The sequence below is a fragment of the Streptomyces sp. NPDC005485 genome, assembly GCF_040606085.1.
Lineage (GTDB): Bacteria > Actinomycetota > Actinomycetes > Streptomycetales > Streptomycetaceae > Streptomyces.
This window is the reverse complement of record NZ_JBEXDZ010000074.1, coordinates 1-42195: the sequence shown is the minus strand read 5'-3', so window position 1 is coordinate 42195 and position 42195 is coordinate 1. Positions and strand designations below refer to the sequence as shown.

Annotated in this window: 38 protein-coding genes and 1 pseudogene; 18 read left to right on the top strand and 21 right to left on the bottom strand. The window is 72.2% G+C overall.

Annotation, left to right across the window (positions count from 1 at the left end):
* Window positions 1–87: 87 nt before the first annotated feature.
* On the bottom strand, window positions 88–594 hold the full coding sequence (locus ABZS97_RS24180) for a hypothetical protein (protein ID WP_356140410.1): 507 nt from the start codon (window positions 592–594) through the stop codon (window positions 88–90).
* 132 nt (window positions 595–726) lie between these two features.
* On the opposite strand from ABZS97_RS24180, the gene ABZS97_RS24175 reads away from it, so the two are divergent.
* Together ABZS97_RS24175 and ABZS97_RS24170 are read left to right on the top strand one after the other, a co-directional pair.
* Window positions 727–1206 (top strand): MerR family transcriptional regulator, encoded by a 480-nt coding sequence (locus tag ABZS97_RS24175; protein ID WP_356140409.1) that lies wholly within the window; start codon window positions 727–729, stop codon window positions 1204–1206.
* An 8-nt stretch (window positions 1207–1214) separates the two neighbouring features.
* Window positions 1215–2252 carry an aldo/keto reductase gene (locus ABZS97_RS24170; protein WP_356140408.1) on the top strand — a complete coding sequence of 346 codons (1038 nt, stop codon included), beginning with the start codon at window positions 1215–1217 and terminating at the stop codon, window positions 2250–2252.
* 50 nt (window positions 2253–2302) lie between these two features.
* Here the strand turns inward: ABZS97_RS24170 and ABZS97_RS24165 are convergent, their stop codons facing one another.
* Together ABZS97_RS24165 and ABZS97_RS24160 are read right to left on the bottom strand one after the other, a co-directional pair.
* A complete protein-coding gene (locus ABZS97_RS24165; RefSeq protein WP_356140407.1) occupies window positions 2303–3523 on the bottom strand; it encodes a GNAT family N-acetyltransferase in 1221 nt (406 codons plus the stop codon).
* A 98-nt stretch (window positions 3524–3621) separates the two neighbouring features.
* Window positions 3622–4752, bottom strand: coding sequence for a methyltransferase (locus ABZS97_RS24160; protein WP_356140414.1), 1131 nt, complete (start codon window positions 4750–4752; stop codon window positions 3622–3624).
* A gap of 143 nt (window positions 4753–4895) precedes the next feature.
* Between ABZS97_RS24160 and ABZS97_RS24155 the strand changes: the two genes are divergently transcribed.
* From ABZS97_RS24155 to ABZS97_RS24140, 4 genes are all read left to right on the top strand, one after another.
* A complete protein-coding gene (locus ABZS97_RS24155) occupies window positions 4896–5546 on the top strand; it encodes an alpha-ketoglutarate-dependent dioxygenase AlkB (RefSeq protein WP_356140406.1) in 651 nt (216 codons plus the stop codon).
* Window positions 5547–5620: 74 nt separating this feature from the next.
* Window positions 5621–5929 carry a trypco2 family protein gene (locus ABZS97_RS24150; protein ID WP_356140405.1) on the top strand — a complete coding sequence of 103 codons (309 nt, stop codon included), beginning with the start codon at window positions 5621–5623 and terminating at the stop codon, window positions 5927–5929.
* Between the two features lie 4 nt (window positions 5930–5933).
* Window positions 5934–10121: a trypsin-like peptidase domain-containing protein gene (locus tag ABZS97_RS24145; RefSeq protein WP_356140404.1), complete on the top strand. Its 4188-nt coding sequence runs from the start codon at window positions 5934–5936 to the stop codon at window positions 10119–10121.
* A 36-nt stretch (window positions 10122–10157) separates the two neighbouring features.
* Window positions 10158–11417, top strand: coding sequence for an ROK family protein (locus ABZS97_RS24140; RefSeq protein WP_356140403.1), 1260 nt, complete (start codon window positions 10158–10160; stop codon window positions 11415–11417).
* A gap of 294 nt (window positions 11418–11711) precedes the next feature.
* Here ABZS97_RS24140 and ABZS97_RS24135 read toward each other — a convergent pair whose 3' ends face one another.
* The 6 genes from ABZS97_RS24135 to ABZS97_RS24110 form a co-directional block, all read right to left on the bottom strand.
* Window positions 11712–12494, bottom strand: a complete 783-nt coding sequence (locus tag ABZS97_RS24135) for a VOC family protein (protein ID WP_356140402.1) — start codon at window positions 12492–12494, stop codon at window positions 11712–11714.
* Window positions 12495–12587: 93 nt separating this feature from the next.
* A complete protein-coding gene (locus tag ABZS97_RS24130; protein ID WP_356140401.1) occupies window positions 12588–12764 on the bottom strand; it encodes a hypothetical protein in 177 nt (58 codons plus the stop codon).
* A 52-nt stretch (window positions 12765–12816) separates the two neighbouring features.
* Complete coding sequence (locus ABZS97_RS24125; protein WP_356140400.1) at window positions 12817–13725, bottom strand: phosphotriesterase; 909 nt, start codon at window positions 13723–13725, stop codon at window positions 12817–12819.
* Window positions 13722–14306 carry a DUF4865 family protein gene (locus ABZS97_RS24120; RefSeq protein ID WP_356140399.1) on the bottom strand — a complete coding sequence of 195 codons (585 nt, stop codon included), beginning with the start codon at window positions 14304–14306 and terminating at the stop codon, window positions 13722–13724. The genes ABZS97_RS24125 and ABZS97_RS24120 overlap by 4 nt, the downstream gene beginning before the upstream one ends.
* Before the next feature lie 49 nt (window positions 14307–14355).
* Window positions 14356–14751 carry a cupin domain-containing protein gene (locus ABZS97_RS24115; RefSeq protein WP_356140398.1) on the bottom strand — a complete coding sequence of 132 codons (396 nt, stop codon included), beginning with the start codon at window positions 14749–14751 and terminating at the stop codon, window positions 14356–14358.
* Between the two features lie 74 nt (window positions 14752–14825).
* Window positions 14826–15386 (bottom strand): TetR/AcrR family transcriptional regulator, encoded by a 561-nt coding sequence (locus ABZS97_RS24110; protein WP_356140397.1) that lies wholly within the window; start codon window positions 15384–15386, stop codon window positions 14826–14828.
* Window positions 15387–15596: 210 nt separating this feature from the next.
* Here ABZS97_RS24110 and ABZS97_RS24105 point away from each other — a divergent pair, with 210 nt between their 5' ends.
* Genes ABZS97_RS24105 through ABZS97_RS24095 form a run of 3 tightly spaced genes read left to right on the top strand, consistent with a single transcriptional unit; the run spans window position 15597 to window position 19227 of the window.
* Window positions 15597–15896 (top strand): SHOCT domain-containing protein, encoded by a 300-nt coding sequence (locus ABZS97_RS24105; RefSeq protein WP_356140413.1) that lies wholly within the window; start codon window positions 15597–15599, stop codon window positions 15894–15896.
* Window positions 15893–16669, top strand: a complete 777-nt coding sequence (locus ABZS97_RS24100) for an ABC transporter ATP-binding protein (protein ID WP_356140396.1) — start codon at window positions 15893–15895, stop codon at window positions 16667–16669. The genes ABZS97_RS24105 and ABZS97_RS24100 overlap by 4 nt, the downstream gene beginning before the upstream one ends.
* On the top strand, window positions 16666–19227 hold the full coding sequence (locus tag ABZS97_RS24095) for an FtsX-like permease family protein (protein WP_356140395.1): 2562 nt from the start codon (window positions 16666–16668) through the stop codon (window positions 19225–19227). Before ABZS97_RS24100 ends, ABZS97_RS24095 begins: the two co-directional genes overlap by 4 nt.
* Before the next feature lie 32 nt (window positions 19228–19259).
* On the opposite strand, the gene ABZS97_RS24090 is transcribed toward ABZS97_RS24095, so the two are convergent.
* Both ABZS97_RS24090 and ABZS97_RS24085 read right to left on the bottom strand, forming a co-directional pair.
* On the bottom strand, window positions 19260–19775 hold the full coding sequence (locus ABZS97_RS24090; RefSeq protein WP_356140394.1) for an ATP-binding protein: 516 nt from the start codon (window positions 19773–19775) through the stop codon (window positions 19260–19262).
* Between the two features lie 216 nt (window positions 19776–19991).
* On the bottom strand, window positions 19992–20315 hold the full coding sequence (locus tag ABZS97_RS24085) for a hypothetical protein (protein ID WP_356140393.1): 324 nt from the start codon (window positions 20313–20315) through the stop codon (window positions 19992–19994).
* A gap of 329 nt (window positions 20316–20644) precedes the next feature.
* On the opposite strand from ABZS97_RS24085, the gene ABZS97_RS24080 reads away from it, so the two are divergent.
* On the top strand, window positions 20645–21778 hold the full coding sequence (locus ABZS97_RS24080) for a PLP-dependent cysteine synthase family protein (protein ID WP_356140392.1): 1134 nt from the start codon (window positions 20645–20647) through the stop codon (window positions 21776–21778).
* A gap of 100 nt (window positions 21779–21878) precedes the next feature.
* On the opposite strand, the gene ABZS97_RS24075 is transcribed toward ABZS97_RS24080, so the two are convergent.
* Both ABZS97_RS24075 and ABZS97_RS24070 read right to left on the bottom strand, forming a co-directional pair.
* On the bottom strand, window positions 21879–22358 hold the full coding sequence (locus tag ABZS97_RS24075) for an SRPBCC family protein (RefSeq protein WP_356140391.1): 480 nt from the start codon (window positions 22356–22358) through the stop codon (window positions 21879–21881).
* Between the two features lie 80 nt (window positions 22359–22438).
* Entirely contained in the window at window positions 22439–23269 is an 831-nt protein-coding gene (locus tag ABZS97_RS24070; protein WP_356140390.1) for a DeoR/GlpR family DNA-binding transcription regulator, read from the bottom strand.
* Window positions 23270–23683: 414 nt separating this feature from the next.
* Between ABZS97_RS24070 and ABZS97_RS24065 the strand changes: the two genes are divergently transcribed.
* A complete protein-coding gene (locus ABZS97_RS24065) occupies window positions 23684–25954 on the top strand; it encodes a hypothetical protein (protein WP_356140412.1) in 2271 nt (756 codons plus the stop codon).
* Here the strand turns inward: ABZS97_RS24065 and ABZS97_RS24060 are convergent.
* From ABZS97_RS24060 to ABZS97_RS24045, 4 genes are all read right to left on the bottom strand, one after another.
* Window positions 25924–28356 (bottom strand): right-handed parallel beta-helix repeat-containing protein, encoded by a 2433-nt coding sequence (locus tag ABZS97_RS24060; protein ID WP_356140389.1) that lies wholly within the window; start codon window positions 28354–28356, stop codon window positions 25924–25926. The two genes, ABZS97_RS24065 and ABZS97_RS24060, sit on opposite strands and share 31 nt — an antisense overlap.
* Before the next feature lie 158 nt (window positions 28357–28514).
* Window positions 28515–29120: a hypothetical protein gene (locus ABZS97_RS24055; protein WP_356140388.1), complete on the bottom strand. Its 606-nt coding sequence runs from the start codon at window positions 29118–29120 to the stop codon at window positions 28515–28517.
* 167 nt (window positions 29121–29287) lie between these two features.
* Window positions 29288–30112: an MOSC N-terminal beta barrel domain-containing protein gene (locus ABZS97_RS24050; RefSeq protein WP_356140387.1), complete on the bottom strand. Its 825-nt coding sequence runs from the start codon at window positions 30110–30112 to the stop codon at window positions 29288–29290.
* A 52-nt stretch (window positions 30113–30164) separates the two neighbouring features.
* Complete coding sequence (locus ABZS97_RS24045) at window positions 30165–31046, bottom strand: LysR family transcriptional regulator (protein WP_356140386.1); 882 nt, start codon at window positions 31044–31046, stop codon at window positions 30165–30167.
* A gap of 156 nt (window positions 31047–31202) precedes the next feature.
* Here ABZS97_RS24045 and ABZS97_RS24040 point away from each other — a divergent pair, with 156 nt between their 5' ends.
* Window positions 31203–32123 carry an NAD(P)H-binding protein gene (locus ABZS97_RS24040; protein ID WP_356140385.1) on the top strand — a complete coding sequence of 307 codons (921 nt, stop codon included), beginning with the start codon at window positions 31203–31205 and terminating at the stop codon, window positions 32121–32123.
* A 20-nt stretch (window positions 32124–32143) separates the two neighbouring features.
* On the opposite strand, the gene ABZS97_RS24035 is transcribed toward ABZS97_RS24040, so the two are convergent.
* Together ABZS97_RS24035 and ABZS97_RS24030 are read right to left on the bottom strand one after the other, a co-directional pair.
* Window positions 32144–33373: a SpoIIE family protein phosphatase gene (locus ABZS97_RS24035; protein WP_356140384.1), complete on the bottom strand. Its 1230-nt coding sequence runs from the start codon at window positions 33371–33373 to the stop codon at window positions 32144–32146.
* Window positions 33374–33663: 290 nt separating this feature from the next.
* Window positions 33664–34104, bottom strand: coding sequence for a DUF6643 family protein (locus ABZS97_RS24030; RefSeq protein ID WP_356140383.1), 441 nt, complete (start codon window positions 34102–34104; stop codon window positions 33664–33666).
* Window positions 34105–34403: 299 nt separating this feature from the next.
* Between ABZS97_RS24030 and ABZS97_RS24025 the strand changes: the two genes are divergently transcribed.
* Complete coding sequence (locus ABZS97_RS24025; RefSeq protein WP_356140411.1) at window positions 34404–35774, top strand: TerD family protein; 1371 nt, start codon at window positions 34404–34406, stop codon at window positions 35772–35774.
* 4 nt (window positions 35775–35778) lie between these two features.
* On the opposite strand, the gene ABZS97_RS24020 is transcribed toward ABZS97_RS24025, so the two are convergent.
* Window positions 35779–36954 carry a glycosyltransferase gene (locus tag ABZS97_RS24020; RefSeq protein ID WP_356140382.1) on the bottom strand — a complete coding sequence of 392 codons (1176 nt, stop codon included), beginning with the start codon at window positions 36952–36954 and terminating at the stop codon, window positions 35779–35781.
* 58 nt (window positions 36955–37012) lie between these two features.
* Between ABZS97_RS24020 and ABZS97_RS24015 the strand changes: the two genes are divergently transcribed.
* Complete coding sequence (locus ABZS97_RS24015; protein ID WP_356140381.1) at window positions 37013–37798, top strand: aspartate/glutamate racemase family protein; 786 nt, start codon at window positions 37013–37015, stop codon at window positions 37796–37798.
* Between the two features lie 114 nt (window positions 37799–37912).
* Window positions 37913–38461, top strand: coding sequence for a hypothetical protein (locus tag ABZS97_RS24010; RefSeq protein WP_356140380.1), 549 nt, complete (start codon window positions 37913–37915; stop codon window positions 38459–38461).
* A gap of 37 nt (window positions 38462–38498) precedes the next feature.
* Here ABZS97_RS24010 and ABZS97_RS24005 read toward each other — a convergent pair whose 3' ends face one another.
* Window positions 38499–39527, bottom strand: coding sequence for an O-antigen ligase family protein (locus tag ABZS97_RS24005; protein ID WP_356140379.1), 1029 nt, complete (start codon window positions 39525–39527; stop codon window positions 38499–38501).
* Window positions 39528–39858: 331 nt separating this feature from the next.
* Between ABZS97_RS24005 and lnt the strand changes: the two genes are divergently transcribed.
* The 3 genes and pseudogenes from lnt to ABZS97_RS23990 all read left to right on the top strand — a co-directional run.
* Window positions 39859–41475, top strand: a complete 1617-nt coding sequence (lnt, locus tag ABZS97_RS24000) for an apolipoprotein N-acyltransferase (protein WP_356140378.1) — start codon at window positions 39859–39861, stop codon at window positions 41473–41475.
* A gap of 89 nt (window positions 41476–41564) precedes the next feature.
* The gene (locus ABZS97_RS23995; RefSeq protein ID WP_356140377.1) at window positions 41565–42038 is read left to right on the top strand and encodes an NUDIX domain-containing protein; all 474 of its coding nucleotides are present in this window, start codon (window positions 41565–41567) and stop codon (window positions 42036–42038) included.
* 61 nt (window positions 42039–42099) lie between these two features.
* Window positions 42100–42195 (top strand): annotated as a pseudogene (locus ABZS97_RS23990) (3-hydroxybutyrate dehydrogenase); the annotation flags it as partial.

The window sequence follows — 42195 nt, the reverse complement described above, 5'->3', positions numbered from 1 at the left end:
GCGGGGGAGTTCCCGCCCGCCGCCGGTGGCGTCCGCGGGGGTGCCGGATCGCGCCGCTCCCGCACGCAGCGGCTCAGGGCCGTCCGCCTAGGGAAGCGCCATGTCGTGCTCACGCTCGCACCCGTCGTGCCGGAGGTGGAGGCGGCGCAGGTCTTGCACTGCCGCGACGGGAAAGGGGTGTTGGACCCACTCCGCCAGATAGCCGTCCTCGCCGTGAAGCCGCAGTACCGACTGGGCGGCCTCCAGGACGACATGACTCAGCAGAACGCGCGGCTGCGTGGAACTCCAGACCGGGCTGCCTTCCTGGTCGGGCGCATCGAAGCTCGCGGACATGTCGGCAAACCGATAGATCGTGATACCGACCTCCGATCCGTCACCCCGCAGGACCCACCTCGCCTCGGCCGGTTCAAGGTCGAAGGAGAAGCGCCGGACGCCGGCGGTGCCGTAGAGACCCCCTACGCCGTGCAGGAGGTCGGCAAGGGCATCCGTGCAGTAGCTGACGATGTCCTCGTGTTCCGAGGTCCCGTCCGCTATGCGGCACCGGGCCCAGCCGCTGCCGCCCAGTTCCCAGCCGAACCGAAGACCGTTCCTCATCCCGCTCCTCCCTGTGATCGTCCCCGGAGACGGTACAGCGGAGGTCCACGATGACCGTCGTCAGCGCTGCTCGGTCTCGCGCGTTCGAAGGCCCTTGCTTCAAGTGCACTTGAACCTCCTAACGTGGTCGGCATGACGGTGATCGACAGCACCTCCGTGAAGCCCCCGCCCGTGGAGCCGCAGCCCGTGGACGTCTGTGTCGTCGCGGGGTCGGACCATCCGCGACCCGAAGGCCAGGACCGTTACACGATCCGCGAGGTCGTGTCGTTCACCGGGCTCAGCGCGCCCACCCTGCGCTGGTACGAGGAGATAGGCCTGATGCCGAACGTGGCGCGGTCGCACACCGGCCAACGCGTCTACGGCAACACCGACTTGGACTGGCTCTCTTTCGTGCGCAGGCTGCGGATGACCGGGATGCCGGTCGCCGACATGGTGCACTTCGCGGAGCTCGTCCGCCGAGGGGAGTACACGTTCGACGAGCGGCGCAGGATTCTGGAACAGACCCGGCGCGAAGTAGCGGCGCGCATCGCGGAGTTGCAGGACACCCTCACCGTGCTCGACGCCAAGATCGACTTTTATGCGGACGCCCACCCGGCGCCGGAAAGGGCCTGAACGCCATCATGAGCACCACCTTCGAACAGATCCGCAAGGTCGAACTGGGCACCGGTGGCCCCCTCGTCGGCGTCCAGGGCTTCGGCGCCATGGGCATCAGCGTCGCCTACGGACAGACCGACGACGCGGCGGCCCGCGACACCCTGGAGGCCACCGTCGAGGCGGGCGTCACCCTCATCGACACCGCCGACATGTACGGCGTCGGGGCCAACGAGGAGTTCCTCGCGCCGTTCGTCGCCGCGCACCGCGATGAGATCACGCTGGCCACCAAGTTCGGTATCGAGTACCGCGCCGACGACCCGAACTATCGGGCCATCCGCAACGATCCCGGCTACCTCAAGAAGGCCGTCGAGGCGAGTCTGCGGCGCCTCGACGTAGAGGTCATCGACCTCTATTACATGCACCGCCGCGACCCGGCCGTACCGCTCGCCGAGTCCGTCGGAGCCATGGCCGAACTGGTGCGGGAAGGCAAGGTCAAGCACCTCGGCCTGAGCGAGGTCACCGGCGATGAGCTGCGCGAGGCGCACGCCGTGCACCCGATCGCCGCCCTGCAGACGGAGTGGTCGGTCTTCAGCAGGGACGTGGAGAACAGCGCGGTGGGCGCCGCCGCCGCGCTCGGGGTCGCCTTCGTGCCGTACTCGCCGCTCGGCCGGGGCTTTCTGACCGGCACCTTCGCCGACGCGAGTACCGACCTCTCCAGCAGCGACTTCCGGCAGATGCTGCCGCGCTTCACCGGCGACAACGCCAGGGCGAACACGGCTCTCCTGGCACCGCTGCACAAGATCGCGGCAGACCATGGCGCCACCACGGCCCAGATCGCCCTGGCCTGGGTGCACCAGCGAGCCCTGACACACGGCCTGACCGTCGTCCCCATCCCCGGCACCCGCAAGCGGGGCCGCCTCCTCGAAAACGCCGCGGCCACCCGGATCCTGCTGACCTCCGAAGAGCTGGCGCTGCTGGAACCGCTCGCCGCCCAGGTGGCCGGCGAGCGCTACGCGGACATGTCCCTCACCTCCGCGGCCCGGGAGGCCCGGAGTCCGGCGTGACCCGTCATGCGAGGTGGCCACAGGTGATGACCGAGTGAGCCGCGATCGGGTCAGAACCAGTGCAGGCAGTGCGGGGAGCGCTCGGCGCGGAAGAGGGCGTCAGCGAGGGCGGCCGCGCCCGGGCGGTGGGCCCGGATGTGTCCGGCACGTACGAGCGTGCTCGGCGCCGTGCCGCCGAGGTAGATCGAGCCCAGGTCGCTCACGTCCAGGGAAAGGTCGGGCTCCCGGTCCGTGGGCACGCAGTCGGCCTTGCTGTCCCGGACCGTCAGCAGGTAGCGGCCGTGCTCGCCGAGGAACGGGTCGTCGACGTCGAGGACGAGCTCGCCGTCGGTGAACCAGCCGCGCGCGGTCAGCGCTCGCGGGACGTCCAGCAGCCGCACCCAGAGCCAGTCCATGTCGTTGCTCACCTCAGCGGCGCGGAAGTCCGCGAGCTGCCAGCGCAGCGGGTGGTCGGGCGGGACGTGCTTGAACACGACCTGACCGACCAGGTCATGTCCGAGCACGAACCGGGCCAGGGCCGTGAAGACGGCGTCGTCGGCGGTGATGGTCTCGTCGACCGTCAAGGTGCCGTGATCGCCGAGCGAGTAGCTGGCGTACCCGTCAGGGATGCCGTCGGCGTCCCGGTGGACAGCGACGTAGCGCGGCGCCCGGGAGATCGGGGGCTGGCCCGCGCCCAGGGCCCACCAGCGGTGCGGCCGGGAGAGAGCGCCGGGCTGTGCGCGCCGGTAGCGGTCGTAGACCTCCTCCAGGATCTCGCCGCACTCGGCGCGCCGCAGCACTTCGACCGAGCCGGTGTCCGGAGCGTCGGCTGTGCCGCGCGCCCGGGGGAGGGCGAAGGCGGACCGGTGGCGCGGCACCGTCAGCTGCCCTGTGCGGGTCGCCGGTCCGTAGCCGAACCTGCGGTAGATCAGGGCCTCGGAGGCCAGCAGCACGGAGAGGAACTCCCCTCGGGCCCGCAGCTCGGCGAGCTGATGCCGCATCATCGCGTTCAGCACGCCCTGCCGTCGGTGCGAGGGCAGGACACCGACGGCGGTCACCCCGGGGGCCGGAACGAGGATCTCACCGGGCAGGGTGAGCTCGAAGGAGTGCGCACCGGCGGTGCCGACGGGCCGCCCGTCCTCCGTCAGTGCGAGCAGGCAGCGGTCCATTTGCAGCGCCGACCACCAGGCGCCACCGTCCTCGGCCGGGGTTTCGGGGAAGCGCCCGAACGCGGTGTGCATGGTGTCGACGAAGACGTCGAGGTCCTGATCGGTCGTGGGGCGGATCTCCATCGCTGCCGCTGCCTTCCTGGGATACGGGCACCACGACTCGTGGTTCTCCGCCACAGTGCAGCGTTGGCCCCTGACCTGGTCAAGCGAATTACGCCCCGCTACTTCCTGACGGCCCTCAGCACCACGAACTTCGCGTCGCTCGCGACCAGTTCACTGTTCCCGAACAGGCGCCGCAGCTTGAGGTGGTAGCCGAGATGGCGGTTGCCGATCACCCACAGCTCGCCGCCGGGTCGCAGTACGCGGCGGGCGTCGGTGAACATGCGCCAGGCCGTGGCGTCGGTGGTCGCCTGGTGGGAGTGGAACGGCGGGTTGTTGAGGACGAGGTCGGCGCTCGCCGCGGGGACCCCCGCCAGACCGTCGCCGACACGGAACTCGGCGCTGCCCCCGGTGTTCTCCCGGTACGTCGCCTCCGCCGAGGCCACCGCCTGGTAGGACTCGTCCGCGAAGAGCAGCTCGGCCTCCGGGTTGGCGAGCGCAATCGCCGTACCGACGACGCCGTTGCCACAGCCCAGGTCGACGACGCGCTCGGCGCCGCGGCTGCGCGGCATGTGCTGGAGCAGGAAGCGGGTGCCGATGTCGAGGCGGTCGGCGCAGAAGACGCCCGCCTGGTTGGTGACGGGGCGGCCGGAGACGATGCCGATGCCCTCGGGGAGGTCGTAGCGGTACGGCCACGGGTTGGTGCCCCGGGCGAGGGCCGGGTCCGGGGTGCAGAAGATGAGCCGGGCCTTCTTCTCGGCCAGTGAGGTGCGGGTCGGGCCGAGGATCCGTTCGAACAGGTTCAGCGTCGAGGTGTGGATCTCCTTGACCATCCCGGTCCCGACGACGACCGTCCCCTCGTGCACGCCGGGTGCCAGCCGGTGCAGCTGGTCCTCCAGCAGGGCGAGACTCCTGGGCACGCGGACCAGGAGCACGTCGATACGGTCGGGGGGAGTGTCCTGCGTGGTCAGGAGCCGTAGGGCGGACTCGTCCGCGCCGTTGCGGGCGAGGTTCGCGCGCGTCGCCTCGCGAGCGAGGAACGAGTCGGTGATCTGCGTCGGCCGGTGCGTCGACAGCGCCGTGGTGAGGGCGCCCCAGCGGTCGCCGACCACCACGACCGCCCCGGCGAGAGAGGTGCCGCTCTCCGCGAGGTGTCGCAGCAGATACGTGTCCGCCGCGTCCCAGGCGCGCAGCCGGTCGCGCGGGTCCTCGGGATGGCGGGTGAGCGCGTACGCGCCCCAGGGGGTGGTCATACCGTCGTTCATCGTGCGTCCAGGCTAGCCGAGCCGCAGCTCAGGGCGGGCAGCGGAAGGTCGACGGAGGGTCCGTGGACAGGCGTGGGGCGGATCGGGGCCGGTCGGGGAGGCCGGACCCCGGGTGCGCGAGGATGGGATTCATGGACGGTGAACTGTTTCCGCGTGACCGGACCGAGGTCGCGCCGGGCGCCGTGCACCTGCCCGACTGGCTCGACGCCGAGCGCGGCCGGCAGCTCCTGGAGGCCTGCCGGGCGTGGGCCCGCCCACCGGCCGGCCTGCGCACGGTCCGCACCCCCGGCGGCGGCACGATGACCGCCCGGCAGGTCTGCCTGGGATGGCACTGGTATCCGTACGGCTACGCCCGCACCGTGGTCGACGGCGACGGCGCCTCCGTGAAACCGTTCCCGGCCTGGCTGGGGGACCTGGGCCGCAGCGCGGTCGCCGACGCCCTCGGCGCCGAGGCAGCCGGGGAAGCCGCGTACGACATCGCCCTGATCAACTTCTACGACGGCGACGCCCGCATGGGCATGCACCGCGACAGCGACGAGAAGTCCGACGCGCCGGTGGTGTCCCTGAGCCTCGGCGACACCTGCGTCTTCCGGTTCGGGAACACCGAGTCGCGGACGCGGCCGTACACGGATGTGGAGCTGCGCAGCGGGGACCTCTTCGTGTTCGGGGGCGCGTCGCGGGCGGCGTACCACGGGGTGCCGCGGGTGCATCCGGGCACGGGTCCCGCCGGTCTCGGCCTGACGGGACGACTGAACATCACGCTGCGGGTCAGTGGCCTGTGACCGCTGCTTGACGCGCGCGGCCCGGTGAGAGCCGCGCGACTTGTACGATCTCGGTGATTCGCCGAGGGGGCCGCATGATCGAACTGTCCGAGCTGATCCGGGACTTGCGCAAGGAGCTCACCACCGCGCTGGCCGAAGGGACGGGTGAGGTGCTGCGCTTCGAGCTCGGTCCCGTCGAGTTGGAGGCGACCGTGGCCGTCGACCGCGATGCGTCGGCCGGTGGCAAGGTCCGCTTCTGGGTGGTCGAGGCGAACGGCACGGGTCGGCTCGCGCAGTCGCAGACCCAGCGGATCACGCTCACCCTGCAGCCGAAGCTCGTCGCCCCCGACGGAACGGCCAGGACGGCGTGGATCGCCGGTGACGAGGTGGACCGGGAGCGCTGAGGGCGTGGCGGGACAGGGCGGGCTGCGAATCGAGTACGTCGCCGAGGTGGTCGTGCGGCTGCGCGACGGCGGACGGCGGCGCGGCTCGGGCTATCTGGTCGCCTCCGGCGCGGTTCTGACCGCCGCGCACGTGGTCGCCGGTGCTGCTGAGATCCGGGTGCGGTTCGACGCCGACCGGCCGGGCGAACGCCAGGCGGACGTGTCCGTGGCCTGGGCGCACGCGGGAATCGACGTGGCCGTGCTCGCCGTACCGCAGGAGAAGGCCGAGCACGCCCGCGCCGGGCGGATCGGTGAGGCGGACGCGGTGCTGCGGTGCAGTGCGGTCGGCTTCCCGGAGTTCAAGATGCGTACGGACGAGGCGAGTTGGCACTACCGCGACTCGGAACACGTGCACGCGACGTGCGCGGTGCTCGCCAACCGCCGCGAGGGCACGCTCGATCTGTCGGTGACACCGCCCTCCTCGCCGGATCCGGGCGTGTCGCCGTGGCAGGGCATGTCCGGAGCGGCCGTGTTCAGCGGCGGGTTCCTGGTCGGTGTCGTGGCGGAGCATCATCTGGCCGACGGGCCCGGGCGGCTGGCGGCGAGCCGGGTGGACCGGTGGGCGGAGCGGCTAGGCGCCGACGAGGTGCGGGAGCTGGAGGCGCTGCTCGGTTTCGCGGTACGTCCCGAGGGGCTGGCCGGCGTGCTGCCCGTCTCCGAGGCGGGCCTGACCGAGGCCGCCTACCGGGCCCAACTGGCGGACGTAGCCCCGGAAGGACTGGAGGACCGCCAAGAGGAGCGGGCGCTGCTGGTCGACTTCTGCGCGGGCAGCGAACGCTATCTGTGGATCCAGGGACCGCCCTGGGCGGGCAAGACCGCGTTGGTGTCCTCCTTCGCCCTCGACCCGCCCCGTGGCGTCGTACCCGTGTGGTTCTTCGTCACCAACCGGCGGGCCGAGCAGGCCGACGCCACCGCCTGCACCGAGGCGCTCGTCCACCAGCTCTCCCTCCTCGCGGGACGGCCGCCGGCCGGCCTGACCTCGGGGGCCGCGCGAGACGGGGAGCGCCGTCAGCTGCTGCACGAGGCGGCCGGACGGCTGTCCGCGGTCGATGCGGTCCTGCTGCTCGTCGTGGACGGCCTCGACGAGGACGAGGCGCTGCGTGCGGACGGCCGGGGCCCGTCCATCGCCTCGCTGCTGCCCGAGCGCCTGCCCGACAATGTGCGGGTCCTGGTCACCAGCAGACCGCGACCGGACCTGCCCTCCGACGTCAAGGGCGGTCATCCGCTGCGCAGTTGCCGGGTGCACGAACTGCGATCCGTGGCCGCCGCCCGGCACACCGAGCACGAGGCCCGCTACGACCTGACGAGCGCGCTGACCGGCGACCGGCTCGGCCGCGACCTCGTCGGCCTGCTCGCGGCCGCCCGCGGCAGCCTCACCGCCGACGACATGCGGGAGCTCTCGGAGACCACGCAGTACGACCTCAAGCGGCGTCTCGGCAGCGCCTTCGGACGCATCCTGAGGGTCGGCGCCGGTGATTCCAGCGGGATTCTGTACGACTCCCTGGGGCGCCGGGGTCTGCTGTTCGCGCACGAGACGCTGTTCGCCACGGCCGTCGACGAACTCGGCCCGGACCTCGACGTGTTCCGCGCCCGGGTGCACGCCTGGGCGCGGGACTACGCGGCGCGCGGCTGGCCCACCGAGACCCCCGGCTACCTCCTGCACGCGTACAGCCGCCTCACCGTCTCGCTCGGCGACATCGCCCGCGCCACCGCCCTGGCCCTCGACGCCCGGCGCCACGAGCGGCTGCGCGAGGTCACCGGAAGCGATACCGCCGCGGTCGCGGAGCTCGATCTCGTACGGGAGATGGTGCGCGAGCGGGCCCCGGAGGACCTCGGCACCCAGGCGGCCCTCTCCGCGGCCCGGGACCTGGTCGCGCGGCGCAACATGTCCCTGCACCCCGGGCTTCCGGTCGCCACGGCCCGGCTGGGGCGGTGGGAACGGGCTGTCGGCATGGCGCGGAGCATCTTCGAACCGGAGCTGCGGGCCCAGGCGTTGGTGCGGATCGCGCAGTTCGCGGCGGGCGCGGGTGACCGTCTGCGCGTGGTGTCTTTGGTCGGCGAGGCCGTACCGCTCGCGGTGCACGCCGCCGAGCAGGATCCCTGGTGCCCGCAGGGTCTGGCGGAGAACGTGATCCGTGCCGGAGCCGTGGCGCTCATGACCGTGGGAGCCGACCGGGCGGCACTCGAACTGCTGGGGGAGTTCGACCCGGAGGCGGCGGGACCCCGTGGGGACAGCTGGTACGGGCGGCTGCGGGTCACCGTCGCGGACGACCCGGTCGCCTGGGTACGGACGTTGACCGAGGTGGCCCGCGCCGCGTGGTCCCGCGACGACGCGGGCGCCCGAGCACTGCTGAGGGAGGCGGAGGAGGCCGCCCGTCAGCTGCGGGGCGCGGCGGCGGTGTCCGCACTGGCGGCCGTTGCGGAGGCGTACACGGAAGGCGGCGACACGGGGGCGGTCGCAAGGCTGTGCGATCGGATCGAGGGCCTCGTGGGTGAGTCCCCGGCCGTGTCGCTGCTCGCCGCCGGCGCGGTGGCGCTCAGTGCCGCTCGTCCCGCGCGGGCTCGGGAACTGGCCGTGCGGGCGCGTGCGCGCGCTGCCGAGTCGGTCGACTTGTTGCTCACCGCCTCGCCCGGTCGCCTGCCGGCCTCCTTCGACTCCTTGACGGCCGTGGGCGGCGCCGTTGTGGCCCTGGCCCGCACCGGTGACATGCGGGGCGCCGAAGAGCTGCTGACCGACATGCGCCGCCAATTGGCGGACGCCTCGGTGGCGGTGGATCTGCTGTTCCAGTCGGCGGAGGGGATTTTGGCCATCGCTGCACACCACGTGGCCGAAGGCCGGGCAGCCACGGCGCTGCGGTGGCTGCTGAGCCTCTGGGACGCCCTTCCGCCGATCGGATTTGCTCTGACGGAGGTGTTCACATCCCTGGCGGCGGTGCCGGAGCGGGACGGCCAATGGGAGAGGGTGCTGCTGGAGTTGGCCGAGGCGAAGAGCGCCTGGCCGATGGTGGAGGTCCTGGCCGCGCGGGCGGAGCGGCTGGCCGTCCAGGAGCCGGCCGCCGCGGCGGAGTTGGTCTGCGAGGCCGAGCGATGGTCGGCGCGGGAGGGACGAACCGACCGGGGGCGCGACGAGCGCCTGGGAGAACTCGCCGTGGCCCTGGCCACGGCCGGGGATCCGCTCGGCAGCGAGTCGATCCTGCGGTGCGTGGACGAGGAGCACGTCCGCACGGCGGCGACGGCGCTCGTGGCGAGCGCCCTGGCCGAGTCGCATCCCGCGCAGGCGGCGAACCTTGCGCGCGATGCCGCGCACACCTGGTTGGCGCTGGAGGGACCCGGCCCCTGCGAGCCGGTGATGGAGGCGCTCTGGCGCACGGGTGAGGGCAGCTGGGCGAGGGACATGGCCGACGTGGTCCACCCCTCGGCGTACGTACCGCTCGCATGGGTTGCCGACGATGAGGACGCCGCCCCCGACGTGACCGCTCTGGCGGAGACATACGTCCTTGACGCCTTGCAGAACCCGGACCGGCCCACCGCCGTGATCGAACTCGCCGATCTCCTCGGCGCACTGCGCGGCCACGACCCGGCACACACCTCGGCGTTGGCGGATGCCCTGACCACTGCCGTCCTGAGTCCGCAGATGAGTCACCGGTCGCAGTTGCCCCTGTTGTCCTGCCTGCTGGCGCACCCCACTGATCCCGAGGAATCCGACCGGTGGATGATCGAGGCACTCGACCGGGTCAAGGGCCCGGCCGAACCGGCCGACCTCGACGAGGACGCCGCCTTCGCGCTGACGTTGGCCGCGCTCGGCCGGTACGGGGACGCGGTCCACACGGCCGCCGCCTTCCTGGAGGAACCGGAGCGCGCGGAGGCCTTCGGGTTGCTCGCCGCCCACCTCGTCCAGGCCCGCCAGGCGCCACTGGCGACGCTGACCCGTATCCAAGCCCCCTACTTTCTCCCCGTGATCTGGCGCCTGGCCTCGCTCTCGCCGCCCCGCGACCCCGAGGACGCCGGGGCGCGCGCCCGGGACCTGGTTGCGGAGACGCTTGCCACCGGCCATTGGCACCACGCCCTCCCCGCCCTCGCGGTGCTCGATCCGGCGGCCGTCCGCCAGGTCCGTGACGTCGTCCTCGCCCACCTCCGCCTCCCCACCGCGTAGGACACCGACCATCGGGATCATGGGAGACTCGCCCTCATGAACGGCAAGGCGGGCCCCCGGGCGACGGGGGAAGGGACCACGGGGTCGACGGGGACCACGCGGACGCGGCTGGACCGGGGGCGTGGCGCTCTCGGCCCGGCCCTCGAACTGGTGCACACCGGACGTGCGCCCACGCGTGCCGTGCTCACCGCCGAGTTGGGGGTCACCCGGGCGACGGCGGGCGCGGTGGCCGCCGAGCTGGAGGCGCTGGGGCTGATCAGGGTGGACGCGCGGCCAGCCGCGGAGGCCGGTTCACAGGGGCGCCCCTCGCACCGGCTGGAGGTCGCCGAGGACGGCCCGGTGGCGCTGGCCGCGCAGGTGCACGCCGACGGGTTCCGCGCCGCGCTGGTCGGACTGGGCGGCCGTATCGTCGCCACCGCGCCCGGCTGCGAGACCGTCGACGCCGATCCGGCGAAGGTGCTGGGCTCGGTCGTCGAGGCCGGGGCCGAGCTGCTGCGCGGGACCGGGCGGCGGTGCGTGGGCGCCGGGCTCGCCGTGCCGTCGGCGGTGGCCGAACCGGACGGGCTCGCCCTCAACCCGCTGCACCTGGCCTGGCCCGCGGGCGCACCCGTGCGGCAGATCTTCGCCGAGCGGGTGCGCGCGGCCGGCATCGAGGGGCCCGCGTTCGCGGCCAACGACGTCAACCTCGCCGCGCTCGCCGAGCATCGCCACGGCGCCGGTCGCGGCGCCCGCGACCTGCTGTGCGTGGCCACCGGACACCGGGGTGTCGGCGGCGCGCTGGTCCTCGACGGCCGTCTGCACACAGGCAGTTCGGGTCTCGCCCTCGAAGTCGGCCACCTCACCGTCAACCCCGAGGGCCGCCCCTGCTACTGCGGCAGCCGCGGGTGTCTCGACGTCGAGGCGGACCCGCTGGCCTTCCTCACCGCGGCGGGCCGGGAGCCCGGCCCGGTGGTGTCGCTGCTCCAGCAGGCCAACGACCTCATCCGCGGCGAGTACGCCGACCCGGTCGTCCGTATGGCCGTCGAGGCGCTGATCGACCGCCTGGGACTGGGACTTGCCGGGCTGGTCAACATCCTCAACCCCGACCGGATCATCCTCGGCGGTCTGCACCGCACCCTGCTCGACGCCGATCCGCACCGGCTCAGGGCCGTCGTCGCCGACCGCAGCCTCTGGGGGCAGAGCGGTGGAGTACCGATCCTCGCCTGCACGCTGGACCACAACAGCCTGGTGGGGGCGGCCGAGTTGGCGTGGCAGCCCGTGCTCGACGACCCGCTCGGCGCATTGGCACGGGTCTAGGGGGTGTTTTGAAAGCCCCGCACAGCACCCGCGGCGCCCGGCACGCACCCTCGCCGCACCGGCCGAAGCCCCAAGTACGTCCAGTACGAGAGCCTTCGTCCGGCACGCCGAGGGCACGCACCGAACACCGCGGGCACCGCACGGGACTTTTGAAACACCCCCTGGACGTAGGCCGTCGTCGACGAATTCACCGAGCGCGGCCACCCTTCGGGGCCGCGCCCTCGTCCGCGCGCGGACGTCACCTTGTCGGACCTGTGATCCGGATCCGGTGACGGTCCGCTGCGGTCAACTCATCTAGCCCTGACGCGGGTTCGGCTTGAGAACGGCGAACACGGCGCCGTACGGGTCGGCCAGCCATGCGATCCGGCCGACGTCGGGCACGTCGGCGGCCGGCATCAGCACGCTCCCGCCGTTGCTCTCCACGGACGTGGCGAGGGCATCGGCGTCCGCCACCGAGAAGTACGGCACCCAGCGCGCGTCCCCCTGCCCCTCCTGCAACGGGGCCACACCGCCGAAGGTGCCGTCCTGCTGGTCGCCGGCCTGGATGCTGAGCACCCGGTAGGTCATGCCGGGTGCCTCCATCTCCTCCGACCGCCAGCCGAACAGCCCGTTGTAGAAGCCGATGGCGGCCACCGGGTCGGGGACGTGCAGTTCCACCCACAGCAGGGTGTTGTCCTCGGAGGCCTTCTCCAGGCCCTTGGTCTTTCCGGGCTGCCACACGGCGAACTGTGCGCCCTGCGGGTCGGTGAACTGGGCCAGCCACCCCTCACCCATGACATCCATGGGCTCGGCGCGCACGGCGCCGCCCCCGGAGACCACCTTGCGGGCGGTGTCCTGGATGTCCTCGGTCTTGAAGTACGTCGTCCAGGCCGGCGTCGCCCCCTCCTCGCTGAGCGGGCCGAGCGCGCCGACGGTCTTGCCCGTGTGCTGGAAGAAGCCATACCCGCCGGCCTCGGACCCAGCGGAGACGAACTCCCATCCGAACACCGCGCTGTAGAAGGCGGCGGCTCCGGTCGTGTCGGGGCTGCCGAGGTCGATCCAGTTGGGCGATCCGATACGGAAGTCGGTACCGAGCATGTGCTTCCTCCTGCGATTCCGGGACGGAGACGCCCGCTACGATGCCGATCCGCGAGGTGCCGGTACAGGTACCGGGCTCGAAGCGCCCGGGTTTCACCCGGACGGGGCAACGGCACGGTCCACGGGCAGGTCCGCCGGGAGCGGGCCGGCCGTCTCGGGGGAGGGGGCGTACTGCGCCGGTACAGGCTCCGCTTCCGGTCGGGCGTGCGCCCCGAGCGCGTCCAGCCGGCCGGGGTCGGCTCCCAGGGCGTCGATACGGACGAAGGGCATGGCGGCGGCTCCCTTGCGGGGTGAGGGGAACAACGGCTGGTGAGAGGGGCGCTCAGCGCCAGTCCGCGGCGAACGCGCTCTGGGGGTTCTCGGTGAGGATGCGCTCCACCAGCTCCTTGCCCAGGGCGAGTTCGAGCCTCGGGCGCACCCGTCGCAGCAGGTACGGCATCCCGGGGCCGCCGTCGACCGAGCGTGCGGCCGCGGTCGTGGTGTCGCCGCCGAGCAGCAGACGGTCGCCGAACCCGGCCTCGGCGAGGGCGCGTACGGCGTCGGGCATGCGCCAGTCGGTGGCGTGGTTGGCGCGGGAGGGCCCGTCGAAGGTGAGTCGGGCGCCGGCCTCGGCTGCCTGCCGGTGCACCGCCAGGTCGGGGGAGCGGTTGAGGTGGCCGAGGATCACGCTCTGCGGGGCGACCCCCAACTCGCCGCACAGCAGGTCGAGTACGTCGAGCGCGCCCGTGCCCAGCTCCAGGTGCACGGCGATCGGCGCACCGGTGGCGTGGTGGGCTTCGGCCGCCGCGGCCATCGTCCAGCGGGCGTGTGCGTCGAGGGAGTGGAAGCCCCCCGCGACCTTGATGAGCCCGGCGCGGACCCCGGAGGTGCCGATGCCCTGCGTCAGCTCCGAGACGAACAGCTCGGCAAGGCCCCCGCGCAACCGCCGCAGCAACTCCGCGCCGTAGTGGGCGGCTTGGTGGAGGCCGGTCGCGGCGACGACATGCACTCCGCTGTCGCGGGCGAGGAGGGGCAGGTCGGCGGCGCGCCGGCCCATGCCGTACGGCGTCCACTGCACCACGGTGCCGCCACCCTGCGTGCGGAACGCGGCCAGCTCGGCCCGCGCGGCGGACGCTTCGCGCAATTCCTGGCCCGGGAGTTGAGGGCTGCTCAGGAAGAGGTGATCGTGCGCGTTGCACACCCCCAACTCCCGCGGCGGAACGTCTCCCAGGACGGTGCGGACGGTGTTCACCACTGCCTGCCCCGCGGCAGGCGGTCGCGCTCCGGGGCCGACATGTGCAGCACCCGGAAGACCTCGCCGGGCTCTTTGGGCGCCTCGTGGGTCCAGAGGGAGAAGTGCACGACTTCCCAGTGGCGCGGATCCACGGCTGCGGCCGCGCACACCGCCCCGTCCAGCCCTGCCAGCCGCTTCGCCTCGCGCGCCGCCTCCTCCATGGCCTCGGACAGTTCCACTCCCTCCGGGACGCGTTGTCGGTGCCGCAGCGCGACCAGGGCGGGGGAGCCGGCGGCGCCACCGTCCTCGTAGGCGAGACCTGTCCAGTGCTGCACCACCGGCCGGCCGAAGTCGTTGACGAGCCCCTGGAACGCTCCGCCCCACAGGAAGGAGTTCATCCCCTCGGCCCCGTTCCACAGGTAGAACGGCGCGTACTGGTTGACCGGTGAGCCGTCCACGCCGCGCTCGCGTACCAGGAAGGTCTTGAAGCCGAGGCCGTCCCAGTCGTCGAGCAGGTGCCCGACGCGGGCGACGCGGTCGCGGATGATGCCCATGTCGTAGTCGGCGGGGAAGGTGAGCTCGTACTGCAGGGCGTGCATCGGTGCCTCCTGGCGGATTCGCGGCTCGGGAACAGGGGCTCTTACGGGCTCAGGCGGGGTAGTCGGCCGGTCCGACGTGCGCGTCCCACTCCGTGGTCGTGCCGTCCTCGGCCGCCTCGACGACCGCGAGATGCGTCATGAAGGTGCGCGGCGCCGCGCCGTGCCAGTGCCATTCGCCGGGTTCGATCCACACCGTGTCGCCCGCCCGGATCGCCTCGGCGTCCCCGCCCTTGCGCTGCACCAGACCCTCGCCGTCCAGGACGTGCAGCACCTGGCCGTGCGGATGGCGGTGCCAGGCGGTGTGCGCGCCGGGTGCGAAGCGGACGTTGAACATCCGCAGCCGGGACGGGGCCGGGGGGACGGCGACCTCGTCGAGCCACACGGTGCCGGTGAAGTTCTCCGCGGGTCCCTGCTGGGTGTCGGGGCGCTTGCGGGTGATGTGCACGGGGGCACACTCCTTGCTCTTGAAGGGGTCTGAGGCTCTTGAAGGTCCTGAGTTCCTGAAGTTCTGAAACGGAATCAGCGCAGCGGGGCGAGCAGGGAGAGCAGCCCGCGGACCCCGGTGTCGAACGCGGCGGCGTTGCCGGACGCCCGGGCCAGCACATAGCCGCCCTGGACGGTCGCCACGATCGTCGCGGCGATCTCCTCACCGTCGAGCGAGGTCGCGAACTGGCCCTGCTCCTGGCCCTCTTCGACGATCCCGGCGAGCTGCTCGCACAGCCAGTCGATCGTCTCGTCGACCGGGGCCCGCAGCTCGGCACTCGCGATGATGTCGGGGTCCATGGTCAGCCGCCCGACGGGACAGCCGCGCAGCACGTCGCGCTCGCGACGCAGATACGCCTCGATGCGCTCGTACGGCGAGCCGGGTCCGCTCAGTACCTCCGCGGCAGTAGCGCGCATGTCCTCGGCGGTGCGGCGGATCGCGGCCAGGGCGAGGTCGGGCTTGCCCTTGAAGTGGTGGTACATGCTGCCCTGTCCGGCGCCCGCCTGCTGCTGGATCGCCTTGGGGCTGGTGCCCACGTAACCGCGCTCCCACAGCAGCTCACGGGTGGCGTCGATGAGTCGGTCCGGAGTGCTCATGACGGCACTGTACCTACTACTAGGTACAGAAGTACATACTAGTAGGTACAGAAGTCGCGACGTGGAATCGGGACCGGCGGAAGCAGGCGCACATCCCCCCGCGTACTCCCGCGGAGGTACACGCACTGCCGCTGGCCGTACGACGACTCGGACCCCCTCCCGGAGCGAGCCTCAAGTCATCACGAGAAACGCACCGAGGAGATGACTGAGATGCAGACCCTGGCGAACTGGGACGGCGGACCCGGCCCGTGGATCCTCTTCTTCCCGCTGATCTGGGCGGCCGTCGTGATCGCAGTCGTGTCCGTCCTGCGCCGCACCGTCTGGCGCGGCCGCCGCGGACCGATCGGACCGTGGCGCGCGATGGACGACGTACGGCCCCGCGGTGACTCCCCGATCGCCGTGCTCGGCCGCCGCTTCGCCTCCGGCGAGATCGACGAGGACGAGTACTGGCGCCGACTGTCCGTCCTGGACGAGCAGTTCGGGCGTATCGGCAAGGGCGGTGCGGCATGAGCACCCTGCCGGTCGGGACCACCGTGACCGCCACGCGTCACGCCGCGGGTGTCGCCGACGCCGTCAAGGTGTACGGCTCCGGCGACACCACCGTGCGGGCCCTCGACGGGGTGAGCATCGGCTTTCCGGCCGGCCGCTTCACCGCGATCATGGGCCCCTCGGGGTCCGGCAAGTCCACCCTGATGCACTGCGCGGCGGGCCTCGACACGCTCACCTCCGGCGCCGCCTTCATCGGCGACACCGAGCTGAGCACCCTGGACGACCGCCGCCTCACCCTGCTGCGCCGCGACCGCATCGGCTTCGTCTTCCAGGCCTTCAACCTGATCCCGACCCTGACGGTCGCGGAGAACATCACGCTGCCCATGGACCTGGCGGCCGGCAAGGGCGATCGGCAGTGGATCGACGCTCTCGTCGACGTCGTCGGCCTGCGTGACCGTCTCCACCACCGGCCCTCCGAGCTCTCCGGCGGACAGCAGCAACGCGTCGCCGTGGCCCGGGCGTTCGCCGGACAGCCCGATGTCGTCTTCGCCGACGAACCCACCGGCAACCTCGACTCGCGCTCCGGCGAGGAGGTGCTGCACCTGCTCGGCCGTGCGGTGCGCCAGATGGACCGCACGGTCGTGATGGTCACCCACGACCCGGTCGCCGCCGCGCACGCCGACGAGGTCGTCTTCCTCGCCGACGGCCGCCTCGTGGACCGGATGCAGGCCCCGACCGCGGACAAGGTCCTCGACCGGATGAAGGCCTTCGACAGCAAGGGAGCGCCGTCATGAACGCGGCCGTGCGCATCAGCGTGTCCTCGCTGCGCGCCCACAAGCGACGCTTCGCCGGTACGTTCCTGGCGGTGTTCCTCGGCGTCGCCTTCCTCGCCGGCACCCTGGTCATGGGCGACACGCTGCGAGCCGGCTTCGACACCATGTTCGGCAAGGCGACCAGCGGCACCGACGCCGTCGTCCGCAGCGCCGACACCATCACCGCGCCCGGTGAGAGCCAGGGTGTGCGCAGGCCCGTGGACATCGGCCTGGTGAAGGCGATCGAGAACACGCCCGGTGTCGCCGCCGCCGTGCCCGACATCCAGGGCGCGGGCCAGCTCGTCGGCTCCAACGGCAAGCCCATCGGCGGCCAGGGCCCGCCCACCCTCGCGGGCAACTGGATCTCCGACCCCGAACTCAACGCGTACGAACTCGCCGAGGGACGCGCCCCCGCCAGGTCCGGCGAGGTCATCGTCAACCGGGGAGCCGCCGAGAAGGGTCACCTCACGATCGGCGACACCACGACCCTGCGCACCCCCGATCCCGTCAAGGTCACCGTCGTGGGTCTGGCGACCTTCGGCGGCGAGGACGGCATGGCCCAGGTGACCTTCACCGGGATGACGCAGGCCGACGCCGAGAAGTACCTCACCGCCAAGCCGGGCGAGGCCGCGAGCCTGCGCGTGCGGGCCGGACCCGGCATCTCTCAGGCGGAACTCGTCGACCGGCTGACATCCGTACTGCCCAAGGGAGTCGAGGCGATCACCGGCCAGGAGTCGGCCCAGGAGAACACCGACATGGTCTCCAGCCAGTTCCTGACCCTCTTCACCAGCTTCCTGCTGGTGTTCTCCGGCATCGCGCTCCTGGTGGCAACCTTCTCCATCCACAACACCTTCGCGATCGTCGTCGCCCAACGGGCCCGCGAGAACGCCCTGTTGCGGGCCCTCGGGGCCTCCCGCCGCCAGGTCACCGGCTCGACCCTCGTCGAGGCGAGCGCCGTCGCCGTCACCGCGTCGGCCGCCGGCCTCGCGGGCGGCATCGGCATCGCGGCAGGGCTGCAAGCACTGTTCCCCGCCATCGGCTTCCCCTTCCCCGACGGCGCTCTGGTGATCAGCGGCCTGTCCATGCTGCTGCCGCTCGTGGTCGGCATCCTGGTCTGCCTCGGCTCCGCGCTGCTGCCCGCCGTCCGCGCCGGACGCACCGCACCGCTGGCAGCACTGCGCGAGACGGCCGTCGACCAGTCCGGCGCCTCCCGGACCCGCGCCGTCGTCGGCGGCGGCCTGGCCGCGCTGGCCCTCGGAAGCACGCTGGCCGGCGTCCTCGTGACCCCGTCCCTGTGGCTGGCCGGCCTCGGCGCGGTGCTGGCACTCGCCGCGTTCGTGGTTCTCGGCCCGGTCGCGTCCACCACGGCCGTACGTCTGCTCGGTGCCCCGCTCGACACTTTGCGCGGCGTCACGGGCGGCCTCGCCCGGCGCAACGCCCTGCGCAGCCCGAAGCGGACCGCCGCCACCGCCGGCGCGCTCATGATCGGCGTGGCCGTCGTCTCCCTGTTCACGGTCTTCGGCGCCTCGCTCAAGGCCACCATGGACCAGACCGTCTCCCGGTCCTTCGCGGGCGACATCGCGGTCAGCACCCCGTCGTTCGGCGCGGGCGGCAGCGGGCTCAGCCCGAGGCTGGCGCCCGCGATCGCGCGCCAGGCGGTCGTCGAGGACGCCGTCGGCCTGGGCCGCGGCGTCGCCGAGGTCGACGGCAAGGGACGCGCCCTGACGGTCACCGACCCGGTCACGCTCGGCAAGGTCTTCGACCTGGGCACCGTCCACGGCTCCCTCGGCGATCTGGGCACCGACGGCATCGCCCTCACGAAGAACGAGGCCGACAAGCAGCACCTGAAGACCGGGGACACCACTCGGCTGACCTTCACCGACGGCAAGCAGGAGACGTTCACCGTCCGCGCGGTCTACGGGCAGTCGGAACTCGCCGGCGACTACGTCATCACGCGCGCCGCCTGGGCCCCGCACCGCACCCAGGACTCCGACACCCTCGTCGCCGTCTCCTTCAAGGAAGGCGTGAGCACCGACGAGGGCAAGGCAGCGGTCGAGAAGGTGGCCGCGCAGTACGGAAATCCCGAGGTGCAGACCCGTAACAAGTACGCACAGTCCTCGGCCGGTGGCATCGACATGATGCTGACCCTGGTCTACGCACTGCTCGCGCTCGCGGTGCTCATCGCCCTGCTCGGCATCGCCAACACACTCACGCTGGCCATCCACGAGCGCACCCGTGAACTGGGCCTGCTGCGGGCCGTCGGCCAGACCCGCGCGCAGTTGCGCGCCATGGTCCGCTGGGAGTCGGTCCTGGTCGCCGCGTTCGGCACGGCCGGCGGACTCGCGCTCGGCGCGTTCCTCGGCTGGGTGCTCGTCGAGGCCGCCGACGGGGCCGCAGACAGCGCGTTCGCCTTCGCGGTCCCGCCGCTCCAGCTGGCGGTGGTGGCACTGGTGGGCCTCGCGGCCGGAGCCCTCGCGGGCCTGCGTCCGGCCCGGCGGGCGGCGCGCCTGGACGTGCTGCGCGCCATCGCCACCGAGTGACGCGACCGCCCGCGGAGGGGGTCACCGCCCGGTCAGCCGGCAACGGCCGACCGGGCGGGAGCGTGTCCGGGCCTGCGTCCGTCGACGGTGTGCCTGCGGGTGCTCTCGCGGGCAGTGTCGTACGGCGGAAGGACGGGCACCGCCACTGCGGGCGCGGGCGCCGGAAGTGTGAACCACACGACCTTGCCCGACTCACCGTTCGGGCGCACTCCCCAGCTCTCGCTCACCGCGGCGACCATGGCGAGGCCGCGTCCGCAGGTGGCGAAGAGGTCCGCGTCCCCCACCTCGGGGAGGCGGGGATCGTGGTCGTGCACCGAGACGGTCAGCCGGTCGAGCAGCAGCTCGATCTCCACGGTGCACAGCTTGTCGGGCTGGGCATGCCGGTGGACGTTGGTCAGGAGCTCGGTCACACCGAGCGCGGCTGGGGCTATCAAGGGGTCGAGATGCCAGTAGCGCAATTGCGCAGAGACGATTCTGCGGACCTGGCCGATCCGCGACGGCAGGGCTTGGAGCTCCACCGTGCAATGCCTGCTTGGCTGGCTGATCACGGCTGCGACTCCCCGAATTGGGTTCCGGAAGAAGACGGAGATCGGATCCAGCAGAGTGGCTGAGTGGAACGGCCGCCTGCTGAGGTGGCCGGCGGGCTGGTTCGCAGCGTTATCGCCGGTAAACCCAGAGTGATGTGAGAACAGCGTGACTCAGGGGGTGCGGTCCCGCAACTCGCGGCACGGAAGGCCGCTCTGCGTTCGTGGACCGGCGACCGCCTAGCCGCTGCGCCCCGCCGCCTTGCGTACCGCCTCGATGAACCGGCGCGCCGAGGGCGGCCCCGGCTTTCCCGGCGCGGGATCGTGCTCGCCGAGGGTGAGCAGGTAACGCGTTCCGTTGACGTCGGCCAACGCCCGGTCCTCGTGGGCGAACCAGGGCTTCGACGCGCGCACCGCCTGCACCGGGGCACTGTCGATCTCGCTGCCGTAACTGGTGAGCAACTCGAGCCTGCCGCCGCTGATCCGGACCTGCCCGGCCCGGGTGAGCGAGCGCAGCCTCTTCCCGATCCGCACGCCCGTGGCCGTGAACTCCGGCTCCGCCATGATGCCCCGCCCCCTTGTGCGCTTTCGGATGCCCTGTCGAGATCCGCATGGGTCGTGATCCAGTGTGCACCCCGCTCGGGACGGTGGTCCCGTGCGGTGCAGTCTGCACGCCCCCGGCGTCGAGCACCAGTACGCACGACGACCCGGCGAAGAGGGGCGGGAGCACACGTGGCGATGCGCCCCCGCGGCGCCGTACGGCCGTGCCCCAGGGGTTCCTTTGAGGTCCTCAAAGGTGTGTTTATGCAGGTGAGAAGCGTGCGGAAGGTGCTTATGATCGAGGCGTCCGACCATGTGAACCGGCGTCGGCACAATCCGAAGGAGCCCCGCCGATGAGTACCCCTCAGCAGGCACGGACCGCCGAATCCCTGTCCACCCTGGACGTCGACCACAGCGACGCGGCGTACCGGGGCTGGCTCAAAGAGGCCGTACGCAAGGTCCAGGCCGATGCCAACCGCTCGGCCGACACCCATCTGCTGCGCTTCCCGCTGCCCGAGAAGTGGGGCATCGACCTGTATCTGAAGGACGAGTCGACCCACCCGACCGGCAGCCTCAAACACCGGCTCGCGCGCTCCTTGTTCCTGTACGGCCTCTGCAATGGCTGGATTCGGCCCGGCCGCCCGGTGATCGAGGCGTCCAGCGGCTCGACGGCCGTCTCGGAGGCGTACTTCGCGAAGCTCATCGGCGTGCCCTTCATCGCGGTCATGCCACGCACGACAAGCGCCGAGAAGTGCCGACTGATCGAATTCCACGGCGGGCAGTGCCACTTCGTGGACGACCCCCGCAAGATGTACGAGGAGTCCGCAGCCCTGGCGGTCGACACCGGCGGCCACTACATGGACCAGTTCACCTACGCGGAGCGGGCCACGGACTGGCGCGGCAACAACAACATCGCCGAATCCATCTTCCGCCAACTGGAGTTGGAACGATTTCCGGAACCCGCGTGGATCGTCGCCACGGCGGGCACCGGAGGCACCTCGGCGACCCTCGCGCGCTATGTGCATTACATGCAGCACGACACCCGCATCTGTGTCGCCGATCCGGAGAACTCGTGTTTCTTCGAGGGATGGACGACCGGCGATTCGGACGTCACGTGCGACTGCGGCTCGCGCATCGAGGGCATCGGGCGCCCGCGCATGGAGCCGAGCTTCGTGCCGGGCGCCATCGACCGGATGATGAAGGTCCCCGACGCGGCGAGCGTGGCCGCCGTACGGGCGCTGGAGCAGGCCATCGGGCGCAAGGCGGGCGGCTCCACCGGCACCGGTCTGTGGAGCGCGCTGAAGATCGTCGCCGAGATGGTGGCCGAGGGCCGGACGGGCAGCGTGGTCACCCTGCTGTGCGACCCGGGTGACCGCTACCTCGACAAGTACTACTCGGACACCTGGCTGGCCGACCAGGGCCTGGACATCGCCCCGTACACGGCGGCGATCGCCTCGCTGCTGAAGACGGGTGTCTGGGAGCACTGACCCGCTGCGGGGATGAGCGCCTTGGCCGCGGGAGCGCCGACGGCTGCCGTCAGCCGGGCTGCCTGACGACCTCCGTCAGGCAGCCGCTGCGGACCCTTCGTCAGGCAGGTGTCGAAGCGAGCCGGCGGTCCAGCGCCGCGACCGCGCCGCGGAACGAGCGGCCCATCCCTGCCCGCGCCAGCTTCAGAACGAACCGGAACGGCGCGCTGCCGTCGGCGGCGAACGTCCACTGCACGCGCGTACCCGTCCCGTCGGGCGTCAGGAGCCACTCCTCGACCACGGCACGGGCTCCGGGCGCGTTGGTGACGTCGACGCGGTAGGCGTACACCTCGGGGGACTCGGCGGCGAGGATCGTCTCCTCGAACCGTGTACCGCCCCGCAGCCGGACCTCGCGTCCCGCGCCGTCACCGGTCGGCCGGGCCGATGCCACCGCCCAGAACCACTCGGACAAGCCCTCCACGTCATCCGCGAGAGCGTGAAAGACGGCCTCGGGAGGCGCGGCCACCACCCGGGCGAACACCAGACGCAGCGGAGCGGTCCCGATGAAGTCGAGCCCCACCGGGCGCAGTCGGTGTGCCATGGACGAAGACCTCCTACGGGAACGGAATCCCTGGCGGAAGCGGACGAGCAACGGGCAGCGCCACCATAGCCGGGGGACCGTCAGGTGTCTGTACCGTTCCCGGCCTCACCGGCCACTACCAGGCGCCGCAGGTGCTCGGAGATCTCCGCGCGCGCCTCCGTCGCCAGCCCGGCGTCCGTCACCAGCGTGTCGACCTGCTCCAGCGCGGCGAACGAACTCAGGCCCACCGTGCCCCACTTGGTGTGGTCGGCCACCACCACGACACGCCGTGCGGACTGCACCAGCCTGCGGTTGGTCTCGGCCTCCGCCAGGTTCGGCGTCGACAGGCCGGCCTCGACCGATATGCCGTGCACACCCAGGAACAGCACGTCGAAGTGGAGTGCGGCGATGGCCTGATCGGCCACCGGCCCCACCAGCGAGTCGGACGGGGTGCGCACTCCGCCGGTCAGCACCACCGTGGCCGCACCCTGGCGCTGACCGGACGTGCGCTGTGCCGTGTGGAAGACGTCGGCCACCCGCACAGAGTTGGTGACCACCGTCAGGTCGGGGACGTCGACCAGCTGATGGGCGAGCGCAAAGGTCGTCGTACCCCCCGACAGCGCGATCGCCGTGCCCGGCGCGACCAGTTCGGCCGCCGCCCGCGCGATGTCCTCCTTGGCGGTCAGCTCCAGACCGGACTTGGCCTCGAAGCCGGGCTCATGCGTGCTCGCCTCGACCACGGGCACCGCGCCGCCGTGCACCTTCTCCACCACACCCTGGCGGGCCAGTGCGTCGAGGTCGCGACGGACCGTCATGTCCGAGACGCCGAGCTTGCGGGTGAGTTCGTTGACGCGGACCCCGCCGCGGCGCCGCACCTCGTCGAGGATCAGGGCGCGGCGCTGCTCCGCGAGGAGGTTCTGATTCTCACTCACGTCCGCTCCGGTTCCTTTCGTCCCAACATCCCATAACCCGCCCGACACGCCGTCCGAACCCGCTCCGACGGGGACTTTCTCCCCGCCCCGGGGGCCGAGGACGCCCCATCCTCGCATGGGTTGCCGCAGGTCGCGCCACAGATGGCTCCCTTCACTCCGTGATCTTCCGTACGCCACTGTCACACGTATCGGGGAGATTCCGTGACCATAGGTGTACGCGCCTCCCGATGGGGAGATCCTTGTGCCTGCACATGACACACGCCACACACGGCACGGGGGAAGTGCAGAACAGTGGAACGTGCACAGGAAGACGCGGCTCCCGGTGAGCCCGGCGCGCCCGCCCGGCCGCCCGAAGCGGCCGAGACCGCCCTCGAACTCCTGGTCCACGGGGTCGGCGGCACCACACCGGAGGAGATGCTCGGTGATCCGCGTACCGTCCGGATCACCGGCGACGCGACGGCGGCCGTCTACCGGCGGGTCGACGACGCCGACGCGGAGGCCCGCCCCGAGGACTACCGGGGCAAGCCGGTGCCCGAGGCGTACGTCTGGTGCAACCTCACCTCCGGCAACGGCGCCCGCGCCCTGTGGCTGTTGTTGCTGCCCTTCATGGTGGTCAACCTCGCTCACTGGATGCGCCCCACCACTCGCGGGCGCCACCGGACGGTCCGCCTGTACGGCCTGCTGGTCCGGCTGGCCGCCCTCACCCTGACCGTGCTCCTGGTCGCCGCCGCCTGCGAGGTCGCCCTCGACCTGGCGGCCTGGCAGTGCGCGGGCACACGCGCGTGCGCCGAGCGGCACTCCTGGCTGGGATTCCTCTCCCCGGCCGGCTCCGGTGACGGCTGGTGGACCCAGCCCGGGCGGCGTCTGGGCATCGCCTGTCTGGTGCCCGCCGTGCTGACGGGCCTGCTGTGGTACCTGTCCAACCGCACCTGGAGCGCGTACGAGTCCCAGCAGCCGATGTCCCGCAACGCCGAACCCGAGGAGGAGACCGGCCGCACCGGCCTGGGCCGCCCCGGCTTCTGGTACGGGCGTCGCCTGGTCGCCCGGCTGCGCGCCGCGCACACCGCCGCGGGCTTCCTGACCGTGGCCGCCGCCGTAGGCACCTCCGCCGCCCGCTACGACCGCCGCTCCGGCGGCCCGGCCGTCCTGGAGGCGCTGGGCCTGCTGCTGGACGCAACGCTCGTCGTGGGCGCGGTCGTTGTGGTCTGGGTGGTGTGCCGACGCGGCCGCACCGAGCGCCGACTCGACCGCGAACTCGACGCGACCCTGGTGCGCTGGCTGCCGGCGGGCTCACTCATCCTGCTCGCCCTGACCCTGCTGTACGCCGGCTGGTCGCGGCCGAGCTGGCAGTCGGCGGGCCGGCTGCCCGGCGACATGACCTTCGGCGGTATCGCCCTCGTGCAGGGCCTGCTGGTGATCGCGCTCGCCCTGGTGGCCCGCGTCCTCTACCGCACCCACCCCGACACGCGCACCGCCCTGCGCGGCCAGGCCGGTCCCGCCGTCGCCACGCTGGCCTGCGCGCTGGGCGGCGTGATGTCCGGAGGCGTCGCCCAGCGCGTCGCCGACTGGCTGGACGGCACCCGGGACACGGTGCTCGGCCCGCCCGTCCTGCTCACCTGGCAGGCCTCCGTGATCCCGCCGCTGCTCATCGTCCTGCTGGCCCTCGGCGTCTGGCTGGCCTGGCGCACCTGGCAGCGGCGGCACGCCGAGATGAGCACAGTGGAACTCGACTACCCGGGAGAGCCCAAGGACACCTCCCGCACCCGCCGTATCGCGAGCACCCGCGCGATGGCCGCCCTGACCGACCGGGCACCCCTCCTGATCGGCATCACCTCAGCCGTGACGCTGCTGTTCGGGGCCGGGGCCCTGGCCGGCGCCCTGACGACCAAGGACGTCCCCGCCGAGGCGGCCGATGGGACATACGCCTTCGTCCAGGGCGGCGCCGAGACCGCGCAGGCCCTCGGGTCCTGGCTCATCGGCTTCGGCTTCATACTCTTCGTCACCTGGGGGCGCCGCGCCTACAAGGACCCCTCCGCCCGGCGCACCATCGGCATCCTCTGGGACGTCGGCACGTTCTGGCCGCGCGCCGCCCATCCCTTCGCGCCGCCCTGCTATGCCGAGCGGGCGGTGCCCGACCTGACCTGGCGCATGGTCACCTGGACCCGCACGACCGGCGGACGGCTGGTGCTGTCCGGGCACTCCCAGGGCAGTGTGCTGGCCGCCGCCGCGGCCTGGCAGCTGAAGCCGTCGGTCCGCAAGCGGGTCGCACTGCTGACGTACGGCTCACCGCTGGAGCGCCTGTACGGGCGGTGGTTCCCGGCCCACTTCGGCCCGGCCGCCCTCAGTTCCCTGCACCACGAGGTCGACTGCTGGCGCAACCTCCACCGCCGCACCGACCCCATCGGCGGCCCGGTCCGGCTGCCCGGCGACTGCGGCGAGCAGGTCGACCGGGACGCGCTGCGCGACCCGCTGGCGTACGGCCGCACCGCGGAGCACCCGCTGCCCGCGCCGATCCTCGGACACTCCGACTACCAGGCCGACCCCGCTTTCGCCGAGGAGCGCGAACGGCTGCTGGCGCGGCTCCGGCCGCCGGACGTCCCGGCCCCCCGTACCCGGGGTGGCGGCGAGGAGTCGGGCAGGACCGGCGACCGGACTCAGGGCAGTTCCGGCAGGTCTTCCTCGTAGAGCAGGGTGAGGTCGTCCGTGCTCGGTTCCGCAAGCTGGGCCACCCGGCCCGCATGCCGCTCCACCATCGCCTCGAAGGTCTGCCGCGCGGTGCGGCCGTTGCCGAACGCGGGGCCCTTGGGGATCGCCGTGAAGTACTTCACGAGTGCCTCGGAGGCGCCCTCCGCCAGCCGGTACTCGTGCTCCTCGGCCTGCTGCTCCACGATCCGCAGCAGCTCCTCGGGGCCGTAGTCGCCGAAGGTGATGGTCCGTGAGAAGCGGGATGCCACCCCGGGGTTGACGGACAGGAACCGGTCCATCTCGGCCGTGTAGCCCGCGACGATCACCACCACCGCCTCCCGGTGGTCCTCCATCAGCTTCACCAGCGTGTCGATGGCCTCGCGGCCGAAGTCTCGGCCGGAGTCCTCCGGCGACAGCGCGTACGCCTCGTCGATGAACAGCACTCCGCCGCGCGCCCGGTCGAAGGCCTCCTGGGTGCGGATGGCGGTGGAGCCGATGTGCTCGCCGACCAGGTCGACCCGGGACACCTCGACGAGATGGCCCTTCTCCAGCACGCCGAGCGAGGCCAGGATCTCGCCGTACAGACGCGCCACCGTCGTCTTGCCGGTGCCGGGGGAGCCGGTGAAGACCAGATGACGCCGGGCGGAGGCCGCCTTCAGGCCCGCCTGCTGCCGACGCCGGCCCACCTCGATCATGTCGGTGAGGGCCCGCACCTCGCGCTTGACGCTCTCCAGGCCCACCAACGCGTCGAGTTCACCGAGGACGGCCTTCGACGTCCGCGTCGGCTGCTCGGGCTGCGGGGTGGCGACGAGCGGCTCCTGCTCGGTGGTGCGCTGCCCCGGGATGGCGCCGAGCAGGCCGGGGGACTGGGACGACGTCTGTACGGCGGTCTCGTGCGCCGGGGGCTCGGGCCGCGCGCTCTCGTCGCTGGTGCAGTCCTCGGTGACCGGGCCCGCGCCCGAGTTCGCGCCGCCGCCTTCGGCGAACTCGTACCCACCGCGGGCACAGCGCTCCGTACGGCACTTCTTCAGCGTGGCGCGGCAGCCGTCGATCACATGGAAGCCGTAGCCCCCGCTGCCGGTCACCCGGCAGTTGTGGAAGCTGCCGCGGCCGCCGGCCGACACATAGAAGCCGGCCTCGGCGGGCGAGGTGACCGTGCACCGCTCGATGGTGGGGTCGGCGCCCTTGGTGACGATCACCCCGGTCTGGGTGCCGTCCACGGTGCAGCCGGACAGGGTGCCGCCGCTGCCGTGGTCACGGAACCAGGCGCCCGTCGCGGCGTCCCGGATCCGGCAGTCGTCGAGCTGTGCTGTGGCGCCGTCGCTCACCGACACCGCCGTGTTGCGCACCTGCGACAGATCGCTGTCGACGACGTCCACGCGCGAGCCGCGGTCCAGGACGAACAGGGCGTCCGGCACGTCGTGCACCCGGCAGGAGTCGAGCACCGCTGTGGCGCCGTCGCTGACCCACACCGCGGGGTAGTCGCCGGTGCTGTCGAAGATCTCGCACTGGTTGGCGTCCACACGCGTGCCCGGATCCCACACCGACAGGCCGTTGCGCCCGAACTGCCGCACGCTCGTGCGCGTCAGCGTGAGCACCGAGCGGGACCGCAGGTCGACCGCGTTCTCCGGGATGTCGTGGATGCGGCAGTCCGCGAGCGTGAGCACCGCGTCGGTGTCGAGGGTGACGCCGTCCGCGGTCGTACGGTGCACATCGCAGTCGGTGAGGTGTGCCGAGGCCCGCGAGGTGATCTGCACCCCGGACCCCTTGACCTCGTACACCTCGCAGCCGATCGCCTCCAGCGAGGAGCCCTCGCCGGTCGCCGACAGACCTGCGCCGGAGGCGTGGTGCACCCGGCAACGCTCCAGCCGCGGATGCGCGCCACCGCGTACGGACACCCCCGCCTGGCCGGCCGAGACGATCTCGCACTCCTCGAACACCCCACCACCGCCGTCGAGTACGGCGATACCGATACCGGCCGGATTGTCGACCGTGCAGCGGCGCACCGTCGGGCGGGCACCGCCGCGCACCTCGATCCCGGCCGAGGAGCGGGTGACGATCCGCACGTCCAGCAGCTCGGGGATGCCGTCCTCGACGAGAAGGGCGGGGGCGGCGGAGTCCTGGCCCTCCACATGCAGGTCCTGCACCACCGCGGAGGCGCGCACGGTCAGGGGTACTCCGTCCACCGGCGCGATCCGCACCGAACCGGGGGAGCCCTCGGGGCCGCGCAGTGTCACCGCCCGCTGCACCACCAGGTTCTCCCGGTAGGTGCCGGGAGCCACGGTGAGGACATCGCCGTCGGCCGCGGCTTCGAGGGCGGCGGCCAGCGATGCGTACTCACCCGTGCGGCGCCGCCACCGCGAGGTGCCGGTGTGCGTCACCTGGACCGTGCCCTGTGCCATGGCGCTGTTCTGTCCCCACCTCGTCGTACGCGGGTCGTGCGAGGCCGTCCTGAAACCCCGTCGGGATCACGGCCTGCCTCTCACGACGGTGCCGAACAGTCCGGCCGGTCCACCGTAGCGTGCGCGGCGAGGGTGGGTTGACCGGAGTGGCAAGCCGGTCAGCTGCCGGTGCCGGTCCTGCCCCAGTCGGGGCCCGCCTTGTCCCATGCCTGGTCCCAACGGGCGTAACGGCGGCGGACCATGCGCCAGACGATCATCCGCCTGCCGCCCTCCACCGAGCCCGCGGCCAGCGCGGCAGCGCCGAAACCGGCCAGCACGGCGTGCGTGGCGGCGGTGACGGAGTCCAGCGGGCGGCCGACTATGCGGCCGTGCCCGTCGGTCCACAGGGCGAAGTGGTCGCCGTGGTGCGGGGTCTTGAGGTCCGCCACGACCGTGCCGTGCTGCGCGGTTCCGTCCGGTGCGGTCCATTCGGCGAGCACGCGGCTGTGCGCGTCCCGTGTCGAAGAGGTCTCCGGGTCAGGATCCGGCGCGGCACGGGACAACTTCTTGACCACGGTGGCCGTCACCTCGTGGCGGGCCTGTCGCTGATCGCGCACGGACTGCTGCAGGGCGTCCTGGGCGACGGCTCCGACGACGGCGCCGATCAGGGGCGCGACGACAAGGATGAACAGCAGGGCCGCCAGGGCCAGCCAGGCCTCGACCAGATCGGTCGTGCGGCGCAACGGATTGTGCCGCCAACGCCAGAGTCCGATCACCGCTCGCACCGTCCCGCCCCCCCTTCCGCCTTCCGTTCCGTGATAACCCCCCGGCGGAGCCGTTCATGCGCGACCGGTGGGAAGAGAGAGCGAAATCACCCTTCCCACCGACCTCTCATGGACGTCTCACACAACCTCAACGACCATGCCCGGGGCGCGGGTTCCCGACGGCGCGGTCATCCGAGGATCGTGACCGGATCACCGACCCGCACCGTGCCGGGCGACTCGGGCACCAGGTTCTGCCCGAAGACCAACTGGCTCCCGAAGCGGCGGTGGCGTCCGAGGGTGCGCAACGGTTCCTTGCCCCGCTGGGCGGTGCTCTGGTCGGTGGTGGTCACCACGCACCGTCCGCACATCTTGGGGACCCGGAAGGTGACGTCGCCGATGGCGATGCGTGACCAGCCGTCCTCGGCCCAGGCCGTCGTGCCTGCCAGCACCAGATTCGGCCGGAAGCGGTTCATCGGCAGCGGACCCTCGGCGGCATGATCCCCCTGCTCGACAAGGGAGTTGAGGGCGTCCAGCGAGGCCAGTGCGGTCACCAGCAGCGGGAACTCGTCGGCGAAGCTGACCGTCTCGCCGGGGCGCGCGAACTCCGGGTCGAGGGGGCGCCGCTTGGCGGGATCGTCCATGTGGACGAGACGTACCTCGACACCCAGGTACGCGCTGCACCACTCATGGGCGGCGGAGTCGGCGAGGACCCCTTCCACCTTGCGCCCGAAGATGTCCAGCATCGTCGTGCCGGCCGGCACCGGGACCGGGACGGTCACCGGCGCACGCCCCGCCGCGGACAGACGTATGCCGCCGTCGGACAGCAGCTCGGCGGTGGCCAGGGCCAGGCGCGGCTGCTGGCGTTGAGTGACGACCTTTCCCTCGTCGTCGATCAGTACCCAGCGGCGGTCTCCGGCCAGCCCCCAGGGCTCCACTACGGCTTCCCGGCGCGACTGGCTCCGCAGGGCCTTGACCGGGTGGACATGGATCGAGTGCAGTTCAGCGTTCCCCATGACGCCATGGTGCCAGCAGACACCGACAAACCGGTGGGGATGTCCACTGGTCTCACTGGTCGGGCAGGTCCGCCTGCCGGTCCCGTACGGCCTCGGCCACAGACACGGCCTCGCCCTCGGCCACGGCCATGGCGGTGCGGACGAGCGCCGCCGTGGCCATGGAACGCGACTGCTGCGGCCAGGCGACGGAGAGTACCGAGTGCGGTGCGTCCGGGACCGGCCGGTAGACGACGCCCGGGCGCGGATAGCGGGCCGCGACGGAGGCGGGCAGCAGAGGGATGTGCGTGCCCAGAGCGACGAGCGTGAGCAGTTGGGCGAGGTCGCGGCCCTGGCCGCGGAGTTCTTCGAGGTACCGGTGCAGGTCCCCGGGGCGAAGGCCGAGGTCGTCGAGGACCAGGTGGTCCCTGCCGGCGAGGGGGTGAGCGGCGGCGAGAGCCGCGACGCGCGGTTCGCTGACGAGTGGCTCGGTGTCCAGGCCGGTGCGGTCGAAGGGCTCGTGGACCAGGGCCGCATCGGCCTCTCCCAGGCGCAGGAGCCGGGGCTGTTCGCGCCAGCTGCACAGCCGAACGGCGACCGGTACGGCCTCCGGCTCGGAGGCGAAGCGGGTGAGGATCGGCTCCAGCAGGCCGGCGTCTCCGTCGGCTTTGACGGCCAGGACCAGCTTCGGTTCGGCGGCGGCCGCGCGCTGGGCCCGTCGTCCGGCGGCCTGCAGGGCGTCCAGGGCGATCCGTGCCTCCGCGAGCAGCACCGTTCCGGCCGGGGTCAGCGTGACGCTGTGGGTGGTCCGCTCGAAGAGGGTGACGCCCATCTCCGCCTCCAGTTGGCGGATCGCGCGGGACAGGGGCGGCGGGGAGATGCCCAGTCGCTCGGCGGCACGGGCGAAGTTGAGTTCCTCGGCGACGGCGACGAAGTAGCGCAGCGGACGGGATTCCACGCCCTCCCCCTCGGTCTCGGCCGGACTTCCCTCGGACCCGGCCCGGTATTGCCCTGAGGGTAACAAGCGGGAGCGGATCGGTCCTTCAGTTCGTGCGGGCCGCGCAGCAGGCTCGACCGCATCCAGTGAAGCAGCCCACCTCCTTGGGAGTTGTTCATGATCGTCGTCACTACTCCGACCGGCCAGATCGGCCGGCAGGTTCTCGACAGCCTCCTCGACGCCCCGGATGAGACCGGGGGCATCCGGGTGATAGTCCGCGACCCCGCGCGCCTCTCCGCGAGGGTGCGCGAACGCGTCGAGCGCGGAGATGCCGAGCGCGGACGCGTCGAAGTCGTCCAGGGGTCGCACGCCGATCCCGCCGTACTGAAAGAGGCCTGCGCCGGCGCCGACCGTCTGTTCTGGCTGGTACCTCCGATCCCCTCGGCCGACAGCGTCGAAGGCCACTTCCGGGACTTCACCGAACCCCTGAACGAGGTGATCGGGAGCCAGGGTGTCGAGCGGATCGTGGGTGTGTCGACCCTGGGGCGCGGCGTGGCGAGGAATGCCGGGCCGGTCTCGGCGTCGCTCGCTGCGGACGAGGCGATCGCGGCCACGGGAGTGCACTACCGGGCGCTGTGCCCGCCGTTCCTGATGGAGAACCTGCTGGGCCAGGCCGCGTCGATCCGCGACACGGGCGTGTTCTTCCTGGCGCTGGGGGAGGACCGCGTCCTGCGTACCTGCGCCACGCGGGACATCGCCGCCACGGCGGCCCGGCTGCTGCTCGACGGCTCATGGACCGGGTACGAGGACGTCCCGCTGGTCGGCCCCGACGACCTGTCGCCCGCGGGCATGGCACGGATCATCTCCGAGGTGCTCGACCGTCCGGTTCGCGTGCAGCGGACCAGCAGTGCGGACTACCGGGCGACGGCGCTGCGCTTCGGGGCCAGCGAGGCCTGGGCGCGAGGGCTGGCCGACATGGTCGAGGCTCAGAACGACCTGGGGTTCTACGGCGCCGACGTGCCGAGTACGCCCGAGACGGCGCCCACCGGCTTCCGCCGGTGGTGCGAGGACGTGCTCAGGCCGGCCGTTCTGGCCTAGGGGGCGGCGGTCGGGAGAGGTCAGAGGCCGATGACGACCAAGGCCGTGTCGTCGGTGTTGCCGGTCGACGGGAGGAGGTCGGCCAGGAGGGCGTCCGCCAGGGGCTCGGGGGCGGCGTGACGGTTTCGGGTGAGGGAGTCGGCGAGGCGGCTGAGGCCGGTGTCGATGTCCTCGTGGCGGCGTTCGATCAGGCCGTCGGTGTACAGGACGAGGGTGTCGCCCTCGGCGAAGGGGATGCCGGCCTCGGGGCGTCCGACGTGCTCGAGACGGGCGCCGAGCGGCGGGTCGGTGGCCTGGTCGAGAAAGACGACGCTGCCGTCGGGACGGAGCAGGGCAGGCGGTGGATGGCCGGCGCAGCTGTAGGTGATGGTGTGGCTCTCCCAGTCGATGAACGTCTTCACCACGCTGGTCGACTCCGCTCCCTCCACGGAGCGGGCGTACAGCCCGAGCACCTCCAGTGCGTGGGCGGGCCCCTCGGCGACCCGGGCGGCCGCACTCAGCGCGCTGCGCAGTTGCCCCATCACGCAGGCGGCTCGGAGGCCGTGGCCGACCACGTCGCCGACGGCGACCGCGATGCGGTCGCCGGGCAGGTCGACCAGGTCGTACCAGTCTCCGCACACGTTCAGGGCGCCGATGGCGGGCCGGTAGCGCACGGCCGCCCGGTGCTCCCCGAGCGGGCTGGGAGCGGGTAGCAGCGCTTCCTGCAGAGCCAGGGCGACCTCGCGTTCGCGGGCGTGCGCCTTGCGCAGCCGTTCGTTCACCTCCTGCAGTTCCCGGGCGCGGGTGTAGAGCTCGGCCTCCAGGACGCTGGCCCGGTCCGCCCCGCCCGGGCCGCCACGGGCGCTGATCAGCTCGGTGACGTCCTCCACCCGGTGCAGGACCAGCACGACCTGCCCGTCCGGGTCGGCGACGGGCGCGTTGATCGGGCTCCAGTAGCGTTCCTGCCAATGGCCGGGACGCTGGGGTTCCTCGATGTCGTAGCGCTGCAGCGCCATGGTGTCGCGTTCACCGGTGGCGACCACGCGCAGCATCGAGGCCCGGACGTCGCTCATGCCGGCCGCGGCCGGGTCGTTGGGGTTCTCGGGGAAGACGTCGAAGATGTAGCGGCCGATGAGTTGCTCGCGGGTGCGCCCGGACAATCGTACGAAGTCATCGTTGGCGTCGGCGTACACCAGCTCCGGGGTGAGCAGCGCCACCATGCCGGGCAGGGCGTGGAAGACCGCCTTGTAGTCGATCTGCGGTTCCTTCATGTGCTGCCTGCCTCGGCGCCGGCCGTCATTGTGTGGCCCCACCATAGAAGCGATTGCGCCACGTGGCCGGTGCATACTGCTCACTCCGGGCCCGGCAGTCACCTGGTCAGCTGCGTCATGACGGCCTCGCGCGTGTCGCGCGATCTCGGCATCCCCCTGCTCGCCGAGGCCGTCCCCGAAGCCCGCATGTGGCCGCCCTTGACCGCGTCCTCAAAGGTGAGGACGCGGACGCTCCAGTCGACGGCCCCGGGCGGCACAGGGCCCTGTGGCGGTCTTTGGACCGCGGCCGCTCAGTAACCTCGGTACTGCTGGCCGTTGTACGGATCCTGGTACGGAGCCGGGGCGGGACGGGGGGCCGCGGGGCGCATCGCCTCGTAGCCCGTGCCGGCCGCCATCGGGCGCTGCTGCTGGGGCTGGCCGCCGGGGTAGCCCCGCGGAGCGCCGGCCTGCTGCGGGATGTAGGGCGCGGCCGCCATCTGCTGCAGCGGCGCGGGCTGTTGGGCCTGCGGGTAGCCGTACGAGGGGGCGTGCTGGGAGGGTCCGGCCGGCAGGGCGGGAAGTGCCGACGGAAGCGCGGGCAGGTGGTTGCCCGTGTCGTACATGGCGGGAACCCGGATCGGGGCGATCTGAGGGGTGCCCCGCTCTGCGACGAGGGAGTCGTAGATCGGGGTGTCCGGGAAGGACGGCGCGGAGTAGTAACCGCCGCCATAGGTGGAGCGGGGGGAGGTCATGGCACATAAGTTAAGCCCACGATGTGCTGGTTGGGGAGACCGATAAGAGGGTTGTTTTCCGTGTCGGCAGTGACGCGGGATCCCCAATGCGAGCGAACTCGGCAAAAAAGGGCACCGAACTGCGTCGGGATCGGGTAAAGGCCGAGTTCCCAGGGGGTTACCGCCGGTTGGCGGCCGATCTTCCGGGCCCGGGTCATGGGCGTTCGAGGCCGCGGGGAATAGGTTGGCTCGAACGAATCCGATCGACTGCCCGAGGCATTGCCTGGCGGGGTGACACGTAAGGGGGGGCGTACATGTCAATGCCCAAGGGATCGAATGTCCCGGTGCCGACGAGCGCGCTGCGCGTCGAATTGGGGTGGCGTGCGGGGCCGGGGGTGCCCGACGCGGACGCTTCCGCGCTGCTGCTTGTCTCCGGCAAGGTCCGCTCGGACGGCGACTTCGTCTTCTACAACCAGCCCGCGCACTCCTCCGGCGCGGTCCGGCACCTGGGCAAGCAGAACACCGGCGGGCAGGTGACCGACTCCCTGCTCGTCGACCTCGCGCGCGTGGAGCCCGCCGTCGAGACGGTGATCCTGGCCGCGTCCTCGGACGGCGGCGCCTTCGGGCAGGTGCCGGGCCTGTACATCCAGGTGCTCGACGACCAGCAGGGCACCCAGGTCGCACGGTTCGACAGCACCGACGCGAGCGTCGAGACCGCGTTCGTGCTCGGTGAGTTCTACCGGCGCCAGGGCGCCTGGAAGTTCCGCGCCGTCGGACAGGGCTACAGCAGCGGACTCGAAGGACTGGCCACCGACTACGGAATCACGGTGGACGAACCGCAGCACGCGACCCCGGCCGCCGGCGGGCGGGCTCCCGCCGGGCACCCGGCCGGCGGACAGCCTCCCGCCGGACAGACCTTCGGCGCACCGCCCGCTCCGGCTACCCGTGTGGACGGCCCGCCCCCGCCCGTCGCCTTCCCCGCCACGGTGCCGCCGCCCACGATGGCGCCGCCGCCCGCTCCGCCCATGCCGCCCGCGGCCCCTCCGGTGCCGGTCCGGCTGTCCAAGGTGACGCTCACGAAGGAAGCCCCCTCGGTCTCGCTCACCAAGCAGGGCGGCACCTCGGGCGGCATGCGCGTGAACCTCAACTGGGAAGTCCGCAAGCAGTTCTCGGGGTGGGGCAGCAAGCGGGGCCGGGCCGTCGCGAACCACTCGGATCTCGACCTCGACCTGTGCGCCCTGTACGAGCTGTCCGACGGCCGCAAGGGCGTCGTCCAGGCGCTCGGCAACGCCTTCGGGGCGCTGCACCAGCCGCCGTTCATCCAGCTCGACGGGGACGACCGCACGGGTGCGGTGGCCAGTGGCGAGAACCTGACCATCAACCTCGACCACAAGCAGGACTTCCGGCGCATCCTCATCTTCGTGACCATCTACGAAGGCGCTCGGTCGTTCGCCGACCTGCATGCCACGGTCACCCTCCAGCCGATGAACGGCGCACCGATCGACTTCTCGCTCGACGAGTGCACCGTGCCCTCCACCGTCTGCGCCCTCGCCCTCATCACCGGCAACGGCAGCGACCTGATCGTCCAGCGCGAGGCCCGCTACCTGGTCCCCGAACGAGGCGTCAGCCCGCAGCGCACCCTCGACTACGCCTACGGGTGGGGCATGAACTGGACCCCGGGCAGGAAGTGACCGCTCACCGCTCGTCGAGGGCGGTGTCGGGGCGTGCGTAGGTGCGGCCCTTCCAGGCCGCACCGCGCCCCCTGTAGTGCTGCACCGCGGAATCGACCGTCATGAGGAGGTACAGGAAGGCGGTGGCCGGCAGCAGCGGCGCGAGCCACAGGGGCAGCCGGTAGTAGCGGAGCATCGGCAGGTACGTCGCGGTCATGACCAGCCATGCGAGGCCCCCGGCGACCGCGGCCGCCCCGCTGCCCGTCGCGAGGCCCACGACCAGCGTCACCGGCGGCACGAGGTACACCAGCGCGAGCCCCAGCACCGTTCCCGCGAGCAGGAGCGGACTGTGCCGCAGCTGGGCGTACGCGCTGCGCGAGACCATGCGCCACAGGTCGTGCAGCCGTGGATACGGGCGCACGCTGTCCACCCGCTCGGCGAGCCCCAGCCAGATGTGGCCCCCGGTGCCCTTGACCGCACGCGCCAGCGCCACGTCGTCGATGACCGCGTGCCGGATCGCTTCCGGGATCCTCGCCCGCTCGGCCGCCTCCGTGCGCAGCAGCACGCAGCCGCCCGCCGCGGCCGCCGTCCGTCCGCCCCGCACGGCGATCCAGCGGAACGGGTAGAGCTGCGCGAAGAAGTAGACGAAGGCGGGCACGACGAGCCGCTCCCACACGCTCTCCACGCGCAGTCGGGCCATCTGCGAGACGAGGTCGAAGCCGCCGGTGCGCGCCGCCGCCACCAACTCCCGCAGGCTGTCCGGGGCGTGAGCGATGTCGGCGTCCGTGAGCAGCAGGAATTCGGGTTCACGCGTGCGTGCCAGGGCGATTCCGTGCCGTACGGCCCACAACTTGCCGGTCCAGCCCGCGGGCGGCTCACTGGGCGAGTCCACGGTGAGCGGCAGCCCGCCGTGCCTGCGTGCCAGGTCGAGCGCCAGCTGCCCGGTGCCGTCCGAACTGCCGTCGTCGACGAGGAAGACCTCGGCCTGCCCCGGATAGTCCTGGGCGAGCAGCGACGGCAGGCTGTGCGGCAGTACGGCGGCCTCGTCCCGTGCCGGTACGACGACGCACACGGACGGCCAGGTGTCCGGCTCGCGGCGCGGTGGCAGCCGTAGATCCGTACGCCAGAAGAAGCCCTGGCCCAGCAGCAGCCAGACCCAGGCGGCCAGTGATCCGACGGCGGTCCACACAACGGCGCTCACCCGCCGCAGTCTGCCCCACGGCGGCGGCCCGTTGAGGCGGATCGTCTATGGTGACCGGGTGAAGATCGCACTGATGGACTCCGGAATCGGACTGCTCGCGGCAGCCACCGCGGTTCGCCGTCTACGGCCCGACGCCGATCTCATTCTCTCCTCGGACCCCGACACCCTGCCCTGGGGACCGCGCACCCCGCAGGACGTGACCGGGCTCTCGCTCGCGATCGCGGAGGCAGCGGCCCTGCACCGGCCCGAGGCGCTGATCGTGGCCTGCAACACGGCGTCCGTGCACGCCCTGCCCGCGCTGCGGGCCCGCTTCGAACCCGATCTCCCGGTCATCGGCACGGTTCCGGCGATCAAGCCGGCCGCCTCGGGAGGCGGCCCCGTCGCGATCTGGGCGACGCCCGCCACCACCGGAAGCCCCTACCAGCGCGGTCTGATCCGGGAGTTCGCCGACGGCGTGGCCGTCACCGAGGTGCCCTGTCCCGGGCTCGCCGACGCCGTGCAGTACGCGGACGAGGCGGCCATCGACGCCGCAGTCGCCGCCGCCGCGGCGCTCACCCCGCCCGATGTAAGGGCCGTCGTCCTGGGCTGCACCCATTACGAGCTGGTCGCCGACCGGATCCGCGCGGCCGTCCAGCAGCCCGGCCTCCCGCCGCTCGTCCTGCACGGCTCCGCCGGCGCGGTAGCCGCCCAGGCACTGCGCCGGATCGGCGAGCGCCCGGCCCCCGAGGCCCCCGCCGACGGCTCCCTCACAGTGCTTCTCGGCGGTCAGCCGGCCGCCTTGCCCGCGAGCGCCCTGACGTACGTGGAAGGCCGCCAACTCCAGGCCGTCACTCCCGTCCGCTGACCGCGGGTCACCGGGGGCGCACACCGCGCACACCGTAGGGAAAGGCGCCCGCCTGGAGCAGTTACGCTCTGCAAGGCGGTGCCCGCGGTGCGGAACCTGAGTAGTCTCGTACGCATGAGGGACCACCACCCCCACAGCGAGGACAGTGCGCACTCCGACGTCTGGACCGGCCGCGCCACCAACCGCGTCCAGTGGCTGCCGGCGCTGGCCGGTGCCGCCTGCCTGGCGCTGGGTATCGAGCTGGCCGTCGACTCCGCGTGGACGTCGGGTGTCGCCGCGCTCGCCATGTCCGTCGTCGGGTGCATCGCCGCGGGACTGCTCGTCCTGTTCGGCACGCTCGCCTTCGTGCATGTCGCCGTGAAGGTCGACGAGGACTCCCTCGAAGTGCGCTGCGGCCACATGGGGCTGCCGCGTCGCCGCATCCCCCTCTCGCACGTCGTCGGCGCCGACTTCGCGCCCCGGGTCACCCCACGGCAGTGGGGCGGCTGGGGCTACCGCTGGCGGCCCGAGAAGGGGACCGCCGTCATCGTCCGGCGCGGCGAGGGCGTGGTGCTCCGCCTCGGGGACGGCCACACCTTCACGATCACGGTGGACAACGCGGAAGCGGCCGTGCGGATCATCCGTGCCCGCCTGCGGCCGACCACGTCCGGCGTGACCCGCTGACCTCAGGCCTCGTGCGGCCCTGCCCCCATGCGTGGCGTCATTGCTCCAGCCGTTTGTCGCGGGGTCGCCCGTCCCTGCCCACATCGCCCACCGGGGCCTCGTCGACCAGTGGTCGTGCCGTCGCGAACCCCGCGAGCAGGCCCGCACCCGCCGTCACCGTCGTGAAGCTCAGCGCATTGCCGACCATCGCGGCGGCGGCCAGCGCCGTCAGCGCCGCGCCCGCCGTCAGCGCGATCGGCGTGGGACGCGGAGTACGCCACAGCGCGTACAGGACCCAGCAGAACACCGCGGCGAGCAGGACCACCCCGACCAGACCCTGCTCGGCCGCCTGCTGCAGCGGTGCCGAATGCGGTTTGCCGTCGGGTGTCACGGACTGCGTGGCTGTCGGACTGAGTTCTCCGAAGCGGCCGGGTCCGGCGCCCAGCGCGGGCTCCTGACGGGCCAGGCGCAGCGCGTCGCGCCACAGCAGCACCCGGTGCTCGGTGAGCTGGCCCTCCAGGGACACGCTCAGACCGTCCGGGAGTACGTTCTCGGCCACGGCCCAGCTCGCACCGGCCACCAGGGCCGCGGCGAGCGCCAGGCCTGTCAGGCCCAGGACGCGGTGGCGCATGCGGTCCGCGGCGAGCGAGCACAGCAGCACCCCGGCGCACAGCGCGAAACCCGTGGTGGAGCCCAGCAGCGCCGCGGTCGCGGTGATGGCGGCGGCCAGCAGCCGCAGCGCGAGACGCAGCGCCGGCGGCCGTGCCGCCCAGGCGCCGCAGCAGGCGGCTCCCGCGGACAGGGCCAGCAGCGCGGCCGTGGCCCCGTTGTGCCCGAGCGGTGAGGTGATCTGCGGGCCTGGCGTGGTGTGCGGAGCGGCGAGTGCCAGGCCGAGACCGGCGAGCGCTCCGGCACCGGGGGCGGCGACCGGCAGCAGCGCGCCGCTGATCCGGCCCGCGGCGTACCCGGCGGCGACGGCCAGCACCGCCAGGAGCATGCCCTCGGGCCGGCCGTCGTGCGCGGCCGCCGTGATCAACGACCAGACCGCGCACGCCGCGAGCACGGCGACGCCCGCGGCGTCAGCCATATTGCGTCTCTCGCTCGCGGCCGTCGTACCGGCCGCGGACGTCGTCCCCGTCGACCCCACCCCGTCGCCCCCCGACTTGCTGACGGGCCCCGACCGCCGTGGCCGTATCCGGCCGCACGTCAGAGGCTCGGGCACACGGTAACGGGTGATGCGCCGGTTTGTGGATGAGTTGCGCAGGAACGTTGCAGCAGCCGACCACCGGGGACGCGGTCCTTCCCGGTGCCGACTTCCCTCTCGAGGGGGCACAGCACCGCTCCCAGCAGCCGGTTTCTCACCGAGCCTTGTCCTACCGCGCTGTCGGTGCCCAGGCCACGCGCCGTACACTCCCCGAGTGACCGCCACAGCAACCTCCGTAGACGAGCCGGAACAGCTCGAACCCCAGGCCGCGCCCGTTTCGCGTGGGGCCAGACTGGCGCGACGGCTCGTTCCGGCCGCCGCCGCGGCGCTGTCCGGAGTGCTGCTGTACGTCAGCTTCCCGCCGCGCACCCTGTGGTGGCTCGCCCTCCCGGCCTTCGCCGTCTTCGGCTGGTCGCTGCGCGGCCGCACCTGGAAGGCGGGCCTCGGGCTCGGCTATCTGTTCGGTCTCGGCTTTCTGCTGCCGCTGCTCGTGTGGACCGGTGTCGAGGTCGGCTCGGGGCCGTGGCTGGCACTGGTCGCCGTGGAGGCGGTCTACGTCGCTCTCGTCGGCGCGGGCATCACCCTCGTCTCGCGGCTTCCCGCGTGGCCGGTGTGGGCGGCGGCCGTGTGGATCGCGGGCGAAGCGGCACGCGCGCGTGCGCCCTTCGGGGGGTTCCCCTGGGGAAAGATCGCCTTCGGCCAGGCGGACGGCGTCTTCCTGCCGCTCGCCGCGGTGGGTGGAACTCCCGTGCTGGGCTTCGCCGTCGTGCTCTGCGGGTTCGGGCTGTACGAGATCGTCCGCCAGGTCCTCGACAGCCGCAGCACCCGTGTCGTGCACCGCGGAGCCGCCGCGGCAGCGCTGCTCAGCGTGGCCCTTCCCGTCGTGGGGGCGCTCGCCGCGCGCACCCTGGTGAGCGACAAGGCCGAGAACGGGACGGCGACCGTCGCGGTCATCCAGGGCAACGTGCCGCGCGCGGGACTCGACTTCAACTCCCAGCGCCGCGCCGTGCTCGACTACCACGCACGGGAGACCGAGCGGCTTGCCGCCAAGGTCAAGGCGGGCAGGATCGCGCAGCCCGACTTCGTCCTGTGGCCGGAGAACTCCTCCGACATCGACCCCTTCACCAACCCCGACGCGGCCGCCGTGATCGAGGGTGCGGCCCGGGCGATCGGCGCGCCCCTCTCGGTCGGTGGGGTCGTCGAGCGGGACGGCAAGCTCTACAACGAGCAGATCCTGTGGGACCCGGACAAGGGCGCCGTCGACACCTATGACAAGCGGCAGGTCCAGCCGTTCGGCGAGTACCTTCCGCTGCGCTCCCTCCTCGGCGCCATCAACAAGAACTGGACCACGATGGTGCGCCAGGACTTCAGCCGTGGCACCAAAGCGGGCGTGTTCACCATGGCGGGCACCAAGGTCGGTCTCGCGACCTGCTACGAGGCGGCCTTCGACTGGGCCGTGCGCGACACCGTCACCGACGGCGCACAACTGATCTCCGTGCCCAGCAACAACGCGACGTTCGACCGCAGCGAGATGACCTACCAGCAGCTCGCCATGTCCCGCATCCGCGCCGTGGAGCACAGCCGCACCGTCACGGTGCCGGTGACCAGCGGCGTCAGCGCCGTGATCATGCCCGACGGGAAGATCACGCAGAAGACCGGGATGTTCGTCGCGGACTCGCTCGTGCAGAAGGTGCCGCTGCGCTCCTCCGAGACGCCCGCGACGCGCCTCGGGGTGCTGCCCGAGATGCTTCTGGTGCTGGTCGCGGTGGGCGGGCTCGGTTGGGCCGGGACCGTCGTGATCCGCGCTCGGCGAGGCAGTGTCGGCCAGTAGGACGGGAGCGAGGGCGGGGGTGCCCCGGGCGGCCCGGGGTCCTTTCCCCGGTCAACACGGGTAACAGGACCGCCCGTTAGGGTCGGTCCATGGCTACTCCCGATTTCATCCGGACCATCAGGGCCGCCGCGGGCCATCAGCTCCTCACCCTTCCTGGCGTGAGTGCCGTCGTCTTCGACGACGAGGGCAGAGTGCTGCTGGGACAGCGCGCCGACAACCGCGAGTGGTCGGTGCTCGCCGGCATCCCTGAGCCGGGCGAGCAGCCCGCGGCATGCGCCGTGCGCGAGGTGTACGAGGAGACCGCCGTGCACTGCGAGGTCGAGCGGATCGTCTCGGTGAAGTCCCTGAAGCCCGTCGTGTACGAGAACGGCGACATCTGCCAGTTCACCGACATCACCTTCCGGTGCCGGGCCGTCGGCGGCGAGGCGCGCGTCAACGACGACGAGTCGCTTCAGGTCGCCTGGTTCGAAGTGGACGCACTGCCCGCACTCAACGAACACAGCCAGTTCCGGATCAAGCAGGCGCTCGCCGACGAACCCACGTGGTTTGACGCTATGACCTGAGCCTGAAGTGTGGGGGGTGACCACATCGGTGGGGGCGTCGGCGCTGCCTAGGGTGCAAGGCATGACCGCGCCCAGCGCCCTCCCGGGCCCCCACGCCCCCGCCCTCGACCTCGGCGGCCGCACCACCCTCGTCACCGGCGCCGCAGGCGGCATCGGC

What these genes read in the sequence shown, in the direction of transcription:
- ABZS97_RS24170 (WP_356140408.1), top strand. Translation starts at nt 1,215, where the DNA reads ATGAGCACCACCTTCGAACAGATCCGCAAGGTCGAACTGGGCACCGGT.
- ABZS97_RS24180 (WP_356140410.1), bottom strand. Translation starts at nt 594, where the DNA reads ATGAGGAACGGTCTTCGGTTCGGCTGGGAACTGGGCGGCAGCGGCTGG.
- ABZS97_RS24105 (WP_356140413.1), top strand. Translation starts at nt 15,597, where the DNA reads ATGCAGACCCTGGCGAACTGGGACGGCGGACCCGGCCCGTGGATCCTC.
- ABZS97_RS24050 (WP_356140387.1), bottom strand. Translation starts at nt 30,112, where the DNA reads ATGGGGAACGCTGAACTGCACTCGATCCATGTCCACCCGGTCAAGGCC.
- ABZS97_RS24035 (WP_356140384.1), bottom strand. Translation starts at nt 33,373, where the DNA reads ATGAAGGAACCGCAGATCGACTACAAGGCGGTCTTCCACGCCCTGCCC.
- ABZS97_RS24005 (WP_356140379.1), bottom strand. Translation starts at nt 39,527, where the DNA reads ATGGCTGACGCCGCGGGCGTCGCCGTGCTCGCGGCGTGCGCGGTCTGG.
- ABZS97_RS24120 (WP_356140399.1), bottom strand. Translation starts at nt 14,306, where the DNA reads ATGCACGCCCTGCAGTACGAGCTCACCTTCCCCGCCGACTACGACATG.
- ABZS97_RS24010 (WP_356140380.1), top strand. Translation starts at nt 37,913, where the DNA reads ATGAGGGACCACCACCCCCACAGCGAGGACAGTGCGCACTCCGACGTC.
- ABZS97_RS24095 (WP_356140395.1), top strand. Translation starts at nt 16,666, where the DNA reads ATGAACGCGGCCGTGCGCATCAGCGTGTCCTCGCTGCGCGCCCACAAG.
- ABZS97_RS24155 (WP_356140406.1), top strand. Translation starts at nt 4,896, where the DNA reads ATGGACGGTGAACTGTTTCCGCGTGACCGGACCGAGGTCGCGCCGGGC.
- ABZS97_RS24030 (WP_356140383.1), bottom strand. Translation starts at nt 34,104, where the DNA reads ATGACCTCCCCCCGCTCCACCTATGGCGGCGGTTACTACTCCGCGCCG.
- ABZS97_RS24175 (WP_356140409.1), top strand. Translation starts at nt 727, where the DNA reads ATGACGGTGATCGACAGCACCTCCGTGAAGCCCCCGCCCGTGGAGCCG.
- ABZS97_RS24100 (WP_356140396.1), top strand. Translation starts at nt 15,893, where the DNA reads ATGAGCACCCTGCCGGTCGGGACCACCGTGACCGCCACGCGTCACGCC.
- ABZS97_RS24075 (WP_356140391.1), bottom strand. Translation starts at nt 22,358, where the DNA reads ATGGCACACCGACTGCGCCCGGTGGGGCTCGACTTCATCGGGACCGCT.
- ABZS97_RS24140 (WP_356140403.1), top strand. Translation starts at nt 10,158, where the DNA reads ATGAACGGCAAGGCGGGCCCCCGGGCGACGGGGGAAGGGACCACGGGG.
- ABZS97_RS24110 (WP_356140397.1), bottom strand. Translation starts at nt 15,386, where the DNA reads ATGAGCACTCCGGACCGACTCATCGACGCCACCCGTGAGCTGCTGTGG.
- ABZS97_RS24085 (WP_356140393.1), bottom strand. Translation starts at nt 20,315, where the DNA reads ATGGCGGAGCCGGAGTTCACGGCCACGGGCGTGCGGATCGGGAAGAGG.
- ABZS97_RS23995 (WP_356140377.1), top strand. Translation starts at nt 41,565, where the DNA reads ATGGCTACTCCCGATTTCATCCGGACCATCAGGGCCGCCGCGGGCCAT.
- ABZS97_RS24130 (WP_356140401.1), bottom strand. Translation starts at nt 12,764, where the DNA reads ATGCCCTTCGTCCGTATCGACGCCCTGGGAGCCGACCCCGGCCGGCTG.
- ABZS97_RS24040 (WP_356140385.1), top strand. Translation starts at nt 31,203, where the DNA reads ATGATCGTCGTCACTACTCCGACCGGCCAGATCGGCCGGCAGGTTCTC.
- ABZS97_RS24160 (WP_356140414.1), bottom strand. Translation starts at nt 4,752, where the DNA reads ATGACCACCCCCTGGGGCGCGTACGCGCTCACCCGCCATCCCGAGGAC.
- ABZS97_RS24025 (WP_356140411.1), top strand. Translation starts at nt 34,404, where the DNA reads ATGCCCAAGGGATCGAATGTCCCGGTGCCGACGAGCGCGCTGCGCGTC.
- ABZS97_RS24060 (WP_356140389.1), bottom strand. Translation starts at nt 28,356, where the DNA reads ATGGCACAGGGCACGGTCCAGGTGACGCACACCGGCACCTCGCGGTGG.
- ABZS97_RS24080 (WP_356140392.1), top strand. Translation starts at nt 20,645, where the DNA reads ATGAGTACCCCTCAGCAGGCACGGACCGCCGAATCCCTGTCCACCCTG.
- ABZS97_RS24165 (WP_356140407.1), bottom strand. Translation starts at nt 3,523, where the DNA reads ATGGAGATCCGCCCCACGACCGATCAGGACCTCGACGTCTTCGTCGAC.
- ABZS97_RS24065 (WP_356140412.1), top strand. Translation starts at nt 23,684, where the DNA reads ATGCTCGGTGATCCGCGTACCGTCCGGATCACCGGCGACGCGACGGCG.
- ABZS97_RS24150 (WP_356140405.1), top strand. Translation starts at nt 5,621, where the DNA reads ATGATCGAACTGTCCGAGCTGATCCGGGACTTGCGCAAGGAGCTCACC.
- ABZS97_RS24135 (WP_356140402.1), bottom strand. Translation starts at nt 12,494, where the DNA reads ATGCTCGGTACCGACTTCCGTATCGGATCGCCCAACTGGATCGACCTC.